The organism is Peribacillus sp. YIM B13482 (genome assembly GCF_042787975.1).
GTDB classification, from domain to species: domain Bacteria; phylum Bacillota; class Bacilli; order Bacillales; family DSM-1321; genus Peribacillus; species Peribacillus simplex_A.
Map to the genome: position 1 here is coordinate 1 of NZ_JBHZPF010000046.1, position 45,168 is coordinate 45,168.

At 39.3% G+C, this 45,168-nt stretch carries 48 protein-coding genes; 18 read left to right on the forward strand and 30 right to left on the reverse strand.

The features are described 5' to 3' along the window. Positions 1-298: 298 nt before the first annotated feature. The 5 genes from ACFX4L_RS18920 to ACFX4L_RS18940 all read right to left on the reverse strand — a co-directional run bounded on the left by ACFX4L_RS18920 (position 299) and on the right by ACFX4L_RS18940 (position 3,525). On the reverse strand, positions 299-931 hold the full coding sequence (locus tag ACFX4L_RS18920; RefSeq protein ID WP_377405890.1) for a LysE family translocator: 633 nt from the start codon (positions 929-931) through the stop codon (positions 299-301). Positions 932-1,264: 333 nt separating this feature from the next. Then, entirely contained in the window at positions 1,265-1,534 is a 270-nt protein-coding gene (locus ACFX4L_RS18925; protein ID WP_377405891.1) for a hypothetical protein, read from the reverse strand. 223 nt (positions 1,535-1,757) lie between these two features. After that, positions 1,758-2,261, reverse strand: coding sequence for a DinB family protein (locus tag ACFX4L_RS18930; protein WP_089364564.1), 504 nt, complete (start codon positions 2,259-2,261; stop codon positions 1,758-1,760). 170 nt (positions 2,262-2,431) lie between these two features. Beyond that, positions 2,432-3,067: a Type 1 glutamine amidotransferase-like domain-containing protein gene (locus ACFX4L_RS18935; RefSeq protein WP_377385613.1), complete on the reverse strand. Its 636-nt coding sequence runs from the start codon at positions 3,065-3,067 to the stop codon at positions 2,432-2,434. 161 nt (positions 3,068-3,228) lie between these two features. Then, on the reverse strand, positions 3,229-3,525 hold the full coding sequence (locus ACFX4L_RS18940; protein WP_377385616.1) for a TIGR04104 family putative zinc finger protein: 297 nt from the start codon (positions 3,523-3,525) through the stop codon (positions 3,229-3,231). A 187-nt stretch (positions 3,526-3,712) separates the two neighbouring features. Here ACFX4L_RS18940 and ACFX4L_RS18945 point away from each other — a divergent pair, with 187 nt between their 5' ends. The 3 genes from ACFX4L_RS18945 to ACFX4L_RS18955 all read left to right on the forward strand — a co-directional run bounded on the left by ACFX4L_RS18945 (position 3,713) and on the right by ACFX4L_RS18955 (position 5,101). Then, complete coding sequence (locus ACFX4L_RS18945) at positions 3,713-4,420, forward strand: amino acid permease (RefSeq protein WP_377405893.1); 708 nt, start codon at positions 3,713-3,715, stop codon at positions 4,418-4,420. 118 nt (positions 4,421-4,538) lie between these two features. Continuing rightward, the gene (locus tag ACFX4L_RS18950) at positions 4,539-4,661 is read left to right on the forward strand and encodes a hypothetical protein (protein WP_377385622.1); all 123 of its coding nucleotides are present in this window, start codon (positions 4,539-4,541) and stop codon (positions 4,659-4,661) included. Then, entirely contained in the window at positions 4,646-5,101 is a 456-nt protein-coding gene (locus tag ACFX4L_RS18955; RefSeq protein WP_377385625.1) for a Glu/Leu/Phe/Val dehydrogenase dimerization domain-containing protein, read from the forward strand. Before ACFX4L_RS18950 ends, ACFX4L_RS18955 begins: the two co-directional genes overlap by 16 nt. A 325-nt stretch (positions 5,102-5,426) precedes the next feature. Here ACFX4L_RS18955 and ACFX4L_RS18960 read toward each other — a convergent pair whose 3' ends face one another. The 6 genes from ACFX4L_RS18960 to ACFX4L_RS18985 form a co-directional block, all read right to left on the reverse strand. Next, positions 5,427-5,969, reverse strand: coding sequence for a PepSY-associated TM helix domain-containing protein (locus tag ACFX4L_RS18960; protein WP_089364577.1), 543 nt, complete (start codon positions 5,967-5,969; stop codon positions 5,427-5,429). A 230-nt stretch (positions 5,970-6,199) separates the two neighbouring features. Continuing rightward, on the reverse strand, positions 6,200-7,120 hold the full coding sequence (coaA, locus tag ACFX4L_RS18965) for a type I pantothenate kinase (protein ID WP_061465949.1): 921 nt from the start codon (positions 7,118-7,120) through the stop codon (positions 6,200-6,202). Positions 7,121-7,295: 175 nt separating this feature from the next. After that, entirely contained in the window at positions 7,296-7,589 is a 294-nt protein-coding gene (locus ACFX4L_RS18970; protein WP_284471864.1) for an RNA polymerase alpha subunit C-terminal domain-containing protein, read from the reverse strand. Between the two features lie 689 nt (positions 7,590-8,278). Beyond that, entirely contained in the window at positions 8,279-9,682 is a 1,404-nt protein-coding gene (locus ACFX4L_RS18975) for an amino acid permease (protein WP_317777280.1), read from the reverse strand. A gap of 408 nt (positions 9,683-10,090) precedes the next feature. Beyond that, on the reverse strand, positions 10,091-11,050 hold the full coding sequence (locus tag ACFX4L_RS18980; RefSeq protein WP_377405895.1) for an L-threonine 3-dehydrogenase: 960 nt from the start codon (positions 11,048-11,050) through the stop codon (positions 10,091-10,093). A 42-nt stretch (positions 11,051-11,092) separates the two neighbouring features. Further along, on the reverse strand, positions 11,093-12,283 hold the full coding sequence (locus ACFX4L_RS18985; RefSeq protein ID WP_284471867.1) for a glycine C-acetyltransferase: 1,191 nt from the start codon (positions 12,281-12,283) through the stop codon (positions 11,093-11,095). Positions 12,284-12,655: 372 nt separating this feature from the next. Here ACFX4L_RS18985 and ACFX4L_RS18990 point away from each other — a divergent pair, with 372 nt between their 5' ends. Further along, complete coding sequence (locus ACFX4L_RS18990) at positions 12,656-12,787, forward strand: hypothetical protein (protein ID WP_260398983.1); 132 nt, start codon at positions 12,656-12,658, stop codon at positions 12,785-12,787. Between the two features lie 268 nt (positions 12,788-13,055). On the opposite strand, the gene ACFX4L_RS18995 is transcribed toward ACFX4L_RS18990, so the two are convergent. From ACFX4L_RS18995 to ACFX4L_RS19025, 7 genes are all read right to left on the reverse strand, one after another. Further along, positions 13,056-14,324: an S-adenosylmethionine decarboxylase related protein gene (locus tag ACFX4L_RS18995; protein WP_317777278.1), complete on the reverse strand. Its 1,269-nt coding sequence runs from the start codon at positions 14,322-14,324 to the stop codon at positions 13,056-13,058. Positions 14,325-14,791: 467 nt separating this feature from the next. Further along, the gene (locus ACFX4L_RS19000) at positions 14,792-15,310 is read right to left on the reverse strand and encodes a YehS family protein (RefSeq protein ID WP_089362628.1); all 519 of its coding nucleotides are present in this window, start codon (positions 15,308-15,310) and stop codon (positions 14,792-14,794) included. A gap of 288 nt (positions 15,311-15,598) precedes the next feature. Beyond that, entirely contained in the window at positions 15,599-16,561 is a 963-nt protein-coding gene (locus ACFX4L_RS19005) for a tRNA dihydrouridine synthase (protein ID WP_377405897.1), read from the reverse strand. Positions 16,562-16,807: 246 nt separating this feature from the next. Next, positions 16,808-18,196 (reverse strand): 23S rRNA (uracil(1939)-C(5))-methyltransferase RlmD, encoded by a 1,389-nt coding sequence (rlmD, locus tag ACFX4L_RS19010; protein ID WP_377385638.1) that lies wholly within the window; start codon positions 18,194-18,196, stop codon positions 16,808-16,810. Further along, positions 18,193-19,077 carry a DNA-3-methyladenine glycosylase family protein gene (locus ACFX4L_RS19015; protein ID WP_176431899.1) on the reverse strand — a complete coding sequence of 295 codons (885 nt, stop codon included), beginning with the start codon at positions 19,075-19,077 and terminating at the stop codon, positions 18,193-18,195. Before ACFX4L_RS19015 ends, rlmD begins: the two co-directional genes overlap by 4 nt. Before the next feature lie 122 nt (positions 19,078-19,199). Continuing rightward, the gene (pdaA, locus tag ACFX4L_RS19020) at positions 19,200-19,985 is read right to left on the reverse strand and encodes a delta-lactam-biosynthetic de-N-acetylase (RefSeq protein WP_284471872.1); all 786 of its coding nucleotides are present in this window, start codon (positions 19,983-19,985) and stop codon (positions 19,200-19,202) included. A gap of 196 nt (positions 19,986-20,181) precedes the next feature. Beyond that, entirely contained in the window at positions 20,182-20,367 is a 186-nt protein-coding gene (locus ACFX4L_RS19025) for a hypothetical protein (protein ID WP_089362623.1), read from the reverse strand. Between the two features lie 111 nt (positions 20,368-20,478). On the opposite strand from ACFX4L_RS19025, the gene ACFX4L_RS19030 reads away from it, so the two are divergent. Then, a complete protein-coding gene (locus tag ACFX4L_RS19030) occupies positions 20,479-20,616 on the forward strand; it encodes a hypothetical protein (protein ID WP_176431897.1) in 138 nt (45 codons plus the stop codon). A 48-nt stretch (positions 20,617-20,664) separates the two neighbouring features. Here the strand turns inward: ACFX4L_RS19030 and ACFX4L_RS19035 are convergent, their stop codons facing one another. Further along, positions 20,665-22,233 (reverse strand): fumarate hydratase, encoded by a 1,569-nt coding sequence (locus ACFX4L_RS19035; RefSeq protein ID WP_377385645.1) that lies wholly within the window; start codon positions 22,231-22,233, stop codon positions 20,665-20,667. Between the two features lie 320 nt (positions 22,234-22,553). Then, positions 22,554-22,739, reverse strand: a complete 186-nt coding sequence (locus tag ACFX4L_RS19040; protein WP_089362622.1) for an SE1561 family protein — start codon at positions 22,737-22,739, stop codon at positions 22,554-22,556. 155 nt (positions 22,740-22,894) lie between these two features. Between ACFX4L_RS19040 and yfkAB the strand changes: the two genes are divergently transcribed. Then, positions 22,895-24,016, forward strand: a complete 1,122-nt coding sequence (gene yfkAB, locus ACFX4L_RS19045; protein ID WP_377405909.1) for a radical SAM/CxCxxxxC motif protein YfkAB — start codon at positions 22,895-22,897, stop codon at positions 24,014-24,016. 34 nt (positions 24,017-24,050) lie between these two features. Here the strand turns inward: yfkAB and ACFX4L_RS19050 are convergent, their stop codons facing one another. Continuing rightward, positions 24,051-24,863 carry a YfkD famly protein gene (locus tag ACFX4L_RS19050; RefSeq protein ID WP_377385648.1) on the reverse strand — a complete coding sequence of 271 codons (813 nt, stop codon included), beginning with the start codon at positions 24,861-24,863 and terminating at the stop codon, positions 24,051-24,053. Between the two features lie 461 nt (positions 24,864-25,324). Further along, the gene (gene cax, locus ACFX4L_RS19055; RefSeq protein ID WP_377405900.1) at positions 25,325-26,383 is read right to left on the reverse strand and encodes a calcium/proton exchanger; all 1,059 of its coding nucleotides are present in this window, start codon (positions 26,381-26,383) and stop codon (positions 25,325-25,327) included. Between the two features lie 188 nt (positions 26,384-26,571). Between cax and ACFX4L_RS19060 the strand changes: the two genes are divergently transcribed. Both ACFX4L_RS19060 and ACFX4L_RS19065 read left to right on the forward strand, forming a co-directional pair. Next, a complete protein-coding gene (locus ACFX4L_RS19060) occupies positions 26,572-27,738 on the forward strand; it encodes an MFS transporter (protein WP_284471876.1) in 1,167 nt (388 codons plus the stop codon). 333 nt (positions 27,739-28,071) lie between these two features. Beyond that, on the forward strand, positions 28,072-29,991 hold the full coding sequence (locus tag ACFX4L_RS19065) for a heavy metal translocating P-type ATPase (protein ID WP_377385654.1): 1,920 nt from the start codon (positions 28,072-28,074) through the stop codon (positions 29,989-29,991). A gap of 412 nt (positions 29,992-30,403) precedes the next feature. On the opposite strand, the gene ACFX4L_RS19070 is transcribed toward ACFX4L_RS19065, so the two are convergent. Beyond that, positions 30,404-31,243 carry a YihY/virulence factor BrkB family protein gene (locus ACFX4L_RS19070; protein WP_061461511.1) on the reverse strand — a complete coding sequence of 280 codons (840 nt, stop codon included), beginning with the start codon at positions 31,241-31,243 and terminating at the stop codon, positions 30,404-30,406. A gap of 16 nt (positions 31,244-31,259) precedes the next feature. Beyond that, positions 31,260-31,658, reverse strand: coding sequence for a YtxH domain-containing protein (locus ACFX4L_RS19075; RefSeq protein WP_284471877.1), 399 nt, complete (start codon positions 31,656-31,658; stop codon positions 31,260-31,262). Positions 31,659-31,888: 230 nt separating this feature from the next. On the opposite strand from ACFX4L_RS19075, the gene ACFX4L_RS19080 reads away from it, so the two are divergent. The 4 genes from ACFX4L_RS19080 (at position 31,889) to ACFX4L_RS19095 (ending at position 34,238) form a co-directional block, all read left to right on the forward strand. Further along, on the forward strand, positions 31,889-32,113 hold the full coding sequence (locus tag ACFX4L_RS19080; RefSeq protein ID WP_061461507.1) for a DUF1128 domain-containing protein: 225 nt from the start codon (positions 31,889-31,891) through the stop codon (positions 32,111-32,113). A gap of 102 nt (positions 32,114-32,215) precedes the next feature. Further along, on the forward strand, positions 32,216-33,481 hold the full coding sequence (locus tag ACFX4L_RS19085; RefSeq protein WP_377385663.1) for a molybdopterin molybdotransferase MoeA: 1,266 nt from the start codon (positions 32,216-32,218) through the stop codon (positions 33,479-33,481). After that, positions 33,469-33,984, forward strand: a complete 516-nt coding sequence (gene mobB, locus ACFX4L_RS19090) for a molybdopterin-guanine dinucleotide biosynthesis protein B (protein ID WP_377405903.1) — start codon at positions 33,469-33,471, stop codon at positions 33,982-33,984. The genes ACFX4L_RS19085 and mobB overlap by 13 nt, the downstream gene beginning before the upstream one ends. Positions 33,985-33,995: 11 nt before the next feature. Then, positions 33,996-34,238, forward strand: coding sequence for a DUF2164 domain-containing protein (locus ACFX4L_RS19095; RefSeq protein WP_089362615.1), 243 nt, complete (start codon positions 33,996-33,998; stop codon positions 34,236-34,238). Positions 34,239-34,279: 41 nt separating this feature from the next. On the opposite strand, the gene map is transcribed toward ACFX4L_RS19095, so the two are convergent. From map to ACFX4L_RS19125, 6 genes are all read right to left on the reverse strand, one after another. Then, positions 34,280-35,026 carry a type I methionyl aminopeptidase gene (map, locus tag ACFX4L_RS19100; protein WP_061461499.1) on the reverse strand — a complete coding sequence of 249 codons (747 nt, stop codon included), beginning with the start codon at positions 35,024-35,026 and terminating at the stop codon, positions 34,280-34,282. A 115-nt stretch (positions 35,027-35,141) separates the two neighbouring features. Beyond that, positions 35,142-35,657, reverse strand: a complete 516-nt coding sequence (locus tag ACFX4L_RS19105; RefSeq protein ID WP_317777268.1) for a type 1 glutamine amidotransferase domain-containing protein — start codon at positions 35,655-35,657, stop codon at positions 35,142-35,144. A gap of 233 nt (positions 35,658-35,890) precedes the next feature. After that, positions 35,891-36,166: a late competence development ComFB family protein gene (locus ACFX4L_RS19110; protein WP_377385668.1), complete on the reverse strand. Its 276-nt coding sequence runs from the start codon at positions 36,164-36,166 to the stop codon at positions 35,891-35,893. A gap of 51 nt (positions 36,167-36,217) precedes the next feature. Beyond that, positions 36,218-36,970, reverse strand: coding sequence for a flagellar motor protein MotB (motB, locus tag ACFX4L_RS19115; RefSeq protein WP_377405905.1), 753 nt, complete (start codon positions 36,968-36,970; stop codon positions 36,218-36,220). Then, positions 36,963-37,754 (reverse strand): flagellar motor stator protein MotA, encoded by a 792-nt coding sequence (gene motA, locus ACFX4L_RS19120; protein ID WP_377405907.1) that lies wholly within the window; start codon positions 37,752-37,754, stop codon positions 36,963-36,965. The genes motB and motA overlap by 8 nt, the downstream gene beginning before the upstream one ends. A gap of 451 nt (positions 37,755-38,205) precedes the next feature. Further along, entirely contained in the window at positions 38,206-39,303 is a 1,098-nt protein-coding gene (locus ACFX4L_RS19125) for an AbrB family transcriptional regulator (protein WP_377385677.1), read from the reverse strand. Between the two features lie 134 nt (positions 39,304-39,437). Between ACFX4L_RS19125 and ACFX4L_RS19130 the strand changes: the two genes are divergently transcribed. From ACFX4L_RS19130 to ACFX4L_RS19155, 6 genes are all read left to right on the forward strand, one after another. After that, positions 39,438-39,662, forward strand: coding sequence for a hypothetical protein (locus ACFX4L_RS19130; protein ID WP_377385679.1), 225 nt, complete (start codon positions 39,438-39,440; stop codon positions 39,660-39,662). A 179-nt stretch (positions 39,663-39,841) separates the two neighbouring features. Next, positions 39,842-40,849, forward strand: coding sequence for a rod-share determining protein MreBH (gene mreBH, locus ACFX4L_RS19135; RefSeq protein WP_061461488.1), 1,008 nt, complete (start codon positions 39,842-39,844; stop codon positions 40,847-40,849). A 272-nt stretch (positions 40,850-41,121) separates the two neighbouring features. Continuing rightward, a complete protein-coding gene (locus ACFX4L_RS19140) occupies positions 41,122-41,685 on the forward strand; it encodes a tyrosine-type recombinase/integrase (protein WP_061461487.1) in 564 nt (187 codons plus the stop codon). Positions 41,686-41,736: 51 nt separating this feature from the next. Then, a complete protein-coding gene (locus ACFX4L_RS19145; RefSeq protein ID WP_061461485.1) occupies positions 41,737-42,234 on the forward strand; it encodes a cation:proton antiporter regulatory subunit in 498 nt (165 codons plus the stop codon). Between the two features lie 6 nt (positions 42,235-42,240). After that, positions 42,241-43,467: a cation:proton antiporter gene (locus ACFX4L_RS19150; protein ID WP_125162353.1), complete on the forward strand. Its 1,227-nt coding sequence runs from the start codon at positions 42,241-42,243 to the stop codon at positions 43,465-43,467. 682 nt (positions 43,468-44,149) lie between these two features. After that, positions 44,150-45,016: a YihY/virulence factor BrkB family protein gene (locus ACFX4L_RS19155; RefSeq protein ID WP_377385684.1), complete on the forward strand. Its 867-nt coding sequence runs from the start codon at positions 44,150-44,152 to the stop codon at positions 45,014-45,016. The last annotated feature ends 152 nt before the right edge of the window (positions 45,017-45,168 follow it).

Sequence of the window (45,168 nt, forward strand, 5' to 3'; positions counted from 1 at the left end):
CATATTTACTTCCATTTGTTACCTCCTTCTTGTTCTTAACTATATATTTTCCCGATTTATGAAAATTAATACAATTGCACTTTAGCTAACCTGCCCCTATAGTTCCATAACAAAAAGGTTGCTTCAGCAACCTCCCTTATTGAAGTAAAGCACCCTATAGTTTAATTACATTTTTTCACAAATAAGAAATACAAGCTGATTTTGTTGATTAAGCAATCATTAAATACAGCCACCGTATTTAAACACACGTTTTCTTTCGTGATAAAAACAAGAGGTGCTAATAAAACTCTTCAAAGGTTTATTTTTTTTCATGAAAAGCTAAGTTTACAGCTAAGGCACCTAAAACAGATGCCATGAACCAGCGTTGAATTTTAACCAAAAAAGGTCTTCTTCCAACCCAAGCCGCGACCTGCCCAGCAAATAAAACAATTAGTAAATTTACAACAAAGCTAACAAAAATTTGCACCGTTCCTAATTGAGCAGTTTGAACAAGCAGTGAACCACTATTAGGATCCATAAATTGAGGTAAAAGTGAAACATACAAGACCGCAATTTTTGGATTTAACAAATTTGTCATAAGGCCCATAACATATAGTTTTTTTGGTGACTCTACATCTAAATGCTGTGGCTCCAGGATTGAACTTGCTCCTGGTTTTATTGCATTCCAAGCTAACCACAACAAGTAGATAACACCTAACCATTTAATGATGTCATACATTACTGGAACTAATTCGAACAAGAAGGATAAGCCCAACATTGTAGCGATGATATAAATCAAAAAACCAGTAATTACTCCTAAAAGAGAAATTATCCCGTCCCTTTTACCTTGCGAAATTGTTCTAGATATTAAATAAATCATATTAGGACCAGGTGAACAGACCATCCCTAAAGATACTAGAGCAAAAGCGCCTAATGTTCCTAATTCCATCATTAAATCGCCCCCCTTTTCAATCATCACTATACACGTTAAATAACGTAAATTTCTTCTAATGTACGGTCTCCTCTAAAGCACTTGATGAGGGAAATTCATCTTTATATTCTATAAAAGTCTTAATCATTAAATCCTGAATTAATGGTGCATCTGAAACTTCTGCAAAATATAATATCCCTCTCTCTTTTGTAATAATTATACATTATAAGTTATTTTATACATTATTATTTTACTGTTCTTATTGAACTATCCTGCCCCGTTAGTGCCATAAGAAAAAGGCTGCCGCAGCAACCCCTGTCAATGAACTAAAGCACCCGTTAGTTCTATAACAAATTATTTTCCAAAGAAAAAGAAATACAGTGCTAATAAATATATACAAATGTATACCCAAGAAGCCATTATCAAGAAAAAATTAAAACATCCTTTATTTTTTCTATTTAGTATTACATTTAAAATAGCCATTATTACCATAAAAATATATAAAGGTGCTACCGCTAATTTTGAGATAAGTTCTGGAAAGGGAATTTCCATTAATTTGTCATCCACATTATCGCCTCCTAACTTAAGTCTGATATTGGCATAATTATCCATTTCATTGTTCAACTATCCTACCCCTTTAGTTCCATAAGGAAAAAGCTGTCTTAAAGACAGCTCCGACCTTCAACTAACGCACCCGATAGTTTAAGTATATTTTTCACAAACTTTGTCGATTTTACATTATTAACTTTATTCATTACAGGAATGCTGCCCCTTTAACTGCATAACAAAAAGGAAGCTGATCTCAGCTTCTTTTAATTGAAGTAAAGCACCTGTTAGCACAATGTTATTATAGTGGTGGATTTTCCACACCTAAATGAATCCAATCTTCTTTTGGTGGTCCATAAACCCCAAAAGGTTTTATTCCTGCTTGACGCATAAGAACTGTAACTTGTCCGCGATGATGAACGATGTGTTTGATTAGTCCCATAATAATCATAGCATTTGTTTCTTCTCTCCCAAATGCATTTTGCACTTGTTTTAGAGTTTCATCCTTCCATTGTTCTTCAATCATTTTTGCTGAATATGAACTTACATTTCTAAATGTCTCAGCAATTTCTTTTGCTGAAGTTGGGGCGTTTTCTGCATTTTCTACCACATTGATTTTTAACCCGAAATTAGCTAAGTATTCTGGAATACTTGTTGTTAAATGCCACGCAATTCTTCCTAAAGTACGACCTTTTGGATAAACTAATTGTTCTAATGAATCATCTGTCAAACCATCCAAAACGTTTTGAGTTAGCATAGATTCCTTATTCCATTCTTTGATAAAATCTGAAATCGTTAAATACATATATAATTCCTCCTAAATCCATTCAATGAATTATTTATTACTGGATATACCAGAATAGAACATTTGTTCCTGTATGTCAAATTTCCTTCTTTCTCTAACCTGCCCCGATAGTTGCATAAAGAAGGCTGCCTTAAAGACAGCTCTGATCTAAAGCTATCGCACCCGTTAGTCTAATCTTCACCAAAAATTTGTTTATTTCTTTTTCTAAAAAGCGTCACATTGTGAATAGGTGTAATTACTTGTTTATCCCAATATATTGCACTACCATTTGGAATAGCGTATATATCCCTATTGTATGATAAAGGGAATAATTCTTCATCAAGGGCTCCGTCATAGTGAACTTCTACACTAAAATCTACTAACTCTAAACCTTTTATTACTTGTGTTTCGGGATAATCTTCATCTTTTGTGATGATACAATCTCTACAAAAAACTAACGCCCCAGCACTAACACCCACCATTAAGCCCGAGAAACCTTTAATAGCTTGTATCAATTCTTTTGCAATCAAACTTTCCATTAACTTCTCTGGTCTTCCGCCAGTAAAATAAAGAACATTATGGTCTTTTATTTCATTTTGCATTTCTTGATTTGTGAGTCGATAGTCTAGTAGTTTAATATGCTCTATTCCTATATCCCCAAATGATTTCTTTGCAGAATTAAACCATCTATCAATTTTTGAATCCTCCGTAGCGAAAGGAATTATTAAGGTTTTATTACCTGCTTCAACGTGATTTGATAAATAATTCATTACATCATCAAGTTCCCCAGCTGAAGGGTTTCCTCCCCCAATAAAACAAAGGCTCATTAGTATTTCTCCTTGTTATTTACTTTTCACATATTATACCATTTTCTAAAACTTCAAAAAGTTAGTTTCTCATGAACTAAGCTGCCTCGATCGTTGCAAACAGAAAGAACTGCCTTAAAGACAGTTCCCATCTTAAGCTAAAGCATCCGTTACTGGAAAGACTACCACATCGGTTCATCCTTGTTACTTAGCTTATATATAAATGGCATCAAAATAAGAACCAAAGCATAAGCAACTATTTCAAAAGCTAAGACATAACCTTTAGGTACCCCAAATGATATTGATGGTAAAATCAGTAAAGGTATAAATGAAAATAAGCTTAATTGGTTTCTTGATTTCTTGGAAACGTATTGGGATGAATCACAGGATGGACAACTTAACTTGTTTTTAAAGGTAAACATTTTAAAAAAAGTCTCTATCCAGCCCCATTTATAGCCACAGTGCTGACAGGTTGGCATATGAAACGACCTCCTTTCAATTAAATTACATTATAAATTATACCATTTTCCCCTAAACTATCCTGGTCACGTTAGTGGAAGATTTAAAGGTTCCTAACTAGGTGACCAAGAAAAAACATCATTCCCGAACCCTGATTTGTTTGTACCTAACTTCTCCGTTAGCTCCATAAGAAAAAGAGCTGCCGGAGTGAACTGCACCCCAATTGTTAGACAACATCTAATAATCGTGGTTTTAGCAGCATTGATTCCATGGAGGAAAGCAGGAGTAGTACAAAGTCCATTTATTGCAGTTTTTGACAGCGTAGGTATTCCTTTTGCAGCTGATATTATGAACCTCGTCATTTTAACGGCGTTGCTTTCTTTAGGGAATTCCGGATTATATGTTTGTTCTCGTATGCTTTGGTCACTTTCGCAAAATGGTATGGCACCTTCAGTATTCGGGAAGTTAAATTCTCGAGGTGTCCCATTTAATGCAGTATTATTTAGTCTGCTTTTTTCCCTAGTATCTTTACTTACAAGTGTAGTTTCAGTAGAAACCATTTTTGTCGTCCTGCTTTCTGTAAATGGTCTAGAAGGTACAATCAGTTGGATGACCATCGCCCTATCTCAATACAATTTCAGGAGGCAATTTATTAAAACTGGTGGAGGTGTGAAGGAGTTAAAGTACAAAGTTCCCCTATTTCCGCTAATACCCATTCTGTGTCTTGTTTTATGTGGAATTTCTATACTGTTTATGGCACTTGATCCGGCACAGCGTTCTTCCCTGGTAGTTGGCTTAGGCTTCATGGGGGCTTGTTATCTTTATTACTTTATACGTTACGGGAAAAGTATTAAAGTTAAGATAATACTGAAGGAAGACCATGGAGAGGTAACAACACCCAAAAGTAGAGTATGAGAATAGGTTCAGTTTTGGGTGCTGTGCACGAATCTCTTAAAATTGGACTTACTGATAATACCAAACTAAAAGAGGTTCTTGAAATACACCTTAACTAAATTATAGGGGGCTATAAATTATGAAAAAACCTTACTTAGTCATAGAGTGGAATGATTGTGAAACAGAGGCAAAGAGTTGGTTAGTGGTGCATAACTTTGTTAAAGGGTACGCAGGAGAGGCACAAGGATGCATCCAACAGTGACAAGAGAAGAAGTAGAGCGATTAGCAGAGGCAATGGCCTATAAATATAACGCTTCTGAAAGTGTAACCACCGGAGGGTGTAAAGCAGGAATTTCTTACGATTATAAAGCCCCGGATGCGTATGAAGTGCTAAGAAGGTTTCTGATTGCGATGATGCCATATATAGATGTAGGAGTATCATTAGGTAGTGATTTAGGTACGAAGTATGAGGAAGTACTAAGAGTATTTGATGAATTCAACATTGGAATACCTTTAACTAAATCTATGAAGGAAGATTTAATTGTTCATAAAGGTATAAAAGACTTTAATGCTATGTTAGCTACAAAAATAGATTGCTTCCTTTTAAACGATGCTGTAACAGGCTACGGTGTAGCATTTTGTGCAGATGAAGCGTGGAAATTTAAAGGTGAGCCTACAGTCAGAGATTTGATTGAGTGTTAACTTAATTCCCTTTTATTTGTGGTCTTTTTCTGAACTATCCCTATTCAATGAATATTAATATATGGAACCAAAACACTTCCGGCCCCATTTGGAAGTGTTTTGGCGCATTTACATTTCAGAAAACACCCATTTAATTTCTGAGTTTCCAGTTACGATTGATTTGATCGTGCCCCCAATACGTATGGTTTGAACCGAAATTGTATTGTAGGCTTTTCCATCTTCTAAAATATTGCCAGTTACTCTTACAGCATGATATGCTCCAATTCCTACTAAAAGCTAGGTGAGTAGGAATGGTTAGATTGAATGGAAAAGCTTTTTCATACGATTAAACCTCCAAATCTCTTGCTTTTTTTTTCGCCATTCGACGCTTATAAAGGGGAAAGCCAAACATATAATACCCTGAAAATGACAGCAGTATTAAAGATAGACCTGTTATTGTGAGGATACTGTATCTATACCAATTACCAAAGAAGGATCCATCATGCAAAGTAATGAGGAAAGTTGAGTAATCCGGGTTTGTAGATAATACTTTTCCCGTACTCGCATCGATTTGAACACCTTGACTATTGTTAAAGCGAACCTGGTAAACATTTGCACTTGGTCTATATTCAATTCTAAATATATCTTCAACCGAGTCTACATTTGGAAGCCCCTGAGACGTAGCAATGGACACGACCCTGTCCATAGGTATCGATTGACTTGGACTCGCCTCTTTTCCCGTCCTTAACTCATCAGCCACTCCCAGTGGTATCATATAAACAAGCAAGAGGCCTGTGACTGCTATGAACATAAAAAAAACAGATAAAATTAATCCTGACCATTTATGTACTTTTTTGCTTAAATGATACAACTTTACAGATTTCGACATTGTTCCATCACCCTCCTTGACTTCAAAACAAATACAGAACCTAGGTTTAGTTCAAAGTAAATAATATAAAGAAATTGTGGATCTATATCATTCTAAGCTCATAGTAAGAAATTCATAATTCAAATAAACTTACTGAACAAAACCTCCCTGCTTACAATTTGGAAACAGATTGGTTATATTTAAAAGTATTAAAGTCTTACCTCATTCTTAATCCGATATTAATAGCCATATCATTTTCGTAAATAGATATTTTCAACTTTATGATCTGATCCTTTTTTTAAAACTAGATTGGCCCGTCCTTTTGTCGGTAGTATATTTTCATGTAAATTTTTCAAATTGATTTCTTCCCAAATTTGAGTCGCTTGTTCAATAGCATTTTCTTTAGACAAGTTAGTATAGCGATGAAAATAGGATTCGGGACGTTGAAATGCAGTCTTTTGAAGTAGAAGAAACCTTTCAACATACCACCTTTCTATGTCAACTACGTTTGCATCAACATAGAGTGAAAAATCAAAAAAGTCACTGACGAATACTTGATTTTCTTTGTCAACTTGAAGAACATTAACACCTTCCACTATTAAAATATCTGGATTACAGATAGTTTGTACTTCATTTGACAAAATATCGTACGTTAAATGTGAGTAAATTGGAACTTCCACTTTATTTTTCCCTGCTTTTACATCACCGATAAGATTAATTAATTTTTGAGTATCATAACTTTCAGGAAACCCTTTTCTTTTCATCAATCCTTTTTCTTCTAAAGAGGCATTTGAATACAAAAAACCATCTGTTGTGACCAGGCCTACGTTTCTATGATTATCCCATCTAGATAATAATGTCTGAAGTAACCTTGCTGTCGTACTCTTTCCTACAGCAACACTCCCTGCAATTCCAATGATATAGGGTACTTTTTTAGCATTTGTTTTTAGAAATGAAGAAGTAGCAGTGTTAAGTTGCTGAGAAGCTTCGACATATAAATTAATTAAACGAGTCAAGGGCAAATAAATCTCTTCTACTTCCTGAATAGATATTTCTTCATTTATTCCTTTTAAGTCATCCAATTCTTCTTCATTTAAAGGAAGGGGAGTATGGTTTCGTAAAGATGCCCACTTTTTTCTATTGAATTCAAAATAGGGAGTATAGGAACTCATGCTTTTCGTTACCTCACTTTTTAGAGTTACTTTCAGTTTAACAAGGATGGTGCCCATAAAAATTCAGGAATAATCGATTCCTAATCCCTTATTGACGTAAATCCCCCTGTGACTTGCGAAAGAAATTGAATGAAATATGCTCTAGGAGACATAAAATGCATTCCTTTCTTGGTGGTTAATTTTTGAATGATAACCCATTTGTCTGCAAAGCAGTCCTAAGTTTAGGCAAAGAAGCTGGTCCCATACCGTGAAATTTCAAAATCTCTTTTTCACTATATGTTGATAGCTGTTGCAATGAAGTTACCCCATTGTTTTCCAATGCCCGTCTGGCTGGTGCCGAGAGCAGTGAAAGAAATCCATTGTCAGGTTTCCGTTCTTGCTCACAAATAGGGCAGATCGGACAGTCGGTGGATTTATAGTATTTGTGTCCTTTGTTGCAAGTCCTTAAAATTTTCTTTGAAGTTGTCATTTTTTCTGTCTCCTTTTCTCACTTTTTTGCCTTCTATCTTCTGCCAACTTTTCAATGGAATACTTAAAACTACTAACATCATAGGTATATCACGCTAAGTATTAGTGGATATGTATTCGCCACGTTCATGATGTTATGTAATGCAACTAAACTCACTTATGAAGAAAGAAAAAGTTGCCTTAAGACCCGCTCAGATTTTAAGCCGGCACACCAGTTAATTGAACTAGGATACTATTTCACTAGTCAAAAAACTATAAATAAGTAACTAAACATTGGCCATCGTAAAAGTAAAATCATATTTAAAAATCGAAAAGGACCATCCAAGCTGACAATAAGTATATCGATAAAGCTAGTATATCGATTGCAATCAATCAACGGTTTACCAAGACCTATTATCCGGTAAAACTAGAATATTAAAAAATGAATATCGAATAGTTGTTCATAAATGGTTTGCTCCATAAATATAAAAGAACAGAGCAAAAATAACAACCTACTTAATATGCTACATAATGTGTCTAATGTGCTTCTCACTTTCTAATGTAATTAGCCTGCCCCTATAATGCATTAGAAAAGGGCTGCAGCAGCAGCCCTTATTTTGAGTTAAGCATCAGACTATTTAGATTTTCTTATCTTCGATCATTAAAAATGCATGAAAAACAATCGTCTCACTTAGAAATATCCAAAGTGAATTATAAATTAATCACTTTATCTTCTGTCTGAGGATCTGTCTGAACATCGGCTTGTACACGCTTGCCTATTCCAAAAGCGAAATAACTAATTACAACGATAGCCAGAAAACCTATTCCAACCATAAGTGATATACGTGTGTCATCATTAAACCACATACCTATTAATACCATAATCAAGAAAGCGATGGTCAGGTAGTTTGTAACAGGTGCAAAAGGCATTTTGAATGGATGATTATCCATTTCAGCTTTTTTTACTTTTCTGAATTGAATTTGACTGATCAGAATGACAAACCACGGAATCATACCAGGAAGTACGCTCGCACTGTATACATGCACAAATAAATTTTCTGGTGCAATATAACTTAAAACAACCCCAATTGCTAACCCGACTATCACGCCGAACGTTCCGAATAAAGGGACACCGCTATTAGATACTTTCGCAAAGAATTTTGGCGCTTGGCCATTCATCCCTAATGTGTAAAGCATACGTCCTGCACTGTAAATACCACTATTGCAGCCAGACATAGCAGCCGTGATTACGACAAAATTAATGATTCCAGCTGCTGCCGTGATACCAACTTTCGCAAAAGTAGCAACAAATGGACTGCCAATCGCACTTAATTGATCCCAAGGGTAAACGGTTACAATAATGAAAATCGCACCGATATAGAAAATTAAAATACGCCAAATGGTACTTTGAATCGCTTTAGTTATCGTTTTTTGCGGATCTTTTGCTTCACCAGCTGTAATCCCTATTAGTTCTACACCTTGATAAGCAGCAACAACTAGTGATAATGCAAAGAAGAAACCCTTCCAACCACCTGTAAATAAACCACCATGTTCCCAAAGATTTGATAACCCTAATGCTTCTCCCCCGTTACCGATGCCAAAGAAAATAAGTCCAAATCCTGCAACGATCATTAATATAATCGTTACGATTTTTATCAGTGCAAACCAAAATTCAATTTCACCAAAGGACTTAACGGAAATTAAGTTTGCTGCCCCAAGAATAACCATTGCGATTAAGCCTGGAATCCAAGCAGGGAGATCCGGGTACCAATACTGCATGTACGTTCCAACTGCAATAATTTCTGCCATCCCGACGATAACCCACTGGAACCAGTTACTCCAAGCTGTCATATACCCTGCCAATGGATGAATGTACTTATAACCAAATGTTGCAAATGAACCTGTACTTGGCTCTAAATACAGCATTTCCCCCATAGCACGCATAATCAAAAATATAAAAATCCCTGAGATTGCATAAGCTAACATTACAGACGGACCTGTCCATTGGATTGTGCTGGCTGAACCCATGAAAAGACCAACACCAATCGTACCGCCCAAAGCGATCATCTGAATATGACGGCCTTTCAAGTCCCTATTCAAATCTTTGTTTGCCATTCCATTTCCCCCCACACTATTAATAGTCGAAATTTGATGCAAGATGCTTAATGCTCTCCCTATTTAGTATAGAAATGATATAGCAGGCTCCCACTCTTTTAAATCTATCTTAAAGCTGCCTCTTAAAATCATTCTTCACTTTTAATTTAAGCATTCCTGACAGTTAGAAAGGTTCTTGTAAACATGAATTTCTAGTTATTAAGTATCATATGAACTTAGAAGCATAGCTTTATCCTAATCAACCTATTTCCGAATAATTAATACGAGGTTGTTCAATTACGCCTTATAGAAAGCGCTTACTTTTCATTGGTTATTGAAAGTGCATCCTTTAAACGTTTAAAATTCATCTGAATAAAGAAACTCGAATAAAAGAGTATTACAACTCTTTTATTCGGCAAGCAGGTTTATTTATGCGGTTACTAAAAGTGACCTTAATTTCAGTTTCACCAACATGTCATTCGTCATTTTCTCCAAATCATATTCCGCCTTAAATCCCCACTCTTCCTTTGCACAAGTTGAATCTATTGTATTTGGCCAGCTATCGGCAATGGATTGTCTTACAGGATCGACGTCATAATTCATGACAAATTCCGGAATATGCCTTTTAATTTCGGCTGCAATTTGCTCCGGATCAAAGCTCATGGCAGACACATTGAAAGAATTCCGATGTTTTAATTTTGAAGCATCTGCCTCCATTAGCGTAATGATGGCAGCTAAAGCGTCAGGCATATACATCATATCCATATACGTTCCCTTATCAATGTAAGAAGTATATCGCTTGTTTTTAATCGCTTCATAGTAAATTTCAACTGCATAGTCGGTAGTTCCACCGCCAGGAGGTGTAACATACGAAATCAATCCCGGGAATCGAAGACCTCTCGTATCAACCCCAAATTTATGATGGTAATAATCACATAATAACTCCCCGGATACCTTATTCACTCCGTACATCGTATTCGGCCGTTGAATGCTGTCTTGCGGTGTCCAATCTTTAGGAGTCGATGGACCAAACGCACCAATAGAACTAGGTGTGAATAACTGGCAATCGAGTTCTCGTGCCGATTCCAAAGCATTGACCAATCCGCCCATGTTTAAATGCCAAGCTAAAAGAGGCTTCTTTTCAGCTGTTGCTGACAATAAAGCAGCTAAATGTATAATCGTATCCACTTCATGTTTTTTTGCCATATTAAACATCGCTTTTTCATCTGTAACATCTAAAATCTCAAATGGGCCTGATTGGGCAACATCGCTGTCCGTTTTTCGAATATCTGTTGCAATGATATTGTCAGATCCATAGATCTCTCTCATTTTCAGCGTCAGTTCTGAACCAATTTGACCTAAAGCACCCGTTACTAAGACCTTTTTCATCAAAAATCCCTCCCCTTTTTCTCTTTACAGCATGCAATGTTCTTAAATGATCGACATTTCTTTTCCTACTTTTTCATAAATCGCTAATGCACGATCCAGCATCTCTTTTGTATGAGCAGCAGTGGGCATATTCCGCACTCTTCCTGTTCCTTTTGGAACGGTAGGAAATACGATGGATTTAGCATATACGCCTTCTTCATTCAGCCTCTTTGAGAATTGCTGCGTTTTTGCTTCATCACCTATAATGCAAGGCGTAATCGGTGTTTCGCTCGCTCCGATATCAAACCCTAATTCTTTTAGGCCTTTTTTCAAGTAATCACTGTTTTCCCACAGCTTATTTTGAAGATCTGAGCTAGTCATCAAAATATCAATGGCTTCTATACTAGCTGCAACTGCTCCCGGTGTGACAGCCGTTGAAAATAAAAATGGACGGCTTCTCACTTTTAACCAATCAATTAAATCTTTCTTTCCTGCTACATAGCCTCCTACAACACCAATGGCTTTGGATAATGTTCCAATTTGGAAATCCACTCTATCCGATAACCCGAAATGTTTTACCGTTCCTGCACCATTGCCTAGTACCCCCGAACCGTGTGCATCATCAACATAAGTAATTAAATCAAACTCTTCTGCAATCTCCACAATTTCAGGAAGCTTGGCAATATCCCCATCCATCGAGAAAACTCCATCGGTAATAATCATGACTTTGTTAAATAATCCGGACTCTTTTGCTTGACGCGCTTTTGTTCGTAAATCGTCCATGTCGGAATGGATAAATGGAATAATCTTTGCTTTAGATAATCGACATCCATCAATGATGGATGCATGATTCAGTTCATCTGAAAGAATGGCATCATGTTTATCCATCACTCCTGAAATGGCAGCCATATTACAATTAAAGCCCGATTGATAAGCAATGGCCGCTTCTGTATGTTTAAATTCTGCAAGCTTTTCTTCTAATTTAACATGAATATCTAATGTTCCGTTGATCGTACGAACGGCACCAGCTCCGACTCCATATGTTTTCGTTGCTTCTATGCAAGCCTCTATCAATCGTCGATCTGTTGCTAAACCTAAATAGTTATTTGATGATAAATTAATTAATTCTCTGCCCGCAATGGTGATTACCGGACCGTTTGGACCTTCTACCGGATCAATAACGTTGTAAAGTCCTTTATCTTTTAAATCTTCCAAATTTTCTTTCAAAAATCGATTTAATATTTCACTTGACATTTAATATACCCCCTCATTGATGTTTGGAATAAATGCAGGAATTTTATATGTTTTACCCCTATTTCAAGTTTATTGAATTTGACTATTTTTTCTAAAAATACATGTGTCCTCTCTAAAAATACACAAGGAAGTAACCTAAATCCTTTTATACTAATAGTTATAACAATCATAATAATAGAAATTTTCAACGTTGTCCATATTGTGCGGACAAAAAAATCGGAATTTTTGTAGTTTTACAATAAAACCCGCTAAAAAAGTCGTTCAAATCGCTGGAAATACGAAGAGAATATCATCAATTTTCCAAGGAGACATATGTTTTATCTTCTGGCTTTTGGAGACTTTAACAAATAACCATAAAAAAGGAGGGATATAGTGAAAACAGAAGATGAAAAAACCTCAGAAGGCTTAAATGAGATCTTTGAAATCATCAATGCAAAAGGTGACATAGGAGAAATAAAAGAAATCGTCCAAAAATCTGATGAAGAAGAAAATAAATACAAGTAAACTTAGCGGGATTAATTATCCTCTTTTATCTGTTTTTGCTCTAATGGACAGTTAGAGTTCATTACAACACATAGGGTCCATTCATCCTTTGACTAAACGGACCCTTTAGTTATCCCAAAAAAAAAGTTATGCACATAATCAGGAGAAAAGTCTGAAGAATAAGGATTTCCCCTATTTCCCCCTTCCTTTATCCACACCTTGTGCACAACTTTTTTAAATTGAAAAATTGAAGCCAGTCCCTTTCATTGATGACGACTTCAAATGTACATTATGGGTTCACCCTTTTCATCCTGTGAAGTAAAGGACCATCTGAATGTTTATTTTCCCCTATTACAAAATTCGTCATATAATAGGTCAAATATTGACCATAATGATTATTGGTTTTTAACAATAACTCATCCACATAGTAAACTCCTTTGGGGATTCGATCCATTAGCAGCACCGATAAGGCAGCATATATACCGCAGGCCACTTGAAAGTATGTTGCATTGGTTTTGTATTTGGAAAAGATTTCGCCATTCTCTAATACATTGTACATATAATGCTCCTTTTCTTGATAAACAATAAGGACACCAACTAGATCTTCCCCTTCAAGTTCGTCTTCAAGCGGATCGAGAACCTCCATTTCATGGTCCCATAATTGATCAACATCATCCAGTTTTGAGCGGATTAACTCCGTCGTATGGTCATTTACCTTATATAAAAAGCCGCCTTCCATATCATACAATTTGCCCAAAGAATATACTTCTTCATGAGGCATTAAACAACCGTAAAACTGCTTGTCCCCTAAAGAGACTTTAAATTCGACATCATAAACATTTTCATATAAAAAGAGCGGTGTATGGTGGTTCATAAACATCGGATAGCTTGAAATAGCCTCGTCCAGAAAGCACTCGGGAGACCAGGTTGTGTAAATGACGTCCTTTTTTGCCTTCGCCTTGTCCTTAAAAAAATAATTGTCATGCTCTACAATATAACAGCCAAGTGGACGTTCTCCTGAATCTTTCTTTAACAGCTCAACGGCCATCCATTGAACCACCCCTGGATTCATTCCCGAACCAATGATGGCTGTTGAATTTGAAAATTGATCTTTATACTTTTCAAAATGCCTGATTCGTTCAATTAAAGGAAATCCATGAGATAATTCTTCCTTTTCGTCAATCGTTGTTTTTTCTATAGCGGAATTAACATAATTAACACCTAATGCATTACAGCAATCTAGTATTTCAACCGTATCCGCTCGTGATAGATCTATTACACAAAATGTTTTTGTGCTTTCAAGATGCTTAGTAAACCTCTTTGTATCTTTTAAATCAAGTTGATGGAATACAAAGTGATTTTTTAGCTGTGGAAATAATTCATGATAATATTTTTCTTCTTTTTGTTTAATATCGATTAAATGTAAAGTACAACTGGAAATAAAATGATGGATTGGATCCCTTTTATCAATAACTGATTTATTCAATATGGAAAGTATTGATTTTGCGGCCCCTCCCGCACTTCCTAAAATGGTTATCACTTTTTTGTTATCATCCATTTCTGCACCTCGTTCAACCTTTTATTATTAAACTATGTGGTTGAGGCTGAAATGCAATAGGCAACTACCATTTAATGATGAAATGAGAAATACGTACAATCTATTATCTACCATATTATCCAAAGGGAAAATCAAGTGAACGGATTTAATAGGTATGAGCGATGTGATTAATTCCTACTTCTCTTTTTTTGTCCACACATTATACACAACTTTATAAAGCCAACTTATAGAATAGACACCCAATTATTTTGAAAACAGACATACAACAGTGTATTGAATCATACAGGAATTCGGCATGAGTGTGCAGGAGGTGCCTTATGGGCACATTCGATTTTTTATACGATTCCACACTTTTTATATGTTTAAACGAACGAAAAAGACCCCGAAATCGGAAAAGTATTTTCACGAAATCAAGGCGAAATTATCATAATGTGCATTTTTTTAATATAGCCGCTATTACTGAACCCTTATCCCCTATATCTCAAAGCTAACCCTTTTAAGAAATTCCTGGCGAATTTATCCCCGCACTCTTTATAATTTCTATGACCAACTTTTCTTAAAATGGCGCTTAATTCTCCTTTGGTTATCATGACTCCTGCTTCTTCCAAGATATCAATCATATCCTCGCTTGTTAATGTCAGCGCGATTTTCATTTTCTTTAGCAGAATATTATTCATGCTTTCCTTATTCTTTGCAGTAGGTGCCGGGTTTTCTGGCTGGCCGGGTTTTGGTTCTTGTTTCCCTCTTTTAAAAATGATCAAGCCATTTAAAAAGGACTCCAACATCGTATTGTTACATTTTATACCTTCATCATCCATATCATCTTCGTCGTATTCATCATAGAAACCGTCTTTCGGCTTTGTGAGCATCTGCATGACTTCTTCTCTTGTCACTTCAATATCCCCGAGTTTAAATATCTCTACCATATCTTTATTTTTTATATCCAGCGCATATCTTAATCGAATTAATATATCATGATTATGCATTCATAAACCTCCTGTATATTTTTCTTTTTTCACAGTACCTTCATTATTTCACAAATGGATGGGAATAAACGCAGCTGAAAATCCTGGAACCCTTTACGGATTCCCGGATCAATCTGCCTATTATTTTCTTTTCAGTTTCATGATTACTTAGAAAACAGACTTTATCAAAACAAAAGTTGCCGGCTGCAAAGGAACTTGAAACTGAATAAAATAAGTACACATGAGTTGATGTGATTCATTTTTTCTCTGACTTTTGGAGAGCTACATCATTTCACTGTCCCCGCCCCATCAACATTCTTTTCCAAAGTTATCAAGCAATGCACGCACTTCATCTGTTGATTTCGTGTTCATTAATTGATTTCTTAATTCACCAGCTCCACGGAATCCTTTGACATAAATTTTGAAAAAGCGATGAAGCCCTGTGATTGAACGTGGCAGTGCTTCCGCATATTGATCTTGAAGATCAAGCTGCAGTCTTAGAAGATCAAGATATTCTTTACTGCTATGCTCTTTTGGCTCTTTTTCAAAAGCAAAAGGATTTTTAAAAATACCTCGCCCGATCATAACGCCATCAATACCATATTGTTCAGCAAGCTGCAGCCCAGTTTGACGGTCAGGAATGTCTCCATTGATTGTTAGTAGCGTATTTGGTGCGATATGGTCACGTAATTTTTTGATTTCCGGAATTAGCTCCCAATGCGCATCCACTTGGCTCATTTCCTTTCTTGTACGTAAATGAATAGAAAGGTTCGCAACCTCCTGTTTTAAAATATGCTTTAGCCACTCCTCCCACTCATTTACATCATTATAGCCAAGTCGTGTTTTCACGCTGACTGGCAGTCCGCCCGCTTTTGCTGCTTGAATAAGTTCTGCCGCAACATCTGGACGCAGAATAAGGCCACTACCTTTCCCTCTTGATGCCACATTCGGTACAGGGCAGCCCATATTAATATCGATGCCTTTAAATCCTAGCTCTGCCACGCCAATACTCATTTGACGGAAATATTCGGGATTGTCCCCCCAAATATGTGCCACCATTGGCTGTTCATCTTCTGTAAAAATCAAACGGCCACGCACACTTTTCATGCCCTCTGGATGACAATAGCTATCCGAGTTTGTAAACTCTGTGAAAAATACATCCGGTCGACCTGCTTCACTTACTACGTGGCGAAAAACAACATCTGTCACATCTTCCATTGGTGCAAGTACAAAAAATGGTCGTGGTAAATCACGCCAAAAATTATCTATCATTTCAAACTCAAATCCTCTCACTATGGATACAACTTCAAACTCTCGGTCAAAAAATATAAAGCCAAATGTTCCACTTCTTTTACACTTATATCATGCTTAATAACTTATTATCAAACACAAGTACATTTGGACATTTATAATTTGTGAAAAACTATCTTCTTACATCCTGGCGATATTCATATTCAATATAAAAAATTTATTAATCCGCTACAAATGGAATAAGGAAAAGGCAACTCCCGTATAGGGTTAGTTGCCTTCTTTTAAAATGAGTTGCGAGACACACTCCACATGGCTCGTCTGCGGGAACATATCCACAGGCTGCATGGATTCTACTTCGTATAATGCGCTCAATTCTTGAAGGTCCTTCGCCAATGTAGACGGATTGCAAGATACGTACACTATGGTTTTCGGTTTAACTTTCAAGATGGCCTGCAGTAAGGATTGGTCACAGCCGGATCTTGGTGGATCGACGACCAGCACGTCCGGTTTCCAGCCTTCTTTGGTCCAGCGTGGCAGGATATTCTCGGCTTTGCCTGTTTCATAATGCATGTTGGTGCGTTTGTGTCTTATGGCATTTTTCTTGGCGTCTTCAATGGATTCTTTGATGACGTCCATTCCGCGAACCTCTTTTGCATCTTCAGACAGCCAAAGTCCGATAGTGCCTACACCGCAATAAGCATCTACGACTTTTTCAGTGCCGGTCAGGGCTGCCGCTTTTTTCACTTCGTCATACATGCGGACTGTTTGGACCGGATTAAGTTGGAAGAAAGTACGGGCCGATAGTTCGTATGATAGGTCACCCAATGTTTCGTTGATGACTTTTTCGCCTGCAAGATGGATCGTCTTTTCGCCAAAAATAAGTGATGTGTTTTGGTTATTAATATTTTGAACGACTGATTTCACTTCCGGCAGTTGGTCACGAATTTGTTTAAGCAATTGATCTTTTTGTGGAATTTCTTCCGCTCCTGTAACTAAGACCACCTGCACTTCACCTGTTTCAAAGCCAACTCTTGTAATGACTGTACGGATCACACCTTTTCTCTTTCTTTCATTATAGATCGAGATATTCAGGTTCTTTAGGATCTTCTTCACTGTACGTGTTACTTTATTAGTAGCCTTATGCTGTACAAGACAGTTGGGAATATCGATCAAGTTATGGGAGTTTAAGCCGTAAAGACCGGCAATCAATTTGCCATCTTTCTGACCGACTTGGTACTGACTTTTGTTGCGGTAGTTCCAAGGATCTTCCATGCCGATTGTTTCTTTTATATTTAATAAAGAAATCGGGAATTTCGTATGACGTTCCATCGCTTGAATGACGATATCGCGTTTTTCAATAAGCTGCTGGTCATAGCTTAAATGCTGTAACTGACATCCTCCGCATTCAGCATAAACCGGACATGGGGCTGCAATGCGGTGCGGTGATTCTTTCCGGATGGTTTTTATTTTTGCTTCAGAAAAGTTCGGCTGTACTTTCGTTATTAAAGCTACTATTTCTTCACCTGGTAATGCTCCTGGGACGAAGACGACTTTCTTTTTGAAATAACCGACTCCCTCCCCGTTAATGCCAAGCCGTTTAATGGTAAGAGGAAGCGTTTGATCCACTTCTAGTTTTGTATCTTGAATGTTTGTCATTTCTTTTCACTCCGTTTTTCAATGCTTCTCCACAAATAGAGGGAAGCGTAGCTTAGATATGGAGCCCATTTCACACTATAGGTTTCCATTTCTTCTTGGGTTGGCTTTTGCGGTAAGCCATATAATTTTTTCAAGGCATTTTGAATGCCAATATCGGCTTTGGGAAACAGATTCGGTCGGCCGAGTCCAAAAAGCAGGAAGTTTTCAGCCGTCCATCTACCGATACCGCGTATTTTTATTAGTGTATCCATAACATCTTGATCGGATAACTTGTCCATTATATCAAGATTGAGATGGCCCTGAATGATTTGCTCGGAAAGTCCGATGACGTATTCCGCTTTTCGGCCACTGAATTGAATGGCTCTTAATTGCTCGATTTGAAGTTGGGCGGTTGTTTCCGATGTCGGATAAAACCAGGCACCTTCTATCTGGTAACCGAATGTTTTAACGAATCGTTCCGTGAGCGTATGTGCAAAAGATAAATTCAATTGCTGATGTATGATGCATTTGACGAGGCAACTGTAGTAATCGAAGTCCAAGACTATGGCTGTACCGCGGTGCTCTTCGAAGATTTCCCTTAAATCTGATTCCCGGAAATGCCGGGAAACGCCTTCTAATGGCTGATGCCAATGAAAAACCTTTTTTAACCGTTCGATTGCTTTTGACTTGTAAACCTCTGAATGACCTTTGATGATGAAAGATGGCTCATCGATATTTCCTATTGCCTGAACCTGCAAAACGATTGGTTCTCTTTCTATATATAGCGGAACTTTTACCGTCCTGTTAGTAAAATCAACTACCTGAAGTGGGTCTAACGATAATCGTTCGAGAACAAGATCGAAATTATAGGGTCCTTGAACCTGTAATTTTTCTGTCCACACAAGCGATCCATCCTTTAGCAGTTTTCCACGTATTATAGCATGTTTCCAGGAATATTACTTGAAATTGAAGAGAATGGATAAAAGCGGGACCTGAATTATCATTACAGGACCCGCTTTTTATTTTAATAAAGCATTCGGTTTGGCAATTGTTTCGCAATCATTAAATCATCAAGGCTACTGAATTTGTATCCCTGTTTTTCAAGATCCGTCAAAATCGAGTCGAGTGCTTCCGCATTATCTTTTGATACGGTATGCAGTAATAATATCGCCCCGGGATGAATCTGCTTAAGCACTTCATCGTGAGCGAACGCGGCACCCTTTTGTTGGTCAACAATCCAGTCTTTATATGCAAGCGACCAGAAAATGTGGTAATATCCTTCTTTTTGTGCGACTTTCATTGTTCTCTCATTGAATATACCACGCGGGGGCCTAAGGTAGTTCATCCCCTGTTGACCGGTTAATTTTTCCGTCGCTTTTTTAACCCTCTCCAGTTCAGTGCGAATTACATCATCCGTCACACTGGTCATATCAGGATGGTTCCAAGAATGATTCCCGACGATATGTCCTTCATTCGCCATACGGACAACAAGCTCGGGTGCCGTTTTTAAATAATGACCCGTGACGAAAAAAGCCCCAGGAGCCTTATGTTTCTTCAGAACATCTAGAATCTGCGCCGTGTACCCATTTTCATAACCGTTATCAAACGTTAAGTATATATCTTTTTTCTTTGTATCCCCTTTATAAATCGCCTCATATTTAGGCAGCATCTCATTGAAGTTTTTACCAGCATCGGCAGGTGTCCCATTTTTCCCTTTATTGAAGCCCCAGTTATAGGATTCTGCAAAAGCTGGACTTGCCAAAGAGCATATCAAGCATATAAAAACGGATAAAATCACGATTTTTTTCATTTGAATATCCCCCATGTTCTTTTTTCTTAGTGTTTGGAACATAGAGATTTATATGCATGATATTGCGAAGGTCGAATCTCGCTCCGTGGGGCGAATTATCCGGTTGGACGATTTCTGCTGCTCTAGGCTGAATTATAACCTTAATCCCACACAAAAAAAGGCCTTTCCTCCGAAAAGGATTGGCCCCTCTGTTTGTTTATCCTTTAAATAGCGCCTGTGCAGCCTTCCAAATAATGGTGATGGCGAAAATGAGAACGATTACAATTCCGATTACGTCTAGGAATGTTTCAAGACCGGAGAAAATAGTGTTTGCCACAGGAAGTTGGATGAAAGCAAAACCTGATAACATGGCGATAAAGAATAAGAAGTAGCTATTCTGCATGAAAATCCCCCCTTTCTCTTCTAATATATGTGCGGCCGTTCCAAAAGATTGTACTTTTATGAGGTAATTATCGCCTTTTTTTTCATATACATTTAACAAGGGGGGAATGAAATGCTGGAATGGGTTATCACGTTAGGCTTTGTTGGTTGTCTTGGTTTAGGTGGTGGAGTGTTTATTCATTTTGTGAAAAGTGGATTGAATTTGGAGGATTCATCGAGGATTGATCCACTTCCGGAAATGGACGAGTAAGATATGCAAAAGACGCTCAACCGATTGGTGAGCGTCTTTTACCATACATTATTTAAATACTGGTTCTTTGAATTGTGCCAATTTTTCCAATGAAGATTGCTGAACATCTTTATGGAGGCTGTTTCCATGTGAATCCATGGTAACAACTGCTGTAAATCCTTCAACGTTCAAATGCCACATTGCTTCTGGAATACCAAATTCAGTAAAGTTAACACCTTCGACGGATTTGATGCAGTCTGCATAATATTGAGCAGCCCCGCCGATTGCGTTTAGATAAACGCCGCCGTGTTCACTTAGTGCTTCTAATGTTTTCGGTCCCATTCCGCCTTTACCGATGACTGCACGGATGCCGAATCGTTTCATGATATCGCCTTGGTATGGTTCTTCACGAATACTTGTTGTTGGTCCCGCAGCCTTCACATGCCATTTACCTTCTTCGTCCTTCAGCATAACTGGTCCACAGTGATAAATGACTTGTCCGTCTAGGTCGATTGGTGCAGGATTTTCAGATAAGTGCTTATGGATAGCGTCACGGCCCGTATATATTCTGCCGTTAATATGAACTACGTCACCAACTTTTAATTCACGGATTTGTTCTTCCGTGATTGGTGCTTGTAGGGTGATTTCACGGGAAGCTTCAACGTCAGATTCTACAGTGGCTGCCACTTCTTCCTTCGCTGCTTTTTCTTCTTCTAGAGCAAAGTCGATTTTCTCGCCTTCTTGGTATAACCACTCATTGATTTCTCCTGTTTCGGGATTCACTTTCACACCTAAACGGCGGAAAGCCCAGCAGTTGTAAGCAACGGAGACGAAAAAGCTTGCCGGAATACGGTGCATGACACCGATTTTACATCCAAGCAGTGTGGTTTCGCCGCCAAATCCCATCGTGCCGATTCCCAATTCATTAGCTGTCTTCATGATGTAATCTTCAAGATTACGAAGATCTTCATTCGGATTCACATCTTCATTACTGCGGAAAAGTTGAGCCTTAGCCAGATCATATCCGGATGAACGGTCCCCTCCAATACCAACGCCGATAAAGCCGGCACTGCATCCTTGTCCTTGTGCTTGGTAGACAGAGTGTAGGACACATTTACGGATTCCGTCCAAATCACGGCCCGCTTTCCCCAATCCTTCAAGCTCCATAGGCAGACTGTATTGAATGTTTTTATTTTCACAGCCGCCTCCTTTTAAGATGAGACGAACATCAATGTAGTCTTTTTCCCATTGATCGAATTTCATGACAGGAAGACCTTCCCCAAGATTATCCCCGCTATTTTCACCCGATAAAGAATCAACTGCGTTTGGACGAAGTTTTCCGCCCTTTGTTGCTAAAATGATTGCATTACGGATTGCGTCTTTTATTTCAAGTTGGTTCACGCCAACTGGAGTTTTAATTTTGAAAGTCGGCAGACCAGTATCCTGACAAATCGGTGATACATTGTCGTCAGCCATTGTAATATTATTCGTGATGGTGGCCAAGCTCAACGCTGAACGAGTGCCTGCATTTTCACGTTGTTTTGCGCTTTTTACCGCACGACGAACATCCTTTGGAAGATTCGTTGAAGTTTCAACGATAAGACTGTACATACTTTCTTGGAATTTTTGAATATCCAAATTTCTCTTCCCCCTCTTATTTCCCCTAGATTTAATCATTTCCCTGCTTCTCTATAAAGAGCGAATGATACAACACCCGTTTTATTATACATCTAACATAATCTTTCGAAAACAAGTAATTATTTTTCTTAATGAAAAGCAATTTGAAGAGGAATGTTCAAGCCGCAAAGAATAAGCCCATGAGTAAAATGTCATCACCAATCTTTACCTATTTATGATGAACGCAATCAATCATTATATATAAAAAAGGGATGACGCAGGTTGCTCGTCATCCCTTCATGAATATTAACATTGAAAAAATCATACTATCGAAACAGATATTATTCTTCGCGGGTTTTGAATTGTTCAACTTTGCCTTCCAAATCATCTATCATGCCGATTAAGCGGTCTATATCTTCCAATTCAGTATTTTCCGGTTCGATATGATCAAGAACCTCCATGAACATCGTGAGGCGTTCTTTTAAGTATGTTAATTGTTCGTTTTTACCTGTAATGGATTTTCCCATGAGGCACTCTCCTTCCGTTCTTCTTTCATCGTAACGAAATCTGCTTGAAAGTGCAATGGCAAGCTAAAATGCAGCTCTCCGCCATTTGACAATTTTTGTCCCCATTGTTCATAATGGGTTAGTGCATTATTACGTAAGGAGTTTTAAACATGTCAATAATCAAGCAAGATCTTTTAACACCAATTACACCCAAGTATGATCCTTGGGAAGCATATATGGACGTTGAACAATATGGAAAACTCTGCTTGACCAATGTGGAGTTCACTACCACCACTCTTTGCAATATGCGTTGCGAACATTGTGCTGTCGGTTACACACTTCAGCCTAAGGATCCGGATGCTCTGCCTTTGGAATTACTGATTCGGCGCCTTGATGAGATTCCTTTGCTTCGCTCGCTCAGCATCACTGGCGGGGAACCGATGCTATCTAGGAAACAAGTGAAGAATTATGTTTTACCTTTATTGAAATATGCCCGTAGCCGTGGGGTCAGCACACAAATCAATTCCAATTTGACCCTTGACTTGGAACGGTACGAGGAAATCATTCCTTATTTGGATGTTCTGCACATTTCCCATAACTGGGGAACGATCGATGAATTCATTGATATAGGCTTCGCCATGATGGACCGAAAACCATCACGGGAACAGCGAAAGAAGTTATTTGATAAAATGATCGAAAATTCCCGTGCCCTGACAAAAGCTGGTGTGCTGGTTTCTGCAGAAACGATGCTTAATAAACGCACATTGCCGCATCTTGAGCATATTCACAGACAAATCGTCGATGAAATGGGATGTCAAAGACATGAAATTCATCCGATGTATCCAAGCGATTTCGCTTCGGCACTTGAAACGTTATCATTGGAAAATATGCGTGAAGCGATTCATCATTTGCTTGATATCCGTGATGAAAATGTATGGATGCTTTTTGGTACCCTGCCATTCTATCCTTGCAATAACGCTAAAGAGGATATAGAGCTGCTTCAACGCCTGTATGGTTCACATAAAGTGACGGTTCGAAATGACCCTGATGGACGTTCCAGGTTGAACGTCAATATTTTCACTGGGGAAGTGATCGTGACCGATTTCGGGGACGCACCTACTTTGGGAAATATCATTGATTCACCATTGACCGAATCGTATGACACATGGATGAATTCGAAACTGGCCAATGAATTGAACTGCCACTGCCCGGCAGTCAAATGTCTAGGCCCGAATGTTCTCGTCAAAAATGCATACTACCCGATGGAAGACTTCAGGAACAGGAAGTCTTCCATATAAAGAAAAAACTCGCCAATCCGGCGAGTTTTTCTTTTTACCTAGGTTGCTGAGAGACTGTAAAGCTGAAGGAAACATGGTCCTGAATCGGTATCCATGCACCGATGCCTTGAGAAGTGATGTTCTTGATCGTTATGGTTCGCTTATTTCCTTTTAGGTTCAAATATACTTCCCCATATGTGACCTTTCCTTTTTCATTGACGGCAGAAGCATAACTGGATAAGTAACCTATCCTATTTGAAGCAACATTGTATACCTCATCTTTTTTCGTACCAGCTCCGATGATCGTTTCGAAAGCCAATGGCAAATTGGTTTTTTCTGTGGCTTTTAACAGCATCATCTTTTGAACATCCTCAGCCTTAGGGATTTTCGCGGTAAGACCGCCGCTCACTGCCTTCTGACTCTCCTGGATGTAACGGATCCTGTATGGAACTTCACCGCCGCGATTATCATAGTAATTCATATTGATCTTTTGGTATTCCCAGTTTGGGGCCGTTTCCGAAGACTCATAATTCAAGGCCCAATGACCAAGGTATATGGTCGCCCTATAACCAAAAGCAAGCGGAGCCTTTGCAATTGCTGATTCATTCAACATATGAATGAGTTCTGGATTTTCAATCTTTATATCCGACGAGCCGATCAATTGTTTGGCAAACTTACTCGGCTGCAGCATCGGAAGATCCTGAGTCGGGTTCGGATACGTATTCTCCTTTGCAATATTCAATACGGAAGGCGGGATATTCACCTTATTCGGAGTTGCTTTATCTCCTGGTTTATTGGCTGCAAAACTTACATTCGCCTGAATGAAGGCAATTAGGGCAATCATCGTAATAAGAATAATTCTTTTCATGCTGTCGCACTCCTTTTGAGGGGTTCAATCATTTTGTTTATAGATTTTGTTTTTAGCCAACATTCTATACATTTCATTCTGCTGTCGAATTTGCAATATATTTTTAAGGTTCAGAATATTTACTTTTCAATCGGAATCGGTTATACTTAATTTACATTATAAAAAGGAGGCGAAATCGTTCATACCTATTACACTCTCAGGAGGTATGCTTATCGAACAATCCATGACACCCTTTTAAAGGATGACAGAAAACGAATTCGCCCATACTTAAATCTGATGTAAAAGGATGGTGTAACACTCTAGAATATTTTCTCAACTTTTACAAAAGCATGATGAAAAATTTTGGAAAAACTTATGAATGGTAATTTACTAATATAGAAATGACTCTGCTAAATCTAACCTGAGCAGAGTCATTTTTATTTATATAAAAGAAGACCTTCCGCATCGGAAGGCCTGCATTATTATAATAAGTAAAATCCAATCCCCATGATGAAGTAAGCAGCCAATAGGGTAAGGCCTTCAAACCAGTTCGTTTCCCCGTCATTCGAAATCATGATCATCAGAAAGACTGCTGAAACCATTGAAATCAGTTCTGGCCATGTGAAAATAAGCGGCATATGAGTTGGATACATTAACGAAATCAATACGAGTACAGGAGCTACGAACATCGCTACTTGAAGTGTGGAACCAACGGCAATCTCCACAGCGACATCCATTTTATTTTTATAGGCCATTATGACGGCGGACGCATGCTCTGCCGCGTTACCCACGATCGCAACGATAATGACACCGATGAATAGCTCTGTCCATCCGAAGGTTTCCCCCACTTCGCTGAAGGTATGTACAAGCTTCTCCGATACGAACGCAACAGCCAAAGTAGCGGCAGCAAGTATTATAATTGCCTTTTTCTTACTCCATTCCGGTTCTTCCTCTTCATGTTCCTTGGTTTTCTGGTTATGCTGATATACCCCGCGGTGAGTAACCAATTTAAAGAATAATGCAGCAAGATATAATAAGATCAAAATGATGGAAATTCCGACACTTAACGACATCGTACTTGACTCACTCATGCTTTGTGTGAATACTTCCGGTATGACGAAGGCTACAATAACTGCAAATATTAACAGCCCGGCATTATGCCTGGCATCAAAAACATTAAATTTCTGCCGTTTGTATTTGGTCCCTCCGATGAAGAACGAAAGGCCAGCCACCAACAATAAGTTTCCTAAAACGGAACCAGTCAAAGACGCCAATACAACACCAACCAGCCCCGCCTTTAACGAAAAGACGGATATGATCAATTCAACTGCATTACCAAAGGTTGCATTCAATAGACCGCCAATCCTTGGTCCCATAACAATCGCTAAGCTTTCAGTCGCCCTGCCCATGAAGCCTGCAAGCGCGACGATTGTTAAGCAATATACTATGAACATGATTACGCTCGGCCAATGCAATAAAGACCCAAGGACAGATAATGGGACGCCTAATAGAACAAGCCCCAAAAATATTTTATTCACCATACTTCTCCTCACAATCCTATAGTTCTTTTCATATAACAAAAACTATCATACATAAACTTCGGGCAAAGACAAAGGAAAATTTTTCACCGCTCCTCTTCTTGTCAATATTTACCCAAATCCCTATTGCTTAATCCTCTTTCTAAGATGTAACATCAAAATTGTACACATTTCTTAGGAGACATGATTTTATGAATAATAAACTGCTTTTAAGTGTTTTAATCTTTATTGTCGGCATATCAGGTTTTTCTCAAGGAATGCTTCTGCCGATCATTGCCATCATTTTTGAAAATGACGGAATTAGTTCATCCTTAAACGGGTTTCATGCCGCCTCCCTTTATATTGGGATTCTGTTGATTTCTCCTTTTATGGAAGCACCACTCCGTAAATATGGGTATAAGCCATTGATATTATTTGGCGGGATAACGGTCATTCTCTCTCTTGCCTTATTTCCTGTTTGGAAATCATTCTGGTTTTGGTTCGTACTACGTTTCTTCATTGGAATCGGCGATCATACACTTCACTTTGCTACCCAGACATGGATAACTGCCATTTCACCAATAGCGAAGCGCGGTAGAAATCTCGCTATTTACGGGCTTTTCTTCAGTCTTGGCTTCATGGTTGGCCCGCTAATGACGAAGCTTCTCGAGATTAATCAGTCTTTGCCTTTCATCTTTACATCCATACTCAGTCTTCTTACTTGGTTAACTGTTTTCCTTATTAGAAATGAGCTTCCTGAACAGGATGACCCTGAAAACACATCATTTCTGGGCACACTTAAAAGGTTTACGAAGGTGAGCCGCATAGCTTGGGTCGCTTTTTTACTTCCGTTCACTTTTGGCGTGCTCGAAGCATCATTGAATAGCAACTTTCCAGTTTTCGCCCTGCGCTCCGGAATCGATTTAACTGCGGTATCCATCATAATTCCGGCATTTTCAGGCGGAACTCTGCTTACACAGATTCCCCTGGGTATGATCAGTGACCGCTTTGGCCGGCGAAAGACCTTGCTGACTATCCTCTTTTCGGGCTTTACCATATTTTCTCTAGCAGGTATTTATTCCTATTCAGTGCTTGGACTATTCATCTGCTTCATGCTTGGAGGTATGATGGTTGGTTCGACTTTCTCTCTGGGAATCAGTTATATGGCAGATCTGTTACCTCGAAACCTTTTACCAGCAGGAAATTTATTATGCAGTATTTTCTATAGTCTGGGCAGCATCGGCGGTCCATTCTTTGGCGGCCTTGTAATAGATCATGTACACAGTGGGAATTTTTTTCATATGATAAATATCATGCTTTTCCTTGTCTTTATTTCATTGGCCTTTTTTAAGGAGAAAATGCCTGCATCTGTTATGTAATATAGTTTATTATCTGGACAATTCCATTTATTATTCAATTTGCATGGTATTTACAATAGCCCTTGTATATTGAAATAACTGGCATTTTATATTTTTTACTAGATTAGAATCATTCTTCTTTATTTTTGAATAGGATATGTGGTAATATAATATTAACAAAAGGGACATCACGTTAATAAATCTTTGTAATCATTGCTGTCATCGCAATTACGATGACAGCTTTCATATTTTATCCAGAGAAATGACGTTGATTATCTTTCTCAATTAGATATTACACAAATGATAATCCATATCATTTACACAAAAATAGAGAAGAATTTGGGAGGGAATCTTATGACTACAGATACTAAACATTTAACCCAACCGGCTACATGCAAAACCTCTTGGTTGGAAAAGGCAAAACCTCATTTAGAACTTATTGCTGCATTATTCAGCGGTTTATTAATAGTTTTGGGCTGGGCTCTTTCAAAGAACGGAATGGAGTCCACTTCCATAGTCATATACTTAGCCTCTTTCCTGATTGGCGGATACGCCAAGGCAAAAGAAGGCATAGAAGATACGATTGCCGACCGGGAATTGAATGTTGAGATGCTGATGATTTTTGCCGCCATCGGTTCTGCGATCATCGGATACTGGACGGAAGGTGCCATATTGATTTTCATCTTCGCTTTAAGCGGTGCGCTTGAGACATACACGATGAATAAAAGCCATAAAGAGATTTCGGCGCTTATGGACTTACAGCCAGAAGAAGCGCTACGCATCACTAACGGATATGAAGAGACCGTATCCGTTTCCCAGTTGCTTGTCGGGGATCTGATTTTAGTGAAACCAGGAGAGAGAGTTCCTTCTGATGGAAAAATCACGGACGGCCGTACCAATCTAGATGAAGCGGCCATCACTGGTGAATCCATACCAGTCAGCAAATCCTTGGATGATGAAGTTTTTGCGGGAACGGTTAATCTCCGTGGGACGATTACCGTGGAAATTACCAAACCAGCAAGTGAAACATTATTTCAAAAAATAATCACTCTCGTTCAATCCGCACAAAGCGAAAAGTCCCCTTCCCAGCTGTTCATTGAACGGTTTGAAGGAACTTATGTAAAAGTCGTATTGACAGTTGTCGGCTTGATGATGTTCGTACCACATTTCATATTGGGCTGGAGCTGGACCGAAACATTCTACAGAGCGATGATCCTGCTCGTTGTCGCTTCTCCTTGTGCCCTTGTGGCATCTATAATGCCAGCTACACTTTCTGCCATTTCAAATGGCGCTCGCCATGGCATTTTATTTAAAGGCGGCATCCATCTTGAGAATCTAGGAAATCTACAGGCTATTGCCCTAGATAAAACCGGAACACTGACAAAAGGTAAACCAGAGGTAACGGATGTTATCATCCGTGAAGATTTAAGCGAAGAAGATTTCTTATTTCATGTTGCTTCTGTTGAAAATTATTCAAACCACCCTTTGGCAACATCAATCGTACGTTATGCTAAAACGAAATTGCAAAAGGACATCATTAAACCGGATAACATGGAAGATATCTCAGGTAATGGGGTTCAAGCTTATTTCAAAGGCATGCTTTGGCAAGTCGGAAAAGCTGATTTCGTCGGCCGCAGCGAAGCCGAACGATTCAAAAATGGCATTGCGCTGACATTTGCTGAACAAGGTAAGACAATTGTTTATGCTAAAGATGATCTAGGGATTGCTGGTATACTCACTTTGAAAGATGTCGTGCGTGAAGAAACGATCGCTGCCATCGAGGCTTTGAAAAATGAGGGGATCCATACCATCATGCTGACAGGTGATGGTGAAAAAACAGCTAAAGCGATTGCGTCGGAGATCCATATTGATGCATATATTGCCGAGTGCCTACCTGAAACCAAAGTGAATGAAGTGAAAAAGCTGAAAGAAAATTTTGGTACAGTAGCAATGGTTGGGGATGGCATCAATGATGCACCTGCACTGGCAACAGCTTCCGTTGGAATTGCAATGGGTGAAGGCACGGATGTTGCCTTGGAAACAGCTGATGTTGTTCTGATGAAGAATGACCTCCCGCGTATCGCGGAAGCCGTCAAATTATCCAAGAAGATGAATCGAATCATCAAACAAAACGTCATTTTCTCGATCTCGGTCATCATGATTCTGATAGCATCCAATTTCCTTCAATTCCTGGACCTTCCATATGGTGTCATTGGCCATGAAGGAAGCACAATCCTTGTTATACTGAATAGCTTAAGACTTTTGAGAAACTAAAATGAAAAAGAAGGAGCCTATAAGGCTCCCCAGAGTGTAGACAAACCCCTTTTCCAAAAGAATTGTTGGAGAAAAAGGGGTTTTTTTATCTTTTAATTAGCATATTTAGTTGTAAATTTGAAAGAAGGACACAATATATTGTTGCTAAACTTTTTATAAAAAAACAGCTGTCGACTTTGTCGACAGCCTGAGGAGCCTATAAGGCTCCCTTTTTTATGTTCGTTTCATTTAATGATATCCGTTCTTACCGTTTGCTGAACCTGATGTTTTATGGTTCGAACCTTTTTTTCCTTTTTGCTTTGTGCTGCCATCCTTTTTACTCATGAAAGAACTCCCCCTCTACAAAAGTTATGTCATTTCTAGAATAGTATCTGCTTCAGGATAGTCCTCTATTACGGGAACTCCAGGAAGATCATTTACATTCTGGATTTTCCTTTTCACTTAACAGGGCATTTATTTCCCCGCCCAGTATGATGATGAGCCCAGATAAATAAAACCAGACCATTAATACGATTATTCCTCCAAGACTTCCATATGTCGCCGAATAATTAGCAAAGTTCTCCACATAAAAAGAAAACAAAAGGGAAACGAGGCTCCATCCTGCCGTTGCAAAGATAGAACCAGGCAATACGGTTAGGCATTTCAGTCTTTTGTTGGGCGCAATCCAATAAAGGATCGTGAACACTATTAAAAATACAAGCGTGCTGATCACCCAGCGCAGTTGATTCCAAATGATTAGAAACTCATCGGATTGTCCAATTTCAGCAAATAGGAATACTCCGATCTGTTTTCCGAATATCGGAAGCAATAAAACGACAATAAACACAAAAATCATCGCTAAAGTGAGAAGAATCGACATTCCCCGGGAAATAAAGAAAGTTCGACTTTCTTTTACACCATATGCTTGATTAAATGCTTTAATGATTGCATTCATCCCATTCGAGGCCGACCATATGGTTCCAATGACACCAAACGACAATAAAGTACTATTCGCTTCCATCACTTCCGAGAGGTTAGCCTCAATTATTTTCATCGAACCCGCGGGTGCATATGTACTTATAGTATTTAAAATATCTTCTTGGGAAAATGGCAGATAGGCCAATAAAGTGAACAAAAAAATAAGTAACGGAAACAGGGAAAGCAAAAAGAAATAAGACAGCTGTGCGGCAAGTCCCGACACATCATCCATCTGTAACCGTTTTATGAATGTCTTGAAGAATGAGCCTTTCAGCCATTCTTTTTTACTGGCCATACCCCCACCCCATTTTTTAATTTGAGGAAACCCGTCCTTGCGGATCCTGACTTGAAGTCGAATCTTCCGGCTCTGCAGCAAAGACTTCCTTCGTCTCTATCACCACTTGCGCAACTTGCGATGGAATATCTTTCATTTCCTCCACCTTTTGGGAAATGAATGATACATCATCGGAAATTTTTTCAACAGTGGAACGGACCTTAGATGATGTTTCACGTACTTGTGAAAGTACCCCATTGGGATTCTTCACTAATTCTTTCATATTACTCAAGCAACTTTTGCTGTTTTCCAATACCGAATAACGCGTATTTTTATCAAAAAGGCTTACTGCAGCCCCTGCTAACGCCCCGATAAAGACCGCTTGCATAAATTTACTTTTCTTGGCACATTTATATTCTTCTCGAATGTTGCTCATATATTCTCCTCCTCGTCATATATTGGTTGATGATAATGGTAGCTATCTCCATTATACAATGTTTAAAAAAGTTTTTTCCTATCTTTTCCCAAACTCTCTCACTTTAAAACACAAAGACGGCAAAGTGAATTGAGGCTCAAGCTTCGTTTTCCACCCGAATATTCATTGACTTCTAGGGGTAATCATGCAAAGATGTAAATAATTTAGGAACGTATGAAAGGATGAGGGGTATGGATTTAACACAAAACACAGCCGAAAGTGTCGAGTTTATGGTTGAAGCAATTAAGGATAAATTGAAGGTGATGAACTTCGGTGCAATCAAATCAACCCATTTTGATATCGAAATGTACGAAGAACTGCACGATATTTATAAAATGGTGATGAAAAAAAACAATTTCAGTGTCCGTGAAATGGAAGCGATCGCTGAAGAACTTGGAAGACTGCGTAATAAGTAACATTCAAATCCTCCCATTCCGGTGAGGATTTTTTCAATTTTTAAAGATTTCTGCTACATTTGATATAGAACTTATTGTTGAAAACAGACAGGAGTTGTAAGCATGATAGATAGAAGAACGCCCATCAGTATCGCTGAAGCAGTGGAAAAAGTGATGAAGCATAAATTAGGAGGAGAAGTGGAGCTGATTCCCCTGGAAGAAAGTCAAGATCGTTTTTTGGCTCAAGATATTACAGCTACAAATGATGTTCCGCATTTTAATCGCTCGCCATATGATGGATTCACCCTCAGGTCCAGGGATACCGTTGAAGGTTCCATAAATAACCCACTCGAATTCGAAGTGGTTGAAGAGTTAGCTGCAGGTATGGTATCGACTATCCCCGTGCAAAAAAAACAAGTTGCAAGAATCATGACTGGAGCTCAGATGCCAGCTGGGTGTGATGCCGTAATTATGCTCGAGCTCACGAAGGAATTCGAAAAGGATGGAAAGAAGTACATATCATTTAAACGCTCACTTAAAGAAGGGGAAAATGTTTCTTTTCAAGGTGAGGACGCAAAGAAAGGGGATCTTCTTGTAAAAAAAGGAACAGCGATCAATCCAGGGATCATCGGCTTACTGGCAACATTCGGTTATGCAGAAGTCCCTGTTGCCAAAAAGCCTGTCGTCGGATTATTCGCTACTGGTTCGGAACTACTTGATGTTAATGAACCTTTGCAGCCCGGGAAGATTCGCAACAGCAATTCGTATGCCCTTTCCGCTCAAATACGGAGGGCGGGAGGAGAAGTCCGTTTTTATGGAAAGCTTAAAGATGAATTCGAATTAAGCTACGAAGCCATTTCAACGGCTTTGGAGGAAGTCGATCTACTCATTACAACTGGAGGCGTTTCCGTCGGTGATTTTGACCTTCTCCCAGATATTTATCAAAAAATTGGCGCTGATGTCTTATTCAACAAAGTGGCCATGCGCCCTGGCAGCGTGACGACCGTAGCCGTATATAATAACAAGATTTTATTCGGTTTATCCGGTAATCCATCCGCCAGTTATGTCGGCTTTGAACTATTTGCAAGACCCATCATCCGCACCATGCTGTTTTCGGAACATCCGCATTTACGAAAAGAGACTGCTCAATTGGCAGAGGACTTCTTAAAGCCCAACCCATTCTCACGTCTGCTTCGAACCCGACTATTTTACGAATCCGGCCGGTTGAAGGTAATTCCTAGTGGTGTGGATAAATCCAATATTACAACAAGCCTGGCTGGTGCCAATTCATTGACTGTATTACCTGGGGGGACCCGTGGCTTTCAAACTGGAGATATCGTGGACGTTCTGCTTCTCGATGACCAAGAAGGAAGCAAATGGCCTTGGTAAAACCCTTTATTTTTCAAGTGGTTGGCTACCAAAATAGAGGAAAAACGACATTCATAACGAATATAATCGAAAAGCTTCGCGCAGTAAAATTAGAAACAGCCATTTTAAAACACCATGGGCATGGCGGAAAACCAGATATCACTGGTATGAAGGATTCCCATAAACACTTTCAGGCTGGGGCAGCCGCTTCACTTGTTGAAGGAGACGGGACAATAGAATTGCTCGGCAATTTCAAGGGCGAAGCCCCTATCGCTGAGTTGATTCAATTATTGGGTCTATTTCTCCCAGATGTGATTTTAATTGAAGGTTATAAGCAAGAGGACTTTCCTAAGGTCATTATAATCAAAGAAAAGAGTGACCTCCTGCTATTGGAAAGACTTACGAATGTCAAAGCAGCGGTGGCTTGGCCTGAATGTCTGGAACGAACCAGGGATCATGCTTCAGTACCCGTCTTCCCTTTGGATTCGGATCAATTCATTCCATGGTTTTTAAAACAAATATGAAGGAGGGCACAATGTTCATTCAATTTCCCTTAGAGAAACGCCGCAAGATGATCGAACGTATCCAAGAATATGTGTATCAGGAACATGGCAAGGAAATCGGTGAAATCGCTGCTGAAAATCACTTGCAATTCATTTTGGAAAACATCGCTCCCTTTATTTATAATGAAGGCATTAATGATGCGAAAAAAGTGATTGAGGACAGATTAGGCAATATTGAAGAGGATTTATATTCATTGGAACGACCGATTGATTAAAATGAAAAAACAGCATCATAATTGATGCTGTTTTATTACGTTCATTGTTCTGTCAGAATAAGCGGACCGTTTTTCGTGATGGCAATCGTATGCTCATATTGAGCCGAGTATTTCCCGTCTGCAGTGGAAGCCGTCCATCCATTCGCATCCCTGCTGGCTTTATATGTACCTACGTTTACCATTGGTTCGATAGTGAATACCATACCTTCTTTAAGACGCGGACCTTTATTCGGCAGCCCATAATGCGGAACTTGCGGCTCTTCATGAATGACATTTCCTATCCCATGTCCGATGAAATCACGAACGACCGAGAAGCCTTCCGCTTCGACATAGGTTTGAATGGCATGACCAATATCACCAATCCGATTGCCTTCCACACACACTTCAATCGCCTTATATAAAGATTCCTTCGTCACATGCACTAAATGTTCAGTTTCCTTGGAAACCTTTCCGACCGTATACGTCCAGGCAGAGTCGGAAAGGGCCCCGTTATAATTGACGACCATATCAATCGTTACGATATCTCCATTTTTCAAAGGGGTCTTACGGGGGAAACCATGACAGATTTCTTCATTTATGCTGGCACATGTCGCATACTCATACCCCTTGTAACCCTTTTGTTCCGGCTTCGCTCCATGTTTTTTTAAGAATCCTTCGACAAATTCTTCTATTTCCCATGTTGTCACACCAGGAACAATCAACTTTGCAATCTCCCTATGACAAGCTGCCAAAATTTTACCCGATTCATGCATCGCTTGAATTTCACGTGCAGATTTTAATACAATCAATCGTGACACTTCCTTTTTTATTCGTCTCTCCTTTTATTTTACTGCAAAGATTGAAGTATATGAATCCTTTAAATCTTATTAAATAAAAAATCCCGGCAGCTGCCGGGATTTTTCATTATTTCAATAGATTAAGCGATTCCCGGTTAAATGCCGGAAGATCATCTGGCGTCCTGCTGGTTACAAGCTGATTGCCGCATACAACGACCTCTTTGTCCAAATATGTGGCACCTGCATACTCCATATCCACTTTAATGGATGTATATCCTGTTGCGTGGCGTCCTTCAAGTGTTTTCGCTGTAATCAGCAACTGCGGTCCATGACAAATTGCAAATACAGGCTTTTTATCATCCATGAACGATTTGGCGAACGATGCGAAGCGTTCATCAGCACGCAGTTGATCAGGCGAGAACCCTCCTGGGATGAACAATGCATCGAAGTTCTCTGGTTTCACCGAATCGATGCTTTCATCAATCTCTACTTCTACTTCCCCTTGTTTCCCTTTAACAATTTTCCCTTTTTCCATTTCAATCGTCGTAACCGTATGGCCGGCTTCTTCAAATGCATTTGCGGGTTCACTGTACTCCGAGTCCTCAAACATATTCGTTACTACACATGCGATATTTTTACCCATGAAAATTCATCTCCTCAATTTTTGATCGAATGAACTTACTTTGTACTTTAATTATGTTCCCTCTTGCAGCATGAATAAAACACAATTTAAAGATGTCACTACCAAAAATCATTTCCGTTCATTTGAGTGAGATCCCGCTAAAATTTCCGACATTCTTTCGGAGGTTGCTACACCTCGGCTTTAAAATCTAAAAGATAAGGGGTTCCTGACCTCTTTTCTTTTTCCAAGCCTGATCAACGTTTGGGATACTGGCCAACAACGTGTATGGGATTGATGATTCTTTTGTTGATCCACTTCTTGTTCTCTTCTGTATTCAAATTTTCAAATATCCTTTTCCGCCGTTCTTCCGTGGTTACATAGTAATTAGGCAGGTTATTCAGTGATAATGTGATGATGTCATTTTTACATTTGCTGCACGAACAAAATGTTTGGTATTCCATACCTGATATTAAAACCTTGACCCATGTCACAACGATCTCTTCCATCACGTTTGTATATTGTCTTTCCATACATTCTCCTTCAAGAAGAAAAACCCGTCCATATTATGGCAGGGTTTTCACTCATTTATTGCTGTCCCTTGGAACAATCAGGATTTCAACTCTCCGGTTTTTCGCTCTTCCTATTTTCGTTGCATTAGAAGCAACCGGCTTGAATTCCCCATGTCCCTGGCAACTGAACATTTCGGGATCCAACTCTTTATTTTCGAGGAGAAGTTTCATGAAATTCACGGATCGCATCACGCTCAGATCCCAGTTGGATTCATACCGGGAATTTTTAATTGGAACATCATCGGTATGTCCGCTTACGATAATGTTTCTGGGTAAGTCCATGACCAGTAAATCCGAGATTTCCTTAGCGATTTTTCGGTTTTCACTTTTCACTTCAGCCACACCCGATTCAAACAGCACGTTTTCCCTAATTGAAATCAACATGCCTTCATCCGTAAGGTTCGTTCCCAATTTATCCGTTAAATCATTCTTCTTTATATAGGAATTTACACGTTTCTGAACTTCCCTAAGTTTTTCTTGTTCGTTTTTCCCTAACTTCTTAAGATCTTCTGCCCCTGATCTTTGCTCTGGTGATGTAGGCTCATTGCTGGGGGAATCACTTGGGAATTCCATAAAACCCGTCCCGCTCGTAAAGACCTGGTTAAATACATTGGACAACTGCTGGAACCTTACTGCATCAACCGAACTTGAAGCGAATAAGACGATAAAAAGCGCAAGAAGCAATGTTAAGATATCGGCATAAGGAACCAACCATGATTCATCGATATGCTCTTCATGCCTTTGTTTCTTTTTTCGCCTAGCCATCTTCTCTCACATCGCCTTCTAACCACTTTTTACGATCTCCAGCAGGCAAATATGATGTTAATTTCTGTTCAATCGTCCTTGGCGCTTCCCCTTCGATGATCGACAAAATCCCTTCTATCATCATTTCTTTGATCCGGACTTCCTGCTTGGATTTCCGTTTGAGCTTATTGGCAAATGGATGCCATAACACATACCCCGTGTAAATCCCCATCAAGGTTGCAACGAAAGCGGCAGATATCGCATGTCCCAATGCCTCCGTGTCAGCCATATTACCCAATGCAGCAATCAACCCGATTACCGCACCCAATACACCAAGTGTCGGTGCGTATGTTCCGGCTTGACTGAAAATCGCTGCCGCACTCAGATGACGTTCTTCCATCGCGTCTATTTCCTCTGCTAAAATATCACGAATATAATCGGCACTCTGACCTTCGACTGCAAGATTCAAGCCATTTTTCAAAAAAGTATTATCCACTTGATCCGAAATGCTTTCCAATGCCAATAAGCCTTCTTTCCTGGCAATGACCGCCCATTCCGAAAAAGTTTTTATTAATTCTTCAGGCTTTGTCAATTTTTGTTCAAAGAATAAAATCTTGAATATTTTTGGTAGTCTTTTTAATTCTGGCAAAGGGAAAGCCGTTACGACAGCAGCTATCGTCCCTACAATAATGATCATAATAGCTGCAGGGTTAATCAACGCTGTAACACTAACGCCTTTCAACACCATTCCGACTAAGATGGCCACAATACCCAGAACTACGCCCAAAACTGATGTTATATCCATATTACTCACCCATTCATTTAAAGTCTCGTCTCCTCCTTATATCGGATGAAGTTTAAAAAAAGTGAGGATTATTTTACTAATTTTAAATTTAATTAAATTACCACAAATCCCACCTTTTCCACTACTTGCAAGGTCAAATTCAACAGCATATTTCAATAGCCCAGGTAAAAATTCCGTCGAAAATGGAATTTCAAGGCGTTTCGTTCGTGAGTTTCGCTTTGCGCCTGAAAATTGTTCATTTACTCTTAAGTTTCGGTGCTTTACTCGTGAGTTTCATGCTTTTACTCGTGAATTTCGCCGGTTTACTCGTGAGTTTCATGCTTTTACTCGTGAATTTCGCCGCTTTACTCGTGAGTTTCGTGCTTTTACTCGTGAGTGCTACCCTTTTATGGGCAACATGCTAAAAGTTTTCGACATAGTAATTCCATATTGAAAACAGGGACAAAGCCTGTCAGCTTTGTCCCTGTTTCTGCTTCCCATGGATTCTTCCATCCAACCATTTTATGATGGGTGATAGAAAAAATAAAATGAATAAGATCCTGAATAAATGAAAGCTTGTGACAACGGATAAATCCACATGTACAGACATGGCTGTGACTGCCATTTCGGCCACGCCGCCTGGCGCCATGCTCAAAAATAATTCGTTCGCCTGCAAGGATAGGATCGGAGCAAATTGAATGGAAAGATAATAGCAAAATCCAATTAACAGGACATTACTGAGGAATACGGCCCCGAACATCTTTCTGAAAAGTCGGGGATTATCAACCTTCAGTGTGTAGCCTAAATGTGCGCCAATCAACAATTGTGAAAAGTTCAGCCAAAAGTCAGGAATTTGCGGGGCACCTGGACCTACTAAATTAAATAAGGCTGCGGCCATGAGAGGTCCTAGTAAAAAAGGCAGCGGGAAATTCGCCTTCTTTGTGATGTAGATGAATAATAGCAAGGTTGCCAACATCATGATTGCTAACTTCCCATCATATTCAAATAAGAAAAACGGCCGCTCCGATTTGGCCAATACCGCACCTGATTCAACTGACATTACATGGGTCACAAGCCAAGGAACAATGGATATCACAAGGATGACCCTAAGTGTTTGCATGAAACCTACAACCGTTTCATCACTATCCTTCATTTCCTCACTTAAGACCACCATCTGGGATAGACCTCCCGGAAAACTGCCAAGCATGGAAGTGCTCAATGATAAGTCCATTCGCTTCCCTATAAACCAGCCAGTCAAAACTGTAAACAAAATGATTGCGATTGTCGTAAAAAGCATAACCGGCAAATATTCAAGCATCTCATTTAACGATTGTTTCGTGAATGAACTGCCCAGTTGCAAACCAAGAATGACTAATCCTGTGCTTCTAAAGGTTTTAGACCAAAACATGTACTTCCCTAACTTCACTTTCGCAATCATCACCACGAATAATGGTCCTAGCATCCATGGTAAGTATATCCCAAGGCAATCAAACGCATATCCACCCAGGAAAGCTAGAAAAGATGTAAAGATGACTCTAAAACTCTTACTCTCGATTAAATTTGCACTCACAAAATTACCTACTTTATCTAAGCGGATTTTCATCTATATTTTAACATAAAATAAGCTGGTTCAAAGCTGTCTTGCACCCTTTCAACTGAAGCGAGGGGTATGATGGGGAAAATACGAGGAAGCGAGAATTACTTATGACTTACGAGATTGGAAATAATTTAAAAATCTGCCTTGCCGGTCATCCTGGGTTTCATTTTCCTTTTCTTGGATTACCGCTGATCCTTTCACATTTTTTTGCCGTCGTGGCCAATTTATTTGGCGGCTATTGTGCAGATCGATTTGGTAGTCAACAGCAAGCATTTGTATCCAAGCTTGCCCTTACACATATGAGGGGAAATATTTTGCAGCATCTGCAATAGGCAGAATGTTGGCCCCGCTCTCCATCGCCAGCGCATTTTTATATTTCATCATGTTTTCGCTCTATGGAATAGGAACAGTTCGGCATTTCCACTATTTACTAGATTTCCCACCCCCACAAACTCGCTACAAAAGGTAGAATGAATATATAGGGGTCAAACTCTTATGGAGGGGTGACTAGATGTTATCAAATACAGAAATAGGCATTGACTTAGGAACTGCAAATACGCTAGTTTACAGTAAAAATAAAGGAATCGTATTTAATGAGCCATCGGTGGTGGCCATTGATATAGAGACTAATAAAGTATTGGCAGTCGGTGTGGATGCTAAAAACATGATCGGGAAAACACCTGGAAATATCGTTGCGATCCGTCCACTTAAGGACGGTGTCATTGCGGATTTTAATGTAACCGCGCAAATGCTTCGGGAAATCATGAAAAAAGCAAGTAAGGCATTAGGCTTATCGATTCGAAAGCCTAGTGTAGTGGTCTGTACACCATCAGGTTCCACATCAGTTGAGAGAAGGGCCATTCAGGATGCTGTCAAAAGCTGCGGAGCCAAACAGGTCCACCTTATCGAGGAACCAGTAGCGGCAGCAATCGGCGCAGGCCTGCCTGTCGAAGAGCCCATTGCCAATGTCATCGTTGATATCGGCGGCGGCACGACTGAGGTCGCAATCATATCTTACGGCGGCGTCGTTTCTTGTAATTCAATTAGAATTGGCGGAGATCAATTGGATGAAGATATCAGCCAATATGTTAGAAAAAAACATAATGTGCTGATCGGGGAAAGAACAGCCGAGGAAATAAAAAAAGAAATTGGCTACGCACTCGTTGAACATCCTGTGATCACCATGGAAGTTAGGGGCCGCGATCTTGTAACGGGTCTTCCAAAGCCGATTACAATATCATCCACTGACGTCCAGGAAGCCATCCAAGAATCGCTTCTTCATATATTGGAAGCAATCAGGGCCACTTTGGAAGACTGTCCTCCTGAATTAAGCGGGGATATCGTCGATCAAGGTGTCATTTTATCCGGCGGGGGTGCACTTCTCAACGGGATACAAGAATGGCTGACGAATGAAATTGTCGTCCCAGTCCAACTTGCAGATAATCCGCTTGAATCAGTTGCCATCGGAACAGGGCTTTCACTTGAGGTCATTCACAAATTACAAAAAGCCGTATATTAAAATGATGAAGGAATCCCAACTTGGGGTTTCTTTTTTTTATCTACAAAGCCTGATGTTCCCATGATGCTAAAAATAATCTCCACATTTTAAAGTTAAATAACTTCCCTGATATATTTTACCTCGTTTGGGTGGAGAATAAGGAAAATGGTTTTTAGTTCGACAGTATGCGTTGCTTTTTGGGAAAGATTATTTCTCCAGGACTAAACTCATGCAATGTAACATAAGTTGTGATACAATATAATTATGTTACATTGGTAAGAGGAGAAGATCTTATGGAATATGTAGAAGCCTTTAAGGATATCAATCAGATCAGCAAAATTAAAACATACTTACGAGCTCATTCCAGTCGGGATTATTTATTGTTCGTACTTGGCATCAATACTGGTATGAAGATAAATGAAATGCTCGAAATCACCGCCGCCAACGTTCTCGATGAAACTGGAAAAATCAAGGAGTTCTATGAGCAACGGATGGAAAATGACGAGGTCAACCAAATTTATTTGAACCTGAAAGTCCGAACTGCCTTACAAGAATACCTTAAAGGTTCGAAGGTTATCGAAGGTCAGTTTTTATTTCTTTCCCCTAAGACGAAAAAGCCAATTACACGTCAACAGGCGCACCGGATTATCCATGATGCTGTGGAAGGTGCAGGTCTGACAGGTAAATTCGGAGCAAGTTCGATGCGTAAAACTTTTGGCTACCATGCCTATAAACAAGGAGTTTCACTAGCCTTGATACAAAAGCATTACCATCATTCAAGTCCATCGGAGACATTAAAATACATCGGCATATCCAAGGAGAAGAAATTCAAGACGAATATTGACGTTAACTTATAACATTCTGCTATCTTCTGTAAACTCTAACCAACATTTTAAGGAGGAATTCCAGTGAGAATTAGAGAAAGTGAACTTCCTGGTATTGGTCAAAAATTTGAAATCATAACAAGGAATGATGAAAAGTTAGTAATCGTCATTCACGATGACGGCCGTCGGGAATTATACCATTTTGATAGTGAACATGAAGACGTCATATCGAGCATCACCCTTAACGATCAAGAATCACGGCAAATGGCTTCCATCATAGGCGGAATGGTTTATAAACCACAAGCACTTGAAACGATTGAAATGTCATTGGGAGACTTAGTGATTGAATGGTTCAAAGTGGAACCTGGTTCCAAGGCCATCAATCAAACGATCGGATCGATAGATATCAGGAGCAATTATAACGTAACCGTCATTGCCCATTCGAAAAAAGGAAAAAAACAACTGAATAATCCTGGTCCCGACTCTATCATCGAAACAGGCGATACCCTTGTGATATCCGGGGAAAGAAAAGATATCCGTAACCTGACAAGAGAATTATTGACCGACGAAAGGAGTGACTAAGCTCATATGGACCATTTAGTCTTTGAAGTGGGAACTGCCCTACTTCTAGTAGCATTGGCTGCTCTCGTTGCAGGTAAATTTAAAATCTCAAATGTTCCACTATTAATTATCATCGGGATGCTCGTTGGCCCTCATGCCCCACAATTCGGATTAATTGACCTACGTTTCATTGAAAGTGATGAAATCATAGCGTTCCTCGGACGTGTCGGTATCTTATTCCTTCTTTTTTACTTAGGTCTGGAATTTTCCGTTAAAAAGCTTATGAAGTCCGGGAAAAATATCGTGACAGGCGGAACGTATTACATTGTAATCAACGCCGGATTAGCCTTTGTATATGGTTTCCTTCTCGGTCTTCCTTTAAAAGAAGTACTAATATTAACGGGGATAATCAGCTTTTCATCCAGCGCCATTGTGGCAAAGGTGCTTGTGGACCTTAAAAGGACCGGGAACAATGAAACGGAGCTTATCCTTGGCATCATCATGTTTGAAGATATATTCCTCGCTGTTTATTTATCAGTCGTATCCGGATTGGTATTAAGCTCCTCTGGTTCCATTTGGGGAACGTTACTTTCCACTTTTATCGCGATTGGGTATATGCTTGTATTTTTTGTTATCGCCCGGAAAGCATCTGGGATCCTTAACAAATTATTCAATATAACCTCTGATGAGATTTTTATCATCGTCGTGTTCGCTTTACTATTCTTCATTGCAGGTTTCTCGGAAACGATTCATGTTGCGGAAGCCATTGGTGCATTACTGCTCGGCCTAGTCTTTTCTGAGACGGAACACAGCGACAGGATTGAGAAACTTGTCATTCCCTTTAGAGATTTCTTCGGGGCCATATTCTTCTTTAGCTTTGGATTGAGTATCGATCCGACGACGCTTGGTGGAGCTGTCTGGATGGTTCTTGGAGCTGTCATCATCACTATAATCGGTAACTTTGTTGCTGGTATGATTGCCGGACGCAAATCCGGTTTATCTCACAGAGCTTCCGCAAACATCGGTTTAACGATCGTTTCACGTGGCGAATTCTCCATAATTTTGGCAAACCTAGGCATTGCCGGCGGTTTAATGCCTATACTAACCCCGTTCGCGGCACTTTATGTTTTGACCTTAGCGATTCTTGGGCCGATCCTTACAAAAGAATCCAAACACATCTATAATATCCTAAATAAAGTCTTCAAATGGACCCCGCCCAAGGTTCCAAAGGAACAGGGAAAAGAAGTGCAATAGATAAAAAAGCCAGACAAGCTGTCTGGCTTTTTTTTCCGTTTACCTATAATAACACGCTCGAAATAACCTCCATATTTTCCTAGTTATTATTATACTTGTTATAAAGGGGGCAAAAAACATGAATCTTTCTTTGAAAAGAGCCATTAGATATTTAATATTCCTAGTAGTATTATCGGGCGGATTATTCATAGGATTAAAGTACCAACAGCACCTATTTAAGCTTAGCCGCGAAACATACGAGATTAAGGGGTACTTGTTGTTCGAATCTTCATTCCCGATTTTCCTGGGCATGGTACTCGCCATACCCCGAATTCTGCAAATTTTTTCAAAAAAGGGAATTTAAAAGGGAATTCGCTAAAAATAGTCATCCTTGGCTTGCCATTCCTTTACTTCGCCATCATTCCGATTTTGTATTTCTCTGAAGCAGTTAAAATTGATTTGCCCCTCTCAAAGCTGGTTTTTGGTTATTTCGGCGAAAATGGATCCACCACATTAAATACGATCACTAGAGTAATTGCAGGTTATATCATTGTTACAAGCTTCTACAAGCGGGCGGATTAAACATGAAAGGGACTTCTTCTTTGGAAGACCATTTCAATTTCTTTTAATTTTTGAGGATTAACTTACATGAACAGAGGGAAAAGAAGCAGATAACCTAAGTAACTATTCAGGAGTGATGCGAATGAATAAGTCGATTAAATTTTCAAAGGAACTGATTAAAGAAATAAAGGAAGATCGTGTAACGGGGCTGGCCGCTGAACAAGCTTATTACTATTTACTCGCACTATTCCCTTTACTCATTTTACTGCTGTCCATATTACCCTATCTGAATATTGATATTCAGACAGCCCTGGACACGATAAAAACCTTCATGCCTACGGAAACGATGGAAGTCATCGAGAAAAATATCATCAACATATTATCTGAACGGAACGGCGGCTTACTGACTTTTGGTTTCCTTGGCACCATATGGTCCGCTTCCAACGGAATGAATGCATTCATCCATTCCATGAATATCGCTTATGATGTCGAAGAAACAAGGAATTTCCTTAAAGCCCGCTTCATCTCCATTATGTTGACATTAGGCTTGGTTGTAGCATTCATCGTCATGTTGGGTCTCCCAGTCTTCGGAAAAGTCATCATCGATATATTACAGCAAGTCATTCCGATTCCTGAAGAAATGCAAATTTTATTCAGCTTATTACGGTGGGTTATCGCAGTTGCAGTCATCTCACTCGTCCTGACTTTTCTATATCGCTTTGCACCTAATAAAAGTTTTCCCATTAAACATGTCATCCCCGGGGCAGTGACCGCAACTGTACTTTGGCTGGGAATATCACTTGGATTTTCATTCTATGTCAGTAACTTTGCCAACTATTCTTCCACATACGGCAGTTTAGGAGGCGTCATCATCTTGATGCTATGGCTGTATTTGAGTGGTCTGATTTTTGTGATTGGCGGAGAAATAAATGCAATCCTTCATCGCCAAAATTCCATTACAAAAAAACAGTCACGTACGATCGTACATCCTGTCCCGCTTAAAAGATAAAATCATGAATTTCGATGGAATAAACTAAGAAAGCGGCTATCCCATTTGAACTGTGCCCCATTTTACGGACAGTATAAAAAAGTGCCTAAGCAGCTAATAAATGGTCCCGGTATTGTACCGGGGCCATTTTCCTTAGCCCCCATTGATAACGA

Coding starts and splice junctions, on each gene's coding strand:
- ACFX4L_RS18920 (WP_377405890.1), bottom strand. CDS start 931: ATGATGGAATTAGGAACATTAGGCGCTTTTGCTCTAGTATCTTTAGGG.
- ACFX4L_RS18930 (WP_089364564.1), bottom strand. CDS start 2,261: ATGTATTTAACGATTTCAGATTTTATCAAAGAATGGAATAAGGAATCT.
- ACFX4L_RS18935 (WP_377385613.1), bottom strand. CDS start 3,067: ATGAGCCTTTGTTTTATTGGGGGAGGAAACCCTTCAGCTGGGGAACTT.
- ACFX4L_RS18940 (WP_377385616.1), bottom strand. CDS start 3,525: ATGCCAACCTGTCAGCACTGTGGCTATAAATGGGGCTGGATAGAGACT.
- ACFX4L_RS18950 (WP_377385622.1), top strand. CDS start 4,539: ATGAAAAAACCTTACTTAGTCATAGAGTGGAATGATTGTGAAACAGAG.
- ACFX4L_RS18955 (WP_377385625.1), top strand. CDS start 4,646: ATGCATCCAACAGTGACAAGAGAAGAAGTAGAGCGATTAGCAGAGGCA.
- ACFX4L_RS18960 (WP_089364577.1), bottom strand. CDS start 5,969: ATGTCGAAATCTGTAAAGTTGTATCATTTAAGCAAAAAAGTACATAAA.
- coaA (WP_061465949.1), bottom strand. CDS start 7,120: ATGAGTTCCTATACTCCCTATTTTGAATTCAATAGAAAAAAGTGGGCA.
- ACFX4L_RS18970 (WP_284471864.1), bottom strand. CDS start 7,589: ATGACAACTTCAAAGAAAATTTTAAGGACTTGCAACAAAGGACACAAA.
- ACFX4L_RS18975 (WP_317777280.1), bottom strand. CDS start 9,682: ATGGCAAACAAAGATTTGAATAGGGACTTGAAAGGCCGTCATATTCAG.
- ACFX4L_RS18980 (WP_377405895.1), bottom strand. CDS start 11,050: ATGAAAAAGGTCTTAGTAACGGGTGCTTTAGGTCAAATTGGTTCAGAA.
- ACFX4L_RS18985 (WP_284471867.1), bottom strand. CDS start 12,283: ATGTCAAGTGAAATATTAAATCGATTTTTGAAAGAAAATTTGGAAGAT.
- ACFX4L_RS18995 (WP_317777278.1), bottom strand. CDS start 14,324: ATGGATGATAACAAAAAAGTGATAACCATTTTAGGAAGTGCGGGAGGG.
- ACFX4L_RS19000 (WP_089362628.1), bottom strand. CDS start 15,310: ATGCATAATCATGATATATTAATTCGATTAAGATATGCGCTGGATATA.
- ACFX4L_RS19005 (WP_377405897.1), bottom strand. CDS start 16,561: ATGATAGATAATTTTTGGCGTGATTTACCACGACCATTTTTTGTACTT.
- rlmD (WP_377385638.1), bottom strand. CDS start 18,196: ATGACAAACATTCAAGATACAAAACTAGAAGTGGATCAAACGCTTCCT.
- pdaA (WP_284471872.1), bottom strand. CDS start 19,985: ATGAAAAAAATCGTGATTTTATCCGTTTTTATATGCTTGATATGCTCT.
- ACFX4L_RS19025 (WP_089362623.1), bottom strand. CDS start 20,367: ATGCAGAATAGCTACTTCTTATTCTTTATCGCCATGTTATCAGGTTTT.
- ACFX4L_RS19030 (WP_176431897.1), top strand. CDS start 20,479: ATGCTGGAATGGGTTATCACGTTAGGCTTTGTTGGTTGTCTTGGTTTA.
- ACFX4L_RS19040 (WP_089362622.1), bottom strand. CDS start 22,739: ATGGGAAAATCCATTACAGGTAAAAACGAACAATTAACATACTTAAAA.
- ACFX4L_RS19050 (WP_377385648.1), bottom strand. CDS start 24,863: ATGAAAAGAATTATTCTTATTACGATGATTGCCCTAATTGCCTTCATT.
- cax (WP_377405900.1), bottom strand. CDS start 26,383: ATGGTGAATAAAATATTTTTGGGGCTTGTTCTATTAGGCGTCCCATTA.
- ACFX4L_RS19060 (WP_284471876.1), top strand. CDS start 26,572: ATGAATAATAAACTGCTTTTAAGTGTTTTAATCTTTATTGTCGGCATA.
- ACFX4L_RS19065 (WP_377385654.1), top strand. CDS start 28,072: ATGACTACAGATACTAAACATTTAACCCAACCGGCTACATGCAAAACC.
- ACFX4L_RS19070 (WP_061461511.1), bottom strand. CDS start 31,243: ATGGCCAGTAAAAAAGAATGGCTGAAAGGCTCATTCTTCAAGACATTC.
- ACFX4L_RS19075 (WP_284471877.1), bottom strand. CDS start 31,658: ATGAGCAACATTCGAGAAGAATATAAATGTGCCAAGAAAAGTAAATTT.
- ACFX4L_RS19080 (WP_061461507.1), top strand. CDS start 31,889: ATGGATTTAACACAAAACACAGCCGAAAGTGTCGAGTTTATGGTTGAA.
- ACFX4L_RS19085 (WP_377385663.1), top strand. CDS start 32,216: ATGATAGATAGAAGAACGCCCATCAGTATCGCTGAAGCAGTGGAAAAA.
- mobB (WP_377405903.1), top strand. CDS start 33,469: ATGGCCTTGGTAAAACCCTTTATTTTTCAAGTGGTTGGCTACCAAAAT.
- ACFX4L_RS19095 (WP_089362615.1), top strand. CDS start 33,996: ATGTTCATTCAATTTCCCTTAGAGAAACGCCGCAAGATGATCGAACGT.
- ACFX4L_RS19105 (WP_317777268.1), bottom strand. CDS start 35,657: ATGGGTAAAAATATCGCATGTGTAGTAACGAATATGTTTGAGGACTCG.
- ACFX4L_RS19110 (WP_377385668.1), bottom strand. CDS start 36,166: ATGGAAAGACAATATACAAACGTGATGGAAGAGATCGTTGTGACATGG.
- motB (WP_377405905.1), bottom strand. CDS start 36,970: ATGGCTAGGCGAAAAAAGAAACAAAGGCATGAAGAGCATATCGATGAA.
- motA (WP_377405907.1), bottom strand. CDS start 37,754: ATGGATATAACATCAGTTTTGGGCGTAGTTCTGGGTATTGTGGCCATC.
- ACFX4L_RS19130 (WP_377385679.1), top strand. CDS start 39,438: ATGACTTACGAGATTGGAAATAATTTAAAAATCTGCCTTGCCGGTCAT.
- mreBH (WP_061461488.1), top strand. CDS start 39,842: ATGTTATCAAATACAGAAATAGGCATTGACTTAGGAACTGCAAATACG.
- ACFX4L_RS19140 (WP_061461487.1), top strand. CDS start 41,122: ATGGAATATGTAGAAGCCTTTAAGGATATCAATCAGATCAGCAAAATT.
- ACFX4L_RS19150 (WP_125162353.1), top strand. CDS start 42,241: ATGGACCATTTAGTCTTTGAAGTGGGAACTGCCCTACTTCTAGTAGCA.
- ACFX4L_RS19155 (WP_377385684.1), top strand. CDS start 44,150: ATGAATAAGTCGATTAAATTTTCAAAGGAACTGATTAAAGAAATAAAG.